55 protein-coding genes and 1 pseudogene (1 of these 56 only partly in view) are annotated in these 57671 nt (G+C 44.2%); 25 read left to right on the top strand and 31 right to left on the bottom strand.

What is annotated here, in order from left to right:
- Window positions 1–91: 91 nt before the first annotated feature.
- The 3 genes from AB5443_RS18645 (at window position 92) to AB5443_RS18635 (ending at window position 6833) form a co-directional block, all read left to right on the top strand.
- Window positions 92–4231, top strand: coding sequence for a hybrid sensor histidine kinase/response regulator transcription factor (locus AB5443_RS18645; RefSeq protein WP_277135024.1), 4140 nt, complete (start codon window positions 92–94; stop codon window positions 4229–4231).
- A gap of 214 nt (window positions 4232–4445) precedes the next feature.
- Window positions 4446–6272 carry a phage tail tape measure protein gene (locus AB5443_RS18640; RefSeq protein ID WP_368114262.1) on the top strand — a complete coding sequence of 609 codons (1827 nt, stop codon included), beginning with the start codon at window positions 4446–4448 and terminating at the stop codon, window positions 6270–6272.
- Window positions 6273–6299: 27 nt separating this feature from the next.
- Window positions 6300–6833 carry a phage virion morphogenesis protein gene (locus tag AB5443_RS18635; RefSeq protein ID WP_368114263.1) on the top strand — a complete coding sequence of 178 codons (534 nt, stop codon included), beginning with the start codon at window positions 6300–6302 and terminating at the stop codon, window positions 6831–6833.
- Window positions 6834–7464: 631 nt separating this feature from the next.
- Here the strand turns inward: AB5443_RS18635 and AB5443_RS18630 are convergent.
- From AB5443_RS18630 to AB5443_RS18535, 20 genes and pseudogenes are all read right to left on the bottom strand, one after another.
- Window positions 7465–7617 (bottom strand): annotated as a pseudogene (locus tag AB5443_RS18630) (4Fe-4S binding protein); the annotation flags it as partial.
- Between the two features lie 24 nt (window positions 7618–7641).
- Complete coding sequence (locus tag AB5443_RS18625; RefSeq protein WP_368114264.1) at window positions 7642–11772, bottom strand: hypothetical protein; 4131 nt, start codon at window positions 11770–11772, stop codon at window positions 7642–7644.
- 13 nt (window positions 11773–11785) lie between these two features.
- Window positions 11786–12070 (bottom strand): hypothetical protein, encoded by a 285-nt coding sequence (locus AB5443_RS18620; RefSeq protein ID WP_368114265.1) that lies wholly within the window; start codon window positions 12068–12070, stop codon window positions 11786–11788.
- Window positions 12063–12686 (bottom strand): hypothetical protein, encoded by a 624-nt coding sequence (locus AB5443_RS18615; protein ID WP_368114266.1) that lies wholly within the window; start codon window positions 12684–12686, stop codon window positions 12063–12065. The genes AB5443_RS18620 and AB5443_RS18615 overlap by 8 nt, the downstream gene beginning before the upstream one ends.
- Before the next feature lie 131 nt (window positions 12687–12817).
- Window positions 12818–13654: a hypothetical protein gene (locus AB5443_RS18610; protein ID WP_368114267.1), complete on the bottom strand. Its 837-nt coding sequence runs from the start codon at window positions 13652–13654 to the stop codon at window positions 12818–12820.
- 4 nt (window positions 13655–13658) lie between these two features.
- Complete coding sequence (locus AB5443_RS18605; protein WP_368114268.1) at window positions 13659–13931, bottom strand: LysM domain-containing protein; 273 nt, start codon at window positions 13929–13931, stop codon at window positions 13659–13661.
- Window positions 13928–14455 (bottom strand): hypothetical protein, encoded by a 528-nt coding sequence (locus tag AB5443_RS18600; protein ID WP_368114269.1) that lies wholly within the window; start codon window positions 14453–14455, stop codon window positions 13928–13930. Before AB5443_RS18600 ends, AB5443_RS18605 begins: the two co-directional genes overlap by 4 nt.
- Window positions 14452–14949 (bottom strand): N-acetylmuramoyl-L-alanine amidase, encoded by a 498-nt coding sequence (locus AB5443_RS18595; RefSeq protein ID WP_368114270.1) that lies wholly within the window; start codon window positions 14947–14949, stop codon window positions 14452–14454. The genes AB5443_RS18600 and AB5443_RS18595 overlap by 4 nt, the downstream gene beginning before the upstream one ends.
- Window positions 14942–15190: a hypothetical protein gene (locus AB5443_RS18590; protein ID WP_368114271.1), complete on the bottom strand. Its 249-nt coding sequence runs from the start codon at window positions 15188–15190 to the stop codon at window positions 14942–14944. Before AB5443_RS18590 ends, AB5443_RS18595 begins: the two co-directional genes overlap by 8 nt.
- A gap of 18 nt (window positions 15191–15208) precedes the next feature.
- On the bottom strand, window positions 15209–15517 hold the full coding sequence (locus AB5443_RS18585) for a hypothetical protein (protein WP_291590607.1): 309 nt from the start codon (window positions 15515–15517) through the stop codon (window positions 15209–15211).
- A 3-nt stretch (window positions 15518–15520) separates the two neighbouring features.
- Window positions 15521–16078 carry a hypothetical protein gene (locus AB5443_RS18580; protein ID WP_368114272.1) on the bottom strand — a complete coding sequence of 186 codons (558 nt, stop codon included), beginning with the start codon at window positions 16076–16078 and terminating at the stop codon, window positions 15521–15523.
- Window positions 16075–17037, bottom strand: coding sequence for a hypothetical protein (locus AB5443_RS18575; protein ID WP_368114273.1), 963 nt, complete (start codon window positions 17035–17037; stop codon window positions 16075–16077). Before AB5443_RS18575 ends, AB5443_RS18580 begins: the two co-directional genes overlap by 4 nt.
- A gap of 7 nt (window positions 17038–17044) precedes the next feature.
- Window positions 17045–17695: a DUF6046 domain-containing protein gene (locus AB5443_RS18570; protein ID WP_291590612.1), complete on the bottom strand. Its 651-nt coding sequence runs from the start codon at window positions 17693–17695 to the stop codon at window positions 17045–17047.
- Between the two features lie 4 nt (window positions 17696–17699).
- Window positions 17700–17843: a hypothetical protein gene (locus AB5443_RS18565; RefSeq protein ID WP_291590615.1), complete on the bottom strand. Its 144-nt coding sequence runs from the start codon at window positions 17841–17843 to the stop codon at window positions 17700–17702.
- Window positions 17844–17884: 41 nt separating this feature from the next.
- A complete protein-coding gene (locus AB5443_RS18560; RefSeq protein WP_291590618.1) occupies window positions 17885–18202 on the bottom strand; it encodes a hypothetical protein in 318 nt (105 codons plus the stop codon).
- 35 nt (window positions 18203–18237) lie between these two features.
- Complete coding sequence (locus tag AB5443_RS18555; RefSeq protein ID WP_291590620.1) at window positions 18238–18654, bottom strand: hypothetical protein; 417 nt, start codon at window positions 18652–18654, stop codon at window positions 18238–18240.
- 2 nt (window positions 18655–18656) lie between these two features.
- Window positions 18657–19904 carry a DUF2586 family protein gene (locus tag AB5443_RS18550; protein WP_368114274.1) on the bottom strand — a complete coding sequence of 416 codons (1248 nt, stop codon included), beginning with the start codon at window positions 19902–19904 and terminating at the stop codon, window positions 18657–18659.
- Complete coding sequence (locus AB5443_RS18545; RefSeq protein WP_368114275.1) at window positions 19897–20196, bottom strand: hypothetical protein; 300 nt, start codon at window positions 20194–20196, stop codon at window positions 19897–19899. The genes AB5443_RS18550 and AB5443_RS18545 overlap by 8 nt, the downstream gene beginning before the upstream one ends.
- A gap of 24 nt (window positions 20197–20220) precedes the next feature.
- Window positions 20221–21288: a hypothetical protein gene (locus AB5443_RS18540; RefSeq protein WP_291590625.1), complete on the bottom strand. Its 1068-nt coding sequence runs from the start codon at window positions 21286–21288 to the stop codon at window positions 20221–20223.
- 56 nt (window positions 21289–21344) lie between these two features.
- Entirely contained in the window at window positions 21345–22466 is a 1122-nt protein-coding gene (locus tag AB5443_RS18535; RefSeq protein WP_368114276.1) for a head maturation protease, ClpP-related, read from the bottom strand.
- A 148-nt stretch (window positions 22467–22614) separates the two neighbouring features.
- Between AB5443_RS18535 and AB5443_RS18530 the strand changes: the two genes are divergently transcribed.
- The 7 genes from AB5443_RS18530 to AB5443_RS18500 all read left to right on the top strand — a co-directional run bounded on the left by AB5443_RS18530 (window position 22615) and on the right by AB5443_RS18500 (window position 31067).
- Window positions 22615–23055 (top strand): helix-turn-helix domain-containing protein, encoded by a 441-nt coding sequence (locus tag AB5443_RS18530; RefSeq protein ID WP_368114277.1) that lies wholly within the window; start codon window positions 22615–22617, stop codon window positions 23053–23055.
- A gap of 12 nt (window positions 23056–23067) precedes the next feature.
- A complete protein-coding gene (locus tag AB5443_RS18525; RefSeq protein WP_368114278.1) occupies window positions 23068–24642 on the top strand; it encodes a hypothetical protein in 1575 nt (524 codons plus the stop codon).
- Window position 24643: 1 nt separating this feature from the next.
- Complete coding sequence (locus AB5443_RS18520; RefSeq protein ID WP_368114279.1) at window positions 24644–25066, top strand: phage protein Gp36 family protein; 423 nt, start codon at window positions 24644–24646, stop codon at window positions 25064–25066.
- Window positions 25067–25122: 56 nt separating this feature from the next.
- On the top strand, window positions 25123–26343 hold the full coding sequence (locus tag AB5443_RS18515) for a DUF935 family protein (protein ID WP_368114280.1): 1221 nt from the start codon (window positions 25123–25125) through the stop codon (window positions 26341–26343).
- Between the two features lie 86 nt (window positions 26344–26429).
- Window positions 26430–27704: a phage minor head protein gene (locus tag AB5443_RS18510; protein ID WP_368114281.1), complete on the top strand. Its 1275-nt coding sequence runs from the start codon at window positions 26430–26432 to the stop codon at window positions 27702–27704.
- A gap of 97 nt (window positions 27705–27801) precedes the next feature.
- Window positions 27802–28311 (top strand): hypothetical protein, encoded by a 510-nt coding sequence (locus AB5443_RS18505; protein WP_368114282.1) that lies wholly within the window; start codon window positions 27802–27804, stop codon window positions 28309–28311.
- Window positions 28312–28514: 203 nt separating this feature from the next.
- On the top strand, window positions 28515–31067 hold the full coding sequence (locus AB5443_RS18500) for a tetratricopeptide repeat protein (protein WP_368114283.1): 2553 nt from the start codon (window positions 28515–28517) through the stop codon (window positions 31065–31067).
- Between the two features lie 99 nt (window positions 31068–31166).
- Here AB5443_RS18500 and AB5443_RS18495 read toward each other — a convergent pair whose 3' ends face one another.
- The 10 genes from AB5443_RS18495 to AB5443_RS18450 form a co-directional block, all read right to left on the bottom strand.
- Window positions 31167–31403, bottom strand: coding sequence for a hypothetical protein (locus AB5443_RS18495; RefSeq protein WP_368114284.1), 237 nt, complete (start codon window positions 31401–31403; stop codon window positions 31167–31169).
- Window positions 31396–31869, bottom strand: coding sequence for a hypothetical protein (locus AB5443_RS18490; RefSeq protein WP_368114285.1), 474 nt, complete (start codon window positions 31867–31869; stop codon window positions 31396–31398). Before AB5443_RS18490 ends, AB5443_RS18495 begins: the two co-directional genes overlap by 8 nt.
- Window positions 31853–32380, bottom strand: a complete 528-nt coding sequence (locus AB5443_RS18485) for a host-nuclease inhibitor Gam family protein (protein ID WP_368114286.1) — start codon at window positions 32378–32380, stop codon at window positions 31853–31855. The genes AB5443_RS18490 and AB5443_RS18485 overlap by 17 nt, the downstream gene beginning before the upstream one ends.
- Before the next feature lie 45 nt (window positions 32381–32425).
- Window positions 32426–32683: a hypothetical protein gene (locus AB5443_RS18480; RefSeq protein WP_291590670.1), complete on the bottom strand. Its 258-nt coding sequence runs from the start codon at window positions 32681–32683 to the stop codon at window positions 32426–32428.
- Between the two features lie 79 nt (window positions 32684–32762).
- Window positions 32763–33248, bottom strand: coding sequence for a hypothetical protein (locus AB5443_RS18475; RefSeq protein ID WP_368114287.1), 486 nt, complete (start codon window positions 33246–33248; stop codon window positions 32763–32765).
- Entirely contained in the window at window positions 33245–33493 is a 249-nt protein-coding gene (locus AB5443_RS18470; RefSeq protein WP_368114288.1) for a hypothetical protein, read from the bottom strand. The genes AB5443_RS18475 and AB5443_RS18470 overlap by 4 nt, the downstream gene beginning before the upstream one ends.
- Before the next feature lie 4 nt (window positions 33494–33497).
- Window positions 33498–34451: an AAA family ATPase gene (locus tag AB5443_RS18465; RefSeq protein ID WP_368114289.1), complete on the bottom strand. Its 954-nt coding sequence runs from the start codon at window positions 34449–34451 to the stop codon at window positions 33498–33500.
- Window positions 34452–34507: 56 nt separating this feature from the next.
- Window positions 34508–36670 (bottom strand): hypothetical protein, encoded by a 2163-nt coding sequence (locus AB5443_RS18460; RefSeq protein ID WP_368114290.1) that lies wholly within the window; start codon window positions 36668–36670, stop codon window positions 34508–34510.
- 166 nt (window positions 36671–36836) lie between these two features.
- Entirely contained in the window at window positions 36837–37076 is a 240-nt protein-coding gene (locus AB5443_RS18455) for a hypothetical protein (protein ID WP_368114291.1), read from the bottom strand.
- Window positions 37077–37151: 75 nt separating this feature from the next.
- Window positions 37152–37340 carry an XRE family transcriptional regulator gene (locus AB5443_RS18450; RefSeq protein WP_368114292.1) on the bottom strand — a complete coding sequence of 63 codons (189 nt, stop codon included), beginning with the start codon at window positions 37338–37340 and terminating at the stop codon, window positions 37152–37154.
- A gap of 111 nt (window positions 37341–37451) precedes the next feature.
- On the opposite strand from AB5443_RS18450, the gene AB5443_RS18445 reads away from it, so the two are divergent.
- From AB5443_RS18445 to tsf, 13 genes are all read left to right on the top strand, one after another.
- Entirely contained in the window at window positions 37452–38291 is an 840-nt protein-coding gene (locus AB5443_RS18445) for a helix-turn-helix transcriptional regulator (RefSeq protein WP_368114293.1), read from the top strand.
- Between the two features lie 19 nt (window positions 38292–38310).
- A complete protein-coding gene (locus AB5443_RS18440; protein ID WP_368114294.1) occupies window positions 38311–38544 on the top strand; it encodes a hypothetical protein in 234 nt (77 codons plus the stop codon).
- A 661-nt stretch (window positions 38545–39205) separates the two neighbouring features.
- Complete coding sequence (locus AB5443_RS18435; protein ID WP_368114295.1) at window positions 39206–41809, top strand: DUF4962 domain-containing protein; 2604 nt, start codon at window positions 39206–39208, stop codon at window positions 41807–41809.
- Between the two features lie 24 nt (window positions 41810–41833).
- Window positions 41834–42574, top strand: coding sequence for a DUF3575 domain-containing protein (locus AB5443_RS18430; RefSeq protein WP_277135026.1), 741 nt, complete (start codon window positions 41834–41836; stop codon window positions 42572–42574).
- A 39-nt stretch (window positions 42575–42613) separates the two neighbouring features.
- Entirely contained in the window at window positions 42614–43624 is a 1011-nt protein-coding gene (locus AB5443_RS18425; RefSeq protein ID WP_044653927.1) for a DUF6562 domain-containing protein, read from the top strand.
- Window positions 43625–43672: 48 nt separating this feature from the next.
- Window positions 43673–45229 carry a hypothetical protein gene (locus AB5443_RS18420; RefSeq protein ID WP_368114296.1) on the top strand — a complete coding sequence of 519 codons (1557 nt, stop codon included), beginning with the start codon at window positions 43673–43675 and terminating at the stop codon, window positions 45227–45229.
- 131 nt (window positions 45230–45360) lie between these two features.
- A complete protein-coding gene (locus AB5443_RS18415; RefSeq protein ID WP_277135029.1) occupies window positions 45361–47913 on the top strand; it encodes a DUF4962 domain-containing protein in 2553 nt (850 codons plus the stop codon).
- A gap of 46 nt (window positions 47914–47959) precedes the next feature.
- On the top strand, window positions 47960–51172 hold the full coding sequence (locus AB5443_RS18410) for a SusC/RagA family TonB-linked outer membrane protein (protein WP_368114299.1): 3213 nt from the start codon (window positions 47960–47962) through the stop codon (window positions 51170–51172).
- Window positions 51173–51192: 20 nt separating this feature from the next.
- A complete protein-coding gene (locus AB5443_RS18405; protein WP_368114300.1) occupies window positions 51193–52887 on the top strand; it encodes a RagB/SusD family nutrient uptake outer membrane protein in 1695 nt (564 codons plus the stop codon).
- A 203-nt stretch (window positions 52888–53090) separates the two neighbouring features.
- Window positions 53091–53552 carry a 50S ribosomal protein L13 gene (gene rplM / locus AB5443_RS18400; RefSeq protein ID WP_004314716.1) on the top strand — a complete coding sequence of 154 codons (462 nt, stop codon included), beginning with the start codon at window positions 53091–53093 and terminating at the stop codon, window positions 53550–53552.
- Window positions 53553–53558: 6 nt separating this feature from the next.
- Window positions 53559–53945: a 30S ribosomal protein S9 gene (gene rpsI / locus AB5443_RS18395; protein ID WP_044656423.1), complete on the top strand. Its 387-nt coding sequence runs from the start codon at window positions 53559–53561 to the stop codon at window positions 53943–53945.
- A gap of 120 nt (window positions 53946–54065) precedes the next feature.
- Window positions 54066–54902, top strand: coding sequence for a 30S ribosomal protein S2 (gene rpsB / locus AB5443_RS18390; protein WP_044656424.1), 837 nt, complete (start codon window positions 54066–54068; stop codon window positions 54900–54902).
- 124 nt (window positions 54903–55026) lie between these two features.
- Window positions 55027–56019 (top strand): translation elongation factor Ts, encoded by a 993-nt coding sequence (tsf, locus tag AB5443_RS18385; protein WP_073347543.1) that lies wholly within the window; start codon window positions 55027–55029, stop codon window positions 56017–56019.
- Window positions 56020–56087: 68 nt separating this feature from the next.
- On the opposite strand, the gene AB5443_RS18380 is transcribed toward tsf, so the two are convergent.
- Window positions 56088–56438, bottom strand: a complete 351-nt coding sequence (locus tag AB5443_RS18380; protein ID WP_022136513.1) for a translation initiation factor — start codon at window positions 56436–56438, stop codon at window positions 56088–56090.
- A 175-nt stretch (window positions 56439–56613) separates the two neighbouring features.
- Between AB5443_RS18380 and AB5443_RS18375 the strand changes: the two genes are divergently transcribed.
- Window positions 56614–57264, top strand: coding sequence for a redox-sensing transcriptional repressor Rex (locus AB5443_RS18375; protein ID WP_022136512.1), 651 nt, complete (start codon window positions 56614–56616; stop codon window positions 57262–57264).
- Window positions 57264–57671 carry the 5' portion of a fumarylacetoacetate hydrolase family protein gene (locus AB5443_RS18370; protein ID WP_044654853.1) on the top strand. 207 nt of this gene lie beyond the right edge of the window, so only the first 408 of its 615 coding nucleotides appear in the window; its start codon is at window positions 57264–57266; its stop codon lies off the right edge, out of view. Before AB5443_RS18375 ends, AB5443_RS18370 begins: the two co-directional genes overlap by 1 nt.

Below are 57671 nucleotides of genomic sequence, written 5' to 3'. Positions count from 1 at the left end.
GCCGTTCTTTATATGAGTTAAAAAACAGGATTCCTTTATAAGATTGAATTGAAAATTCCTATCTTTACAATAAATTCTTCAATATCAGCTCATGAAAGACCGGCATTTGCTATTTAAGTACGTATTCGGATTATCCGTTTGCTTATTGTTTCTTCCTCTATATACCGTGCTGGCTGACGACAGCCCTATCCATTTCAAGCGTCTGTCCGTAGATGACGGACTGTCGCAGAATACGGTGCTTGCTTTGACGCAAGACCATAATAATAAGATTTGGGTAGGCACGATAGACGGGCTGAACTGGTATGAAGGTTCCCGTTTCGCTTCTTATTACAGGGCGCCGGACGATACGGCAAGCCTGGCGAATAATCATATTTATTCACTACACACCGACCCGCAGGGAGCGGTATGGATTGGCACTCAGGTCGGCTTGTCCCGTTATAATATCGTAGGAAATAACTTCACCAACTACTCCTCACCGGACAATCAGCCGATGCAGGTACTGGCGATCGGCGAACCGGAAGAGGGCGGCCGGCTCCTGCTTGCCACGAATGCCGGATTGATGATTTTCAATAAGAACACGGGACAGATGAAGGTACAACCGGAGCTTGCCGGAAAAACAATCTATTCCGTCTGCCGGATGAATGACGGCTTTCTGCTGGGAACGTCGGAAGGCGTATATTTCTACTATGAACGCAATGAAAACGTGACGCGGCTTCTTCTTCAACTGAAAGGGGAAGTGATTTCCGGCATGCTCTATGATGACAGAACCGGTAACTGCTGGCTCGCGTCATTGACCAACGGAGTGTATTGCATTGATAACAATTTTCAGATAAAAAAGCACTATAACAAGCAGAATACGCCCGCCTGCTTCCTGACAAACTCAGTCAGGACATTGTGTCAGGACGATAAGGGAAGAATATGGATAGGCACGATGGAAGGGTTGCTTATTCTTGAACCGGAGACGGAGAATTTCCAACTCTGCCGCTTCTCTTTCGAAGACCCTACCTCGTTAGGACACAACTCTATCCGCTCTATTTTGAAAGATAACCAGGGCGGTATGTGGATCGGTACGTTCTACGGCGGACTGAATTATTATCATCCTTTGGCTCCCGCTTTCGGACGTCTGCAACATTCTGCATGGCGGAACTCTCTGAGTGACAACACCGTGAGCTGTATATCCGAAGAACCGGACAGCGGGAATCTGTGGATTGGTACGAACGACGGCGGGCTGAATTACTACAACCGGAAAACCGGAAATTTCTCATTCTTTCGTGCGGGTACTTCCGCCAATTCCCTGAAGTCTGATAATATAAAATGTATATGGACGGATAAGGACGGCAGCGTCTATGTGGGCACTCATGGCGGAGGACTGAGCCGGCTGAACCGCAAGAGCGGCAGGATAGAGACATACGACTTCCCCCATTCGGTTTCCCTGAACAACAGTTGCTATTCCATATTGGACGGAACAGATTTGGATGGAACAGAGTTGGACAGAACAAAATCGGCCGGAACGCTTTGGGTAGGAGGGATGAACGGGCTTTTCCTCTTTGATAAACAGACAGGAGAACTCTCGCCGCATCCGTTGGCCAAGAAGCATAACAAACTGGAGAATGTGCTGATATATACTTTGTTCCGCGACTCGAAAGGCCGAATCTGGATAGGAACGGAAGAAAGCCTGTTCCTGTATGCCGGTGGGAAACTGGAAGAACTGCATCTTTCCTCTTCCGCCTATCTGCATGGATTGATACAAGCCTTCTGTGTGTTGGAAGACAGCCGTCACGACATCTGGGTAGGCTCTTCCACAGGGCTGTACTGCTATAAAGAGGGCGCACCGACCGTATGGGAGCAATATACAATGAAAGACGGTCTGCCGAACGACTTTATTTATAGCATACTGGAAGATGAACGGGGGCGTTTGTGGCTCACAACGAACAAGGGTTTGTCCTGTTTCAACAGGGAAGACGGCACTTTCCTCAATTATACGAAGCAGGACGGACTGCCGCACGACCAGTTCAATTATTTCGGAGCTTGCAAGGCGAAGGACGGTACTTTCTTCCTGGGCTCTTTAGGCGGTGTCGCCTACTTCAAACCCTACGAACTGGGAGATAACCCGTATTCTCCGGACGCCGTTGTCACAGGAGCCGTAGTCTTTAATCAAGTGATTACGGATATGAAAAGCGATCGGGTACGCTATTATCAGGACGCGCAGGGGCGTATGCTCGGCATGTCGTTCCCTTCCGACCAGAAGTTGTTCAATATCCGGTTTGCTGTTATCAACTATTTGGCGGGCAAACGGAACCAGTTTGTTTACAAGTTGGAAGGATTTGAAACGGAATGGAACTATTCCCGTCATGTTTCATTCGCACGGGCGAGTTACTCCAATCTTCCGCCGGGCGAATATGTCTTTAAAGTGAAGGCATGCAACAACAACGGCAAGTGGAGTGAAGCGACCACCGAATTTTTCGTGCACATCATCCCGATGTGGTATCAGACTTGGTGGGCAAAGACCCTCTTTGCCTGTTTCTTCCTGGGGCTTCTCTTTTTCATCATCTACTTCTTCATAGCCCGTGCCAAGATGAAGATGCAGGTGAGAATCGAGCAGATAGAACGGAGCAAGATAGAAGAAGTCAGCCAAGAGAAAGTGCGTTTTTATATGAATATGTCCCATGAATTGCGCACTCCGTTGAGCCTGATACTGGCTCCGCTGGAGGAACTACTCGGGCAGAAAAGTGCGATAGACACTCCTGTGCGGCAGAAATTGGATTATGTATATAAGAATGGGCGGAAGCTGTTGCACATAGTCAATCAATTGCTTGATTTCCGCAAAGCCGAAGCGGGAGCGCTGCCGGTTCATGTGATGCCGGTGAATGTGGAAGGATTGTTGCAGGACGTTCTTGCCCTGTTTAATGAAAACGCGCAGAAGCGTGCTATCAGTGTCAGCATGGAGTCCGACCTGAAAGGGCGGCTGCTTCCGGCAGACAAGGCATATCTGGAGACTATCCTGATGAATCTCCTGTCAAACGCCTTTAAGTTTACGCCGGACGGTGGAAATATCTCGCTCTCTCTACACGCGGAGGGGGATACGTACAGTTTCACGGTGAGGGATAGCGGCATCGGTATATCCGCGGAACAGCTTGACCGTATTTTCGAACGTTTCTATCAGGTGGACGGGCAGCGGAAAGGAACAGGCATCGGACTGTCATTGGTGAAAATGCTCGTAGAGAAACATCACGGAACTATCACCGTGGCAAGTGAGCCCAACCGATACACGGAATTTAAAGTCACTTTGCCTGCCGATATAAATACCTTCGCGGAAAAAGAACGGGAATTGCCGGAACAGGAAGCCGTAGTAACCGTTTCTTCGCGGGAACTCCCGTTGACTGATGAATATTTCTCCGGTGAAACTCCGGCTGCGGTATCCGAAGAAACGTCTCCGGACGGCGGACAACCGGAGACTGCCGGTGAAGAAGAACGTCCTACTATCTTGCTGGTGGATGACAATAAGGAGATGGTGGACTATCTGAAAGACAATTTCCGGCAGACGTATGTGACGCTTACGGCCGGAAACGGGGAAGAAGCGTTGGCTATCATGAAGGAACATCGGGTAGATATTGTCCTTTCCGACGTGATGATGCCGGGAATAGACGGAATCAAACTTTGCCAGTTAATCAAGAGAAATCTGCAAACCTGCCATATTCCGGTACTTCTGCTGTCCGCCAAAGGAAGTGTTGATGCGCAGACAGAGGGTATTCAGGCGGGAGCGGACGATTACATGGCAAAGCCATTCTCCATTCAATTGCTGAAAGGGAAGATAGCCAACCAGTTGAAAGCGCGCCAACGCTTGAAACATTATTATTCGAACACGATTGATATTGATACCGCCAAGATGACTTCCAATAATTTGGATGAGGAGTTTATGAGCAAAGCTATTCAGGTGGTGGAAGAGAATATCGGTAACGAGGGCTTCACGTCTGACGAACTGGCGGGCAAACTTTGCATGAGCCGTTCGTCGCTTTATCTCAAGATGAATTCCGTATCCGGTGAACCGCCCGCAAACTTTATCCGGCGTATCCGTTTCAATAAGGCTTGTAAGCTGCTGCTTGAGGGACGTTATTCCATTTCAGAGATTAGCAGCATGGTCGGTTTCGGCTCTTCTTCCTATTTCTCTACCAGTTTCAAGAAGTACGTAGGTTGCTTGCCCTCGGAATATGTAAAACAGCATACTAAATAACGTCAGTTACTCAAACTTATATTGAACTGACGTTAAATAAATCTATCGGGCTTATGCAAGATTTAGTATAATCGGCAAAACAAATAGTGCTAATAAAAAAAACAAATCGTATAAATTTCGTTTTTAAGCATTTCACATGGTTATCATGATTGCATTGCAATCAATAAAGATATTCCTTACATTTGTCACATTAGGAATATAATGTGCTGATGATATGAACGGACAGGCAAAAATAGAACTCCTGCTTTCTCTTAAGAATAAGATTCGTGTGGGATTGAATCAGGCAAAACAAGACACCTTCAAGGGTGTTAACGCAATGCAAGCAAAGATGAATACTTTAAAATTCAACTTTGCAAAGAACTCAAAAGAAATAATCAACGAAGTCCCATTGATTGGAAATGCTTTCAAGTTGGCGTCAAACCCCATTTCATTGACAGTGGCAGGCGTTGCGGCTTTAGGCAAGGGAATAGACTATACAACCCAGAAGGCGGCAGACTTCAATACACAGTTCCGCAACCTTGCAAACCTTAATTTGGATAAAAGTAAAAGAGAGATAGCCTCTTTGAGACGCATGGTATTGGATACCGCATTTGATAAAGGATTTGATACGGACAAAACCAGTATGGGCTACTTTGACGTCCAGAGTACTACGGGCAAATTTGGTCGTGAAGTAAAGCGTATTGTAGAAAAGCAAGGAGAGTTTGCCAATCTTATGCAAGCGGATTTCAACGAATATATTGCCGGAACCGCCAAAGGAATGGCAAACTTTGGCTTTGGAGCTGAAAAATTAGATGAATTTAATCGTTCTGCCTATGCTACAGTGAAAGTAGGTGTGACAACTTTCGATCAGCTTGCAAAAGTTCAGTCCGTTTATGCAGGAGCCGCCGCAGCCAACAATCAAACATTTGATACAGCAAATAAACTGCTAGCTCTTTTCACCGTCAAAACCAAATCTGTCGATGAGGCCGCTACGCTTACAAAATCGATGTTTAATGATCTCACCAAAGATGCCACTATTAAAGCCTTCAAGAAAATCGGGATTAGCATCTACGACACGAATGGTAATATAAAGCAGGCCGACAGTCTTATGATGGAACTAAACAAAAAGTTCTTGGCTTTGGATGGGGATAAAAAAGTAATAGCCCTCAAAAATCAATTCACGGGCTCCGAAGGTCTTATATCATTAGTACAGGCAGCAACCGACAAGAGCGGACAACTTCAAAACACATTTGACAGTTTTGATTCCACCAAGTTAGGGCTTAACAAAGCTTTAGAGCTGGCCAGAAATGACGTAAATTACATTAATGAAACTCTTCAAAACAAAATAAAAGCATTAGAGATTCAGATCGGCACAAACCTGTTACCTCTCAAAGAATGGTGGGCACAGTTAAAACTTGAGATGATTAATGGTGTAATGTGGGTTATAAGAGGCGAACAAGGCAATAAGAACAAGCAATATAATGAAGGATGGACAAAACAAAGCGAAGAATATGGAAACGTACTACAAACTGCTGCTAATCTAACTAAAGAGCAATATACTGAAAAGTTGTCAGAGTTAAATATTGCTCTAAAAGCCATAGATGACACCCACTGGAAAGCAGTAAAAGACGTAAATAACATGTCTGCTCCCTTATATATTTGGGGTGGAGAAAATCGTCAATTATGGCGTGAAGAACAATCCGGATACATTTTGGATTACTCCAAAGGTAAAATGGACTTCATGAAAAACTTAATACGTGATTTCCAGAACAAATGGCAGACAAAAACAAACTTTGGCCGCAATGTACTTTCTCCTCTTGACCCGACAAAAAAAGATGATACTAACAGCAATGCCAATTCGACCACTCTTGACAATAGCGTCGATTCTGTGACGGGTTCTGCCCGTCAGATTCGTAACCTTACGGTAAACATCGAGGCTTTCAATAAAGGGGGAATCAATACACAAAATACAAATCTCCAACACATGGAACCTACACAGATAGAGGAGTGGTTTACTGACATGTGTATGCGTGTGGTACGTAGCATTGAATCAACCTATTAAATAACATTTAAACCACGTTTAAACATTATGAAGCCTGATTATAGAGAGCTATCGCGTATATGTGCAAGCGTAGAACATGCTATCAGTATAATCCCTCAAAAAGCTGCTGTAATAGCTGTAAATTTCTCCAAAGAGCGTTTTATAAAAAAAAATTGGGTAGACACCACCGAAACTCCTTGGAAAAAGACAAAAAAACTCAAAGGTTCTACCCTTGTAAAATCCGGACGCCTTAAACGAAGCATCCGTAAAGTATACGTGGGAGCAAATTATGTCATTATTGGTACTGATGTACCTTACGCACGCATACATAACGATGGCGGTACTATTGAAGGCACAGAACAAGTAAGGCCACACCAACGTCGTGCTCACAAACGAAAAGCCTACACCCGTTCCGGAAAGCGGATTAAAGCAGGAACCATTCGTGCCCATACGGTCAAAAGCCATAAACGCAAGTTTAAACGTACGTTCATTCAACGCAAGTTCATAGGGCAATCCGAGCACCTTACCAATCAATTAACCAGCATGATACAAACTGAAATACAAAAAGCAATTGGGATATAATGAGGTCGTTAGGATAACAAAATGAAAGGCAACTATATTTAGCCGCCTTTCATCCTATTTATGTTTAAGTCCAAGTACCATACGGCATAATAAAATTCTTGAGAATATTACGTACCTCCTTCCCCAACAAGGAAGCCCTGCTCTTATTCTTGAAGTAATTTCCTTGTTTGAAACGTGCGTAATGAATTCCCGAATCAAGTCCATCGTCTGTTGCAGTACGTTCAGCCATATCCGTATCAATATAATAATACTGGCTTCCGGCTTCTACACGACTAATCGCTCTATTCACCACTTTTTTGAACCCGTAATCAAATGTCAGATTCTTTTCGTTAAGATGCTTTCTGAATTCCCTCATTTGAGCCTCTGTAGGTTTCTTTAAGTATGAAGATGACATTTGCATGGCATCCGGCTGTTTAATTGCCATCGAGTTACCCTCATATTTATAGTCGTATACGGTGGCGTAGAAATGAACTATACAATAGGAACCGTCGATAATGACATTGTCTACAAAACCGAAACCATTATTTCCCAGATAGATGAGGTCTCCCTGACTGGGCGGATACTTCCCCGTATCCTGAAATCCTTCCAATTCTTCCATCTGTCCTGTATTTGAAGGTTCCGGAACTCTTTCAATGGCATCCGCCGCACATTCTGAAGTACACGCCCCACAGTCCGTGCATAATTCAGTGTCAATAGAATAATGATCCCCCTCTTTGATAGCCCCCACCGGACACTCTGCGATACAATTACCACATGCGATACAATTTTGATTAATTTGATACATACTTTTTTTATTTAAAGATTAATATTAAGACAGCCTTGTGAGCTCGATTAAATTCATTCCCGGCCTGAAACCCTGAACGGGTGAACCTTCCTGCCATGCCGCGAAGTCAATGTCACGTCTGTTACCGGATACAGTAAACTCAAACTCATTATTATATTGGTTATTCCCTTTACCCGTGAAACCTTCCGTTCCTACCTTGACTATCGCCAGCTCTGTTTCCCAATCGAATACACCATAATAAGAATTGACCCTGTATTTCTCCTCCAGCAGGAAATTGTCAGCAGGAGAATAGAGAATTCTCGCCTTATACCTTCCTGCCGGAAGATTTAATGAGATGCGTAGCCTGTTGCCACCATCACTTACATTTTTCATTGATGCCTGGCATTTCATGAAAGTTGCTGCCGGATATACTCCCTCATCATTTGCTGTCGTATTAGAAATATAGTTATTCATGCCATTCTGATAAAATATGGCATTGTTGGAATACTTGCCGGCATCGTAATTAATATACCACTGTAACAGGTTCCCCTGGCTATCCTTCAGTTGTTTGGCTTCATATCCCGGATGTGTAGCCATTACTATCTGGTTGATGGTATCCCCATTTGCGACAGAATACTCAACGGTGTTATTAACTGCTGCATTAAAAGCTATCAACACCTTAACCGGAGGCTCTGTCAGGCTGATAGAATCATTAACGATTCCCGACTCCGACAATGCATTTTTAACTTGTGCATACAAAGTCTTATTGCCTATTGCGGAGAACTTATAAGTAATACCATCCTTCCACGTTAACCAGGCAGCGGATGTCAAGCCCGCTGCTGTTTCCGCCAACCTGTAATGCGTCGGAGTCCCCTGACTGATTTCAAATGAGACAGGCACGGTATAGCCGGCAAAAGAATCTTCTCCATCTGCCAGCGTTATTCCTGTTAACACAACAGGCTGCACTACCAGTATAGAATCTGATTTGACTGAAGATTCTGTTGTACCATTTCCAACCTGCGCATATACCGTTAAATTGCCATCCGCTATTTTTGAGTCATATTGAACTGTCGAACCAGCCCACACAATCCAGTCTGCACAGTCGGACAAATCCGCCTGCTTGCCGATCTTGTATTTAGTGATGGTATTCAACGTCTCAAATTTAACCGATACAATACCGGAGTCCGTGCTGGTATCACCATTGTTGATAGCAATACTGTTCAACCGTGCCGTAACAGTATCTATCAACTCGATGGCGGCTGACCTGGATACCGTTTCAGTTGTGGCATTTCTCAATTTTGCATACAGTATTTTGTTGCCATAAGATGCGGATAGTTGTACTATCGGATTTTCTGTGAATTCCACCCATGTCGCACCTGTAAATGATGAACTTTCCGAAATCATATAATGAGTCGGATATCCGAGGTAGTCAAATGTTACATTTACATTCCTCTGTATCGTCGAAGCTGCTCCGTTATCTATCGTGATGCCGTTAAGGGTCAGTGTCGGCTCAAGCAAGGTTATTCCATCTGATAACGTTCCGGTTTCCCCGTATACGTTCTTCAACTTGACATAAACCGTTTTCGCGTTGAATCCTTCTGATAATTTAAATGTCGGGTTCGCGGTATATTCCACCCATGACGCTCCGGCAAAGCCGGCATTCTCACCGGCCATGTAGTGAGATGGCGCCTGTCCGCTGTACGTTATGTTTAATGTTACATTCCGGTCTTGCGTGAAATCCTGTCCACCATTGATCACAAACGATTCAAGTACAGGCGGTGACACCCATTTATTGATTCTCGCCAGATAAGGCTCTTTCAAACCGTCCTTCAGCATCTGTACAAAATAATAGGCGTCGTCATAAGCGTATTCCTTGTTGTAATCGGCTTCAAAAGCTTCCACATACTTGTTCACCCGTTCCATCAGCAACGGGTTGAAGTCGAGGTTGACCAGCAGCTTGCCGTCATTCATGCCGAATGAAGTCCCATACACACTATCACCGGACGTAACAGACACTCCTCCCAGTGACGGCACACCTGATATGAGTACGGACAAATCCCTGAAAAAGAAATTAACCCCTTTAGGCACATACATCCTGTAGTGTACCCCCGTTTCCGTTACAGTCTTTACAGACAACGTGTTTTCCCTCATATACCAGTATTCGAAGAACTCCTCCAATGTCGGGAACCAGAGGGAGTCATTCCCGATGTCCCCGTAAAGCTCATGTATCTTCCTTATCAATACGGCTTCCCAGTGTGAACTGCGGTGGGCTGAACCGATAAGCCAGTATATAGTGTTCCTGTCCGTTGCGGTATTGAATCCGGAGAGAATGTCCAACAAGTCCTGTGCGTACTGCGGATTGTCATTATCCGCAGTCATGTCATTCCCATAAGCGAACAGGCGTTCTACGGTCACGTCCTCTTTGCCCAATGAGAAATCCGGTTTGAAAGGATACACCTTCCTGATGCTCGGGTCGCCCGACTGTGCGCTAATCATTTGCACGATATCATTATTGCGGGAGAAACTTATATACTTATGATCCCCGTTCGGTTCGACCATCAGTTTGGGCACGCGTCCGACATATTCCCTGAACAACGCCACGGTATCCGACATGCACTTGTCAAACTCCTCCTGCGTATTCACCGTATCAATGTCATAACCTATCAGGTCATGGTAGGCGCACATGAACCCGAAATCGAAATAGAATTTGAATTCCTTCTCGGATGTCCACGGCCAATGCATCCCGACATCCTGCCCGATATACTGGTCTTTCAGTTTGTCGCCCCATGCGGATACGGTCGTGGCGTACCGGTGTTTCACGCCCGCCCCGTCCGTGCACTGGGCAAAATGTTCCGGATAATAGCCGCCTGAAACATACCTGTCAAATTCGGGCTTTCCCTGCATCCCTAAATGGTAACTTAAGACACGCCCGTCAGGGAGCTTGAATTCCTTAGCAACCAGCCGTTTATTGATGGCAGAGAAAATGTACTGGTAGATGGCATAGCTGTCATCCGTGATGTAGCTGAATGCCATTTTCTTGTTATACTTCAAAGGTGGGATTTCCAACGAAACAGCCTCTTTGTCAACCGAGCTTGGAAGCGTAATATCAAACTCGACCACATCACCCCAAAATTTGCAATATTGAATGTGCATCAGGCCGTTAACCTCTTCATTCACGGCATTCTTACATTTTAACACAACACACGTCTGTAATTGAGAATTGATGTAAAAACGGGTAATGTCATAATTGAAGTTGAAAAACTCCTTATTCAATCCTTTTCCAGTCGAAGCAACAAAAGACTCTATGCTAACATACGTCCCAAAGCCTAACGGCTCATCCGCAATAACGTATTCCTTACTTTCTTCCTGTGTTTTAGGTAATGAAAGTAATTGCACGCTTCTTTCCCAAATATCAATATTTTCCCCGCCCACATTATAGGTTCCTGCCTTGTTTTCAGCCTGTGAGATAATCAGAGGTTTTGATGTCTTGTCCTTCACCGCTTCATCCACTTTGGTATCTATCTGACTAATAGCAAGCGTCATTTCCTTGTTAATCTCCTGATTTAATGAATTGAGTGATTCTTGAAGTATTTGGGTTATATCCTCCTGTTCTGTTTGTGTCGCCCATTGTTTCCAATTACTCTTATCAACAAATATCCCACCGTCAAAAATCCAAGTTTCAGCATGTGTCTTTTCCGTGCTACCAAGATCATAGGCTAGAAACACACATTTTACACCACCGTTCCTCATCGTTGCAGGAACCTTAATTATGGCCTTTTCAAACGTATATATATTCGTCCCGTTTACGCCCTCCGTAGGATGGTTGGCTGACACATTATATTCCGTAAACAAGCTGTTTACCTTTTCTATTTTGGTATGGATGAGTGAAAGTTCTGCCGGAGTCAAAACCCCGGTTAAAGTTTCGGAAGCAATAGGAATATCCAATTTATAATTTTTCTTATTGTCGTTCTCATCTGCCACGTCAAAAGAAAAGCAGGCAGCATCCTTATCAGATTTAAACTGCAAGGATTCGATTACTATCTTCTTATCTGAAACTAATAATTCAATTTGCTGAATCATTTCAACCAGCAATCCGCCTACGCGTTTGGATGAGTTGGCTCTCAATTTCACCTCATCCCTTATCTCTTCCGCTTTCTTTTTTAATATAGAACTCATAAATCTAATTGTTTTAAATTGGACATACCGTCAGATTCTCCCTGTAAGCCTCTGAAATATCAATTGAAATTCCAATTTCAATACTTTCCACATACGCTGCAAAATCGGTCAATCTCGCCTGATATGCTTCAATAGAGATTTCCGCCAACTCTTTACTCGTCATAGCCGCATTATTTCCGAAAGAATCTCCGAGTTTATAAATACGTGGATACCCTGTTACACTAACCCCGCCTACCTCCTTACTGACTGTCAGTTCGGTAGCTCTTTGCATCCCTGTGTTTATGATTATATCACTCATATATATTTTTTACGCTTAATTTGTATTCATAATAATTATCATACGACGGTTTCACCTTCTCATTTGCGTGTCTGTCTATAACCCATGTCTCCACTTCAAAATAGCTGTCTCCTTTCTTCATAACAAATTCAGGGTTAAGAGGAGTATCATAACCGGGTACATACATATCAGCCGTTATCAACAAATCAGACTTTATTGCTTTGCCTGCCACAATTGAAACTTTATATACTGTGCTAGTATTGAACGAAGCATCATATTTATAATGATAGTTCATAGTCAGAATCACAGTTTCCGGGCGAATCGTCCGTCTTTCACATACAAATGCCCCCCAATAATATTCGGCTTGAGCAATGGTCTTTTCACATACAAACTTATCCCAATATGCTAAATAAGAAACAGAAGAGTTTTCGTATATGTACGATTTACCCGCCAGCTTATATCTATTCAATAAGGCAAACAGTTGCCTCTCTTTGTCCACATCTGAAAAATCGGTCTTTATAATGAAATCATACGGTTTCCCGTTCCCTTCCTCTATTTCAATATTAATCCCCAGCTCGTCATATATCACTTTCTTCAGCATACACGCCTGCGGACTTCCTGACATTCGTATTTTCATTTTCTTTTGCCACTCCAGGAATTCATCATGTCCCCTCCTTATGAATGCCGTATATACCATGCACAACGTAAATAAAGTCACAGTCCGCAATCTTTTCGGTAGCCGTTCAATAATCCATCTTCCCCAGTTCATCAGTCTATTGAATAAATGATGTCTCCATCCTGTTTCACATAGGCAAAAGCCCCGCTATTCGCATCAATTCGTCTCCGGTATTCCTTTTCTCCATCCCACGTAGTTTCGTCCAGCGTGACGTCTTTCACGCCTTCCGTCGTTTGAATCATATCCACCAGCTTCGAAGAATAAAACACTCCGCCATATTCCAGCGCGTTCAGATATGCCTCTATAGTCTCCTCTACAGGTTTCCCGCTTCCCTCAATACGTTCTCCTGCGCTGTTCAGCACAAGCGGGTCATAATACACATGCAGATGCACTCTCAATTCGTCCGGTGTTTCGCTCACAAACAGGAAATGTGTACCAGCCGCACCTATTTCCCGCATATACGATTCGAATGCCGTCCGAATATCCCCCGTGATCGGCTGCTTGCCTGCATCACTGAAATATATTTTCAGTTTCGTCACCCCTTCATCAATCACCTGCCGGATAGCAACATTTTTCACCACCCTCTTTTCCTCGTCTACCTGCGCATAGTCAAATCTGCATGTGCGTTCGTTGTAAGCCAGTTTATCCCCTTTCTGAAACTCCAGTGCCTTTTGATAATACCAGCGTTCTCCGGTCACATACGAATCATTCAGCACCGTTTCCACTTCCGTCCTGAAAGTATCCCAAATGCTTTCAAGTCCCCACGACGTCCATGCAAACACGTCAATCAGTCTTGCCTCTATACTCACTTTTGAGAACTGTTCATCAAACGTCTTTCCATCCTCCAGACCGTACACTTGTTGCAATGTGCTGTCCTCTGCAAACTTCGTCTTCAGATAGTCCGTTATTTCCTGTACACTCCGAGCCATACCATTAAAAAGTTAAATCAAACATATCTTCCCACACCGATTCTTCCGGATTGAATGGAACACTCGTAGCAGGATGAATCTTTTTCGTAGTGAAATACTGTGCAATGCTTTTCGCAATCACATTACCTGTCGAATACTCCAGCACCTGTCCCGGTTTCAGTACATCTGTCACCTCCAGCCCGTTCTCACGTGCAAGTATGAAAACCCCTTCCGCACTTCCATACACCTGAATCGAAATATCCACCAACGATTGTCCATCCAATGCCACTACTTTCATTTCTCCCCCTTCTTTACCTTATACCTGAACCAAATCCCGCAACCAACCAACGCCAGCCCCCACGCAATCCATCCACTCGTATAAAAGAATACATCTCCCAGGCGTTTCTTTTCTTTCACAGTCTCCTTATATTCTTTTTTCTCAATGAATACCGTGTCCGACTTCTCCACCCAAAGTGTATCCCGCTTCTCCACTTCAATAAACACATACTTCACCCGTCCCGGAATACTATCTTTATTTTCAATCCAATGATAAAGCCTCCCGCCTCTGATAGCCGCGTCACTCAACGCATACGAAGTTTCAAGATGCGAAATGCTGTCAGCCACATTACTGCTCTTTTCCATCAGCCCTTTCACTATCACCAGACTATCCTTGTACACTTCCGACCGCCTTTCATATCTGGCCGCCAGTTCCCGCCATTCGCTTACCAGTCTGGAATAATCCACCTGCTCCGTACTCACCTTTTTGGTAGAGCAGGAAAACAGCGAAAACGCCATTAACAAAATCAACAACCTTTTCCTCATGGCTTCACAATTATAGCAGGCAACCAACTTTTAAACTCACTTTTCACATCGAAACATGGACATTCCTTCAGCCACTCACATCGCTCAACCACACCATTCCCGTTCTTATCTGGCGAAGTATCCCGATGCCCCAGCACATCAAAAATCTGATACCGCTTGCAAATATCCTGCACCAGTGCGGCCATAGCCTTCTTTTGTGCCTCCGTTCGTGTATCCTTCGCCTTCCCATTCTTGTCCAGCCCTCCCTCATAGCAGATACCAAGCGAACAACGGTTATAACTTAACTTTTCACCCGGAACCATACAATTATCATGTGCCCCGATCTCGTTTTCCGCACGCATCTTTATCACTCTTCCGTCTTTCCGGATATAATAATGATACCCCCATTTCCCGAACCCGCGAGCCACATGCGCCTCATTCACTTGTTTCTCCGTGAAATCCTTGTCTTCGCGTGTTGCAGAGCAATGAATCACAATGTAAATTGGTTTATTCATTTTTTTCTTCCTCCTTGTCTTTAAGTTTCTTTTCAATGTCGTTTAAACCCCGTTTAAATGCCGTGCTGCGCACATAATCAATTCCAAACACCGAGCCTGCAAATGCCGAAATCTCACCGTAGGCCACTAATACCGAATTATGAATCTCCCCAACCGGAGCCACCCAAAATCCGCAAAACAACAAAACCACCCCGCAAAAGCAAAGGAATACCGCAACCCACAACTGCACATTCTTTTTCATCATCACCTATTTTTTACTTCATTCCACATCAATCACCAGCTTTCCTGTGTCGCTCACCTGTACATCTGCCTTATATCCGTCCAGCTCCAGTTGTGTCAATATATCCGCCCTCATTTCTGCCGCCCGTCCTACGCTTTTCAGATACCTTTCACCGATTCCCAGCACCGGATAATCCTTAAAATCACCCTGACTGCTTTCTACTATCAACTTTACATGCGTATAATCACTTTCACCTGCCACCAACCCCTGCGTTATCAATCCGGAAGAATCCCGCACCACCTTCACCTGCAAATCACCGTTATCCCCTAGCAAAATTCCCCGTCTCATACCTTAATGCTTTACTTTCTCATCTTCATAATCCCCTTTCTTCAACTTCGCCACTTTACTGGTAATAGCTACCGCCGTTCCCGATTGAGCACTGGCCGACCCCGTTGTATTTACCAGATGTGTATGATTATTCAGCGCATCTACAAGCGTATTCACCTTCTCCGTCAGTTTTGCAATATCAATCATCCCTCCCAGCTTTCCGCCATTCATCACCACTCCGCTAGCCGACACTTCAACAGAAATCTCCCCGGTTTTCATCATCACCTTTTCAATCTTCGATGTTGCCACAATCATCCCCTCCGTAGCCTCCCAAAGCAACACCATCACAAAACTGCCCTTTGCAGGAACCACCATAAACCTGTCCGTTATCTCCTCATCAATCACCGCATTCAGCCTCACCTCATTCAGTTCCAGAGCATCATCCCGCTCAACAACACACGTTCCTTCCTTTTCATCCACCTCTTTCACCGTACCGATACACACCCGGCAACCTGCCCCGGTATTCCCCATACGTTTCATCAGTGACTCCACCATTTCTCCAAAAGCCTGTTCTGCTGTCATATCCTGTAACTTAGTCGATTAATTCTCTCATAAAAAGCATTCCCATAGCGCACCGTCACACTTTCGATCAGGTATTGTCCTTCCCGTTCCGGTTCCCGCTTGGAGACTATTTTCAGCGTATCTCCGGCATTTGTCAGAGGTATTCCGAATCCCGTCACACTTCCCTCAAACCCATCAAAACAAACGCGCTTATATTCCGCCAGTGCCAGTTCTCTCAATTCCGTAGCCGTCTTATTCGCAAAACTCAATGTTTTCACCGAAGCAAACTGCTCTTTGTTTCCCACCGTTTCCGTTACCTTCTTTCCGTCCCGGTTGTAGCTCACCGCCTTCACACGTATCTTCCTGTCCTCCTTGCGTTTATATTTCAATGAACTTTTCTTCACGTTCTTAGAGAAATCATACACATGCACCTGTTTGGCTTCTGCTATCTCGTATTTAAACTTACATACCAGCTTTTTCCCCCGGATGGCCGAATAAAATCCGTATCGTTCCTTCAACGTCCTAAGCACCGTCAGCGTACTTTGACTATCAATCTGAAACTTTCCCAGCGATGCGTCGTGGCAATCTATTTCATACCCCGGAGCAATATACTCCAGCACCTCTTTAAGTTTCACCGTCTTCCACGACTTCACAAATGAATTCGACCTCATAAAGAACGTTTCATCATCCAGATGCAATTTCATCGGAAACCCGCTTTCTATTTCCCGTATATACCCCTCAAACTCAACCTTCAACTCCCCGTTATATCCCAATTCCAGCCGTGCCCTGTCGCCTGCTGCAATATGAGATGTCAGTTCATACGTTCCATCTCCATACCGTTTCGGAATCACCACCGTCGCCTTATCCCCAAGCACTTCCACCGTCTTGCTTATTTCAGCCGATGAAATCCGGTCTAAAACCACCTTCTTGCCCGTTTGCGGCTCAATGGTCAACCGTGAGCATAAATTCAAATACAACATCTCACACCTAGATTAAAGAGAACAGCGCAGGTTTGATACTCTTAGCCGTCAATGAATACTTCACCGTATCCGGAAACCCCTCAACTGGCTCAAATCCCTGTTCCTTAAAATAAATCGACTTTATCCCCATGTCCAGCAATAACGGACAGGCCACCTCAATCACATCGTTAATTTCAAAGAACTTCGCCAATTCCTGCACCTTCGTCCCCGGATACGCATGTTCATCCATATCCACCAGCAACCCATTCAACTCAATATCCCAACTGTTTACCCCGAAGTTTTCCACAATCTCCGCCTCATCTCCACCGTCCACCACCGTTACAGTGATATTCTTTGTTCTTCTGAATCGCATCAGTGGAGGAGGAGCAAACACCCCCTCCGTTTCCGATGTCAGTCCCCCGATAGAAAAGTTCAGTTTTGTATCCTCATGCGTCAGGGTCATTTCCGCCCAGTGCCAGTCTGCCGGAGCGTATAAGTTAGCGTCATATTTAGGCTCCTTTCTGCCTAACTTTTTCGCTTCCCATCGTGCCTCATTATAAGCTATGCCAGCCTTAAAAATAGCCCCGTTTGCCAGCCCTTCCAATTCACCCACCAGTGTCCCCCCTACAAATCCGAAAGCACTCTGATAACGGGAAATCAAATCAACTGTATATCTCATAACTTCACTCTTCCACTTTTACTCCCAACAGCCCCTTCCGGGCAAGCCATTCAATTTGTCTCACTTTCTCTGCCCATGTTTCATCTGATAAACGCTCCGGATACGGAATATGAAAATAAAAGCTCATCAGCGCATTATACTTTCTCACATAGTCCGTGTTTGCCGTATCCAGCAGCGGAGGGCATCCCGCTATAATATCTCTGTTTCGGGCTTCTGAAAAGGGAGCAGATCGGTAATTGCGAAATACGCCTGATAAAACAGGTTATCATCCGCCACCACTTTCTCAACGTCCGTCAGCACGCAACTTTTCACGTAAATCTCCTTTGCCTTTCCCGGATTCGTCGCTTCCCATTTCTCTGCTTCACTGATTACCTGTCTGTTCGGGCTGCGTACCAGAATCTCCAATGCCACAGACTTCTCATCCTCCGCTTTCAGCACAACCTTTGCTATTTTACACCCCGGATTCTCCACCTTTTTGCTTGCTATCAACTCTTTTGTAATTTCCATTTTTCCAATTATTTAAACTGTTAATTCCTGATATTCTACACTCTGTTGTAAGTCACTTCCAGCACAAACAACTCATACTGTTTACTCAACCCCATTTCCGTGTTCACCGTTCGTCCCTGTGATTGGAATTTCGCCAGAATCGTATCGTTCACAATCTGATTATATCCATCCACGAACGTCACATTGATAGGAAACGGCTTGATATTCAATAAATCCCCATTACAGGCATTCTCCAGCGACACCGCCTGATTCATCATCATCGTAATGCTCCCCGTATCCTCAATCTTTCCCTGACTCCAGCTCGTAGCCCTGCGGCTTCCCAACGTAAAATTCTTCTGATGTTCCTGCGTCGTGTTATAGTCTATTTCAACCACTTCCTCCCACATTTGTCCGAGTGCAAACACGGTCGCATCCCCACCATCATACGCCTTTCCATCTCTACGTATCTTCATACTCAAATAGAAGTTTTAATATTCACCGTTCCGTCGATACCTCCGATGCACCCCATCGGAACCCACCGATAAAACACCTTCAACACCCGCTCTCCCGTCAGCAGATTACTCTCTCCATCCACTTCCGTTTCCCCTCCAGATAGTTCCTGACTTGCCGCCATATTACTAAACACGTCATTCCCCATATCCTCAAAGTACTTCACCGTACCCGTTCCCATCTTTCCCGTTTCCTTATCAACGGGGACAGTGCTTTTCACCTTCGGCAAATAAGCGGCATACAGTTCCCTCATCACTTTGCAGTTCGTCCGGCTAAGAGCAATTGTACTTTCACTCATATTACCGTCCTTATCCTCCACAATGCGTGCGCACACATGATCGTCATTCAAACATACCACACCGGAGTAATACTCACCGAAAATGTACCCTTTCGTATTCAGTCCATCCAGTTCGTCCTCCTTCTCCTTCACCTTTTCATGTGATGAAAGCCCGGCATTCACCCAGTTTCCCCGGTTTGCATCCGTCAGTATCATGGTAGCCACCTCTCCAACGTTGTACGATACAAGTTGTGCAGCCATGCACCCCAGCAAGGCTCCCACATCGGCAAACTTCTTTTCCATTCCCGTCAGTGTCTCCGCAAAATCCCAGTCCTGCCCGATCATCAACGACACTTGCGGACAATCATTCGCCACCCCGTCCGTTTTCAGATCGCGCAAATTCAGCATTGTAGCCGCTGTCACACTCCCCAGTCCGGCACATTCCAGCGCGATATGCACAGGTCGGTTCGTTTTCTGCGTCCAGTCTGCCAGATTTTGTGCCGCTTTGATAGCTGGCAGCGTCTCGCTTGGCACACCATCCACCACAGAAGCACTCGCAGGAATGTACGCAAATCCCAGATTGAAAATAGTTCCATCCGCCCCGGCAATCATCTTTTCCACACTCTTGTCGGTAATCAGTTCTACAAACCCGGCATTTGCTCCCTTTTTCACGTTCAGCACATACAGCCGCACCCCTTTACCGCCTATACGGAAATATTCCGAAATATGATGGTACAGAAGCGGATTCGCAGTTTCACTGATACCAAAGGCCGCCATGTCTGTCGTAGCCGTCAATAAAGCGTATTGCCCTTCTGCCAGCGTCGTTTCTCCACTGCCCACAGCTCCGAAATACCCCACCAGTGCAGAAATCTTTTCATAGCTGCCCAGTACGCTTTTCCCGACCTTGCCTTTTTTGATATTTACCCTGTCACTCATTCCCGTCCGTATTTTCCGGTTTGTTCACTTCGTCCGCTTTCTTTTCTTTGGCAGGCTCTTTATCTTTAGCCGCTTTCTTTTCTTCAGCTATAGGTATTTCAACCTCTTCTACCTCTGTTCTGTCTTCATACGTTTCAACCTTCTTTTTGTCCCCGCCTTCGCTTGCAAGGGCATAAGTGTACTCCGTAAAGTATTCCCCTTTGGTATTGATAAACAATTTGCCACAACCTAGCTCTTTACAGATTCTGGCCGCCTCTTCGTTTCCTTTTTTTGCTTTTGCTTTACTTGCCATATCTTCTCTTCCTCCAATTAAACATTACGCAGTCTTCTTCACCGACACAATCGCGCCTACAGCCTTTTCCTTCTTCTGCGGAAGAGCTACGAATCTTGCAGTGAAACTAATCAGGTTTCTCTTGTTCACAGGGTCATTTTCAGCCTTGCTGTAATACATCTTGTTGCTTCCCTTACATTTGAACATGCGCGGAACGTAGAAGAACACAGACGCCTCAAAATCATTCCCCGTAGCCACCGCACCGAAACTCTTTTTCTTTTTCGTCGTGCAGTCAAACAACGGACAGTTCACAGCCTCATAAATCTCAAAGCCATACATCTTTGCGATCACTCCCGTAGAATAATCATGGTATTGCCCCTGAAACTTCTGGTCACACTCCAGTAAGTCCGAAATATGATCGCTGCACAACACCAGTCTACGGCCATTTTTAGGAACCTTCAATTTATCCAGTTTCCGTCGCAGGCTGATAATATCCACTCTTTGCAATTTCCGTCGGCCTGTTTCGTCCGCTTCTCCTGTTGTCACCAACACCGGAGTCTCTGCCGTGTCCTCCGTAGGCGCAAAAGCGTGAATAGCCTTATCCAGCATCCCCTCGCTCAACTTGTTTCCGTGTCGCGTTTTCACCAGCGCCATCTTATCATACGCCAGTGCATACAGCTCATCATCGGTCACCTTCGTAGCCTTCGTCTCAAACTTGCTCAACTTGATCGAAATATCCCCGTCCTCCAGTTCTTCAATCTCCAACGGATACGTCGTATTATCAACCAGCACCGTCGGGTCACCGGATACATCACTAAGGTGGATTACATCATTTTCGGAATACTGTGAAAAGTCCGGGATACCATCCAGAAACGTACCCTCCATCGCATGCGTATAATGCTCCACCACCTGACGTGTCCACACTTCCACATACACACCCGCGCGCAACCCGTTAGGCAGACGAACGAAACTCATTCCCACGCCAATTGCCACCATCCCCACAGCACCCGTCCACAACGGAATCCCGACTATTGAAGCAATCACGCAACCAATCACCACACACACCACCAGCGCAAGAAACGCTGTAATCAATCTACTTTTCAAATTTTTCATCTTCACTCTTTCAACTAAAATTTCACTAAAAAAACTATTTAAAGCCAGTTTAAAACCTATTTAAACACTCCCTCATAAAGCGCCTTAAACTTCTCCGGTTCCTCCCTATTCATCTTCTCCAGCCCGCGCGGGTCTTCCTTCTGCCACTGCTCCCACGTCCATTCCGTGCGTGCACCCGTCGCAGTTCCTCCGGCATTTCCTCCCCGTGTCGCGCTTACCAGTGACGGAGCAGGTTTCATTCCCTTCAACACCGTACTCAATGCTTCAAAACCGTTCTTCTTACCGATTGCCACATACACGGCTTTCTCTTCGGCTGTAATCTTACTACCATTGAAAGCCGCTTCTACAGCATCCGTAATCTGTTTCTCTTCCGCCGCTTTCTCCCTGTTCTCCGCATCGTCCGCCCGTTGTTTCTCCGCGTCCAGTTTTGCCTGAATAGCGTCCTCAATTTCCTGATCGCTGCTCTGTGCCGTAACACCCGTCAGCCCGAATTTTTTAATCAAACCCTCTTTGTCCATTTCACTCTGTTTTTTATGATTATTACTAAAAGCCTTATCCTCTTCCTGTGTTCCCGCCTTCAGGCAGGCAGAAAAACGGTTATACAGCGCAGTAGGTGTTTGCATTTTCAATTCCTCCGCGGAAATAGGCGTTACGTCTGTGGCAATTGGTTCCACAATCCCGTCTATCAATTTCGCATCCATTGCCTCCTGTGCTGTAAACCAGTTATCCCCGTCCAGCAATTCCTCTACCTCTTTTTCACTTCTACCTGTTTTTGCAGCATATATTTTTTTGAAGTTCTTCTCCATTCCGCGCAACCCTTTTGCCACTTTCTCCATAGCCGAAGCCGTACCATAACAGCCCCCCTGCGGGGCGTGTACCATCAGATAAGAGTTTTCGCACATATACACCCGTTTGGCTGCCATCATCACCACCGTTCCCATCGAACAGCACACCCCGTCTATGTAGACATTTACAGGAATATCACATGATTTGATGTGGTTATAAATCAACGTGCCCTCTATCACGTCTCCTCCGTCCGTATGCAGGTGCACGTTTATCTCATCTGCACCTTTTCGGGCGTCCTCAAAACGTTCGATGAAGCTGGCGCCCGAATTATACCCGAACGAATAAATATCTCCGTATATTTTAACCTCACCTGTTTTCTTACCTTTTGCCATTGCGTCTTTAAATTTTCAACAAACATAATCTGCTTTTCCGCACAAACCAATTATCTGTACACCCCTTGAACACGCGGTTTTAACGCTTGAACACATTCTTTCTTTTCAGGTATTTAGACTACATCTTTGTCTAAAAATAAGGTATTATATGGCAGAAATAAGCAACGATAAAAAGCGTGAGATAGCCGAAGATATGTACATACGTCTCGGCCTTACAGGGCGTGAAATAGCCGAAAATCTTGGGGTAACAGAACAGACCGTCAGCCGATGGAAGAAAGGGCGTGAGGGCGAAAAGTCATGGGATGATCGTAAAACCGAATCCCAATTGACACCGCTCAAAATCAAAGAACTGCTCCTCAAGGAAGCCGAAAAGCTCGCGAAAGGTGAGGAGTCGAACGTGAAGGCCGATCAACTTAGTAAAATCATGTCCGCCATCGACCAGCTGGACAAAAAAATAAACGTGCGCACCGTCATGGACGTATTTCGTGAATTTGATAACTGGATGGCAGAGCAGGAGCCGGCAATGGCTATACAGTTCACCAAATTTCACAAACTGTTCTTGCAATACCGCATCAGTCTCGAATCCTAAACACAGATTTCTATGTCAACCAGATATGATAAAATATTAAACGACTACGACAAACATTGTCAGCGCATAGCGCAGTCCACCAGCATCCGCATCCATGAAAGTCCTGCGGATAAGGCGCGTCGTATGAAATTCCTTGAAGCGGATTACATTAAGTGGTTTGAGTACTATTTCCCCAACTATGCCAAAAAGAAATGTGCGTGGTTTCACCGGAAATTGGCAAAAGAGATCATAAAGAACCGTCATATCCGTGCTTTAGCCGAATGGTATCGTTCAGCCGCAAAGTCTGTACACATAGACATGGGAATCCCCTTGTTCCTGTATCTCGCCATGAACGACATGAAATATATGTTGTTGATTGGTGAGACGGAACCGAAAGCAAAAAAGCTTCTTTCATCCCTGCAAGCGCAATTGCAGTACAACCAGCGTATCATCAACGACTACGGCCATCGTTTCAAATTTGGCGACTGGGCGGATGGTGATTTCACCACCACCGACGGAGTAAAATTCACCTCACTGGGCTTCGGTCAGTCTCCCCGTGGTGCGCGCGAAGGCGAAAACCGCCCCGATTATATCGTAGTTGACGACGTAGACAACAAACGCCACGTCAACAACGACAAACTCATGCGCGAAGCAATCGAATTCATCACCGAAGACGTTTGGGGCTGCTTTGATTCCGACGAAGACTGCACCGACCGTTTCATATATGCCAACAACAATTTCCATAAAAACAGTATCACCAACCGCCTCCGTCTGCTCTTCCTGCAAGGCATACAGCAGGCCGCACAAGACGGTGACACGTCCCACTACTACATACTTAAAGTCTGTGCAGTCAAGAACCTGAATACCTTTGAACCCGAATGGCCGGAAAAGAACAATGCCGAATACTGGCGCAAAAAATTCAACTCCACGCCTTACCGTTCTTTCATGCGCGAATACATGCACGTGCATATACAAGACGGTGCAGTATTCAAACACGAAGACATCATTTGGGGTCAAATGCTCCCACTTAGTCAGTACGACGCCCTGTGCTTCTATGGTGACCTTTCCTACAAGGCGGCAGGCGACTACAAAGCCATGCTATTGGTTGGCAAAACAGGCCGTCAATATCACATCATTTATGTTTATCTCCGTCGTGGCTCCCGCGCCAAATGCGCCAAATGGCTGTACGATCTCTATGAAGATAAGAAACTCGACCGTTACAACATATCCTACTTCATCGAAGGCCTTTTTGCGATGGATGAATTCGTAAATGACTTCGACACCGAAGGCGACGAACGTGGTTATCATATCCCTGTTGTTGCTGACAAACGTGGCAAAACAGACAAGTTCGACCGTATTGAATCAACGTCCGGTTTCTTCGAACGTCACAACGTCATATTCAATGTTCACCACCAGAACGACCCCGATTTTATCACCCTCGTCGATCAGTTTCTAGCCTTCGAACGCGGCTCCCAAGCCAACGACGACGGCCCCGACGCGTGGCACGGAGCCGAATCCAAACTCAATAAAATAACCTTTGTCGAAAAGTTCCCCGCCCGCACCACGAGCAGGAAGGAACGTCGTTCAAAATCCAAAAACTGTTATTAACATGGCAAACTTTATACAAGAATCAGATTACGAAGTTCAGGCACGCGATGAAATGATGCGTCTGCTCGACAAAACGGAGAACCGTGCCGCCATTTTGCAGGCCGAACGGTTCGCCATCTCCCAGATACGCAAGTACATCGGTGGTCGGTATGACTGCGCCACGATCTTCTCCGCTACCGGAGACGACCGCGACGACTACATCATTATGATTACCATCGACATCACCATCTACCACCTGTGGGCGAAGAAAGCTCCCAAATCCATCCCGGAGCATCGCAAAGAACGATATAGCGATGCGCTCGACTGGCTTACCAACGTCGGCTCCGGAGAAATCCCCACCGACCTTCCCCAGCTTCCCACCGACGAGTATAAAGGCGACATTCGTCTTCACTCTCGATACAAGCCCAACGACAACAAGTATTAGAATCCCCGTATTCGTGTTTAAACTGATTTAATTTAAATTTAAAACATCCATATTGTATGTGTGCTAATCAAAATAAGAAAGTCCCAAAAACAGCCGCAAAACGTTCCGATACGATTGTGGCAAAAATCATAAAAGAATTCAAAGACACCACCCGTGCCGAGATTCGTAAATGGCGTCAGGCATTAGAACTTGCAGGCGATGTGAATACACCGCGTCTCTACCTCCTGCAAGACCTTTACGACAATCTCAAAGACGATGGCCATTTCATTTCCCAGATCGAACTTCGCAAAGCGGCCACACTATGTGCCCCTTTCTCCATCATCGACCGTAAGACAGGCGAAGTCAATGAGGAAAAAACAAAACTCTTCAAAAAAGAATGGTTTTATAACTTCATGGAGGACGTTTTGGAAGCCCCATATTACGGCTACACCCTCCTCGAACTTACCGACCCTGTACAAATGAACTTCGCTCTTGTACCGCGTCGGAATGTCGTGCCTGTTATGTCTATGGTTTTACCCGAAGTCAACGCCACCACCGGAATTTCCTATGCCACCGGATACGAAAACACCCTTATTCACGTCGGCAAACCCTCCGATCTGGGTATCATGTCCAACATCTGCGGTCAGCTCATCTGGAAACGTAACGCCCAGCAGTCATGGGCTGAATTTTCCGAGCGTTTCGGTTTTCCGCTCATCACGGCCACCACCAACAAAACTTCACAGGGCGACATTGATAAAATAGATGCAATGCTCACCGCACTGGGAGAAGCGGCACAGGCCGTACTCCCCGAAGGTACAACCATCGACATCAAGCCCTTCTCCGGCAGTGACGCCTACCAAGTCTACGACAAACAAATAGAGCGCATCAACACCGAAATCGGCAAACCTCTTACAGGTGGTACAATGATTTCCGACAATGGAAGTAGCCGTTCCCAGTCCGAAGTACACGAACGCAATTTAGACGATAAGATAGCAGCTGCCGATCATCGTATTGTAACCTTCACGGTCAATGACCAACTTTTGCGAATCCTGCAAGTCTACGGATGGGATATAAACCCCGAAACCGACGAATTTATGTTCGACACCAGTGTCCGGCTCGACCTGAAAGAACACTTTGAAATCGTCCGCACCCTCTTGGATAAAGGCTATCCCATCCCCACAAAATGGATTAGCAAGACATTTAATATCCCCATCGACGGAGACCCCGTTCCACCCAGTCCCACACCCTCGCTTATCGCCAAAGCAAAGCCCGGAGGATTTCTTGCAAATTTTCAGTAGGGGCATCCTCCGGGGAGGCATGCCCCGCCCCCGTATCTTATCTATATCCTCCGGTAAAGTCCCGCATTGTCGCACAGTCGCATGAATTGCCCGACTTTGCTGAAGAGATAGCACGTCTGTGCGCTACCGTCTATGAGCAAAAAAAGGGTGTCCGGCACGACACGGAACTTCTTTCTTCAACAGCCAAAACATTATTAAACGGAGTTTATACAGGCTACGGGAAAGATCTTGTATCCGTAGACTGGGATACTCCGGACTATGAGACACTAACGCGTCTGACACAGAATGTATTTAGCTTTTCCGCTGCAAAGAATTACCAGCAACTCCGCACCATCACCGACGCCTTGCGTGATGAAGATGGCAGTTTACGTACCTTTCAGGATTTTAAAGAGCAGGTAGCCACCATCAACAACAAATTCAACGTTACTTGGCTACAGACCGAATACGATACCTGTATAGCCACTGCTACACAGTCCGCCCGCTGGCAAGAGTTCAAGGCACAACAAAGCCTCTTCCCGTACCTCCGCTATCAAACAGCCGGAGACGACAGTGTGCGTAATGAACACCGCCTTCTGAATGGCATCACCAAAAGGGTAGACGACCCGTTCTGGCGTACTTATTATCCGCCCAACGGCTGGAACTGTCGTTGTGAAGCCATTCAGGTTCCCGACGATGATGTGGAAGAAACGCCTGGCACTTCTTACAACACTCTGCCTATCGACCCCATGTTCCGTACTAATTGCGGAGAAACCGGGCTTATATTCCCCAAGGGACACCCATATTATACAGGTGTACCAAGCGTAGAAATACGAAAAGCCATCGCATACCTTCCCCCTGAAAATGCCTATATTGATACCTACATACAGGCCGGAGGCCGCGATGTTCCGATACACCAGCATGTAATGCACGGTGTGGATGAGCTACGCGGTAATCTTGAAGTCCTGTCCGATCTGCTCCGGATAAAAGACGATATAACCGAAGCCTCATTGCTGCCTGAAATTCACGCCAAAGATTCTGCTCTTAAACCCAAGTTTTACCCGGATGGCTGGCAATTTCATAATACTGCCAAAAATGCGGATGCAGTTCTTCAATTTGGTAAGGATACTCAATGGGTCACCGATTTTAAGCGCCTCGAAGGAAACGGAAAACGTATCAGTGCGCATCTTGACAATGCAGCACAACAGGCAGACTATGCAGTAGTAAAGCTGTCAGCGCAGACAGATACGGGCACTATTGGAAAGATAAAAGCAAAGGCAAACTACAAATTGCAGGAAACCCAGTTGAAAGGAATTCTAATCTTAGACAGTGAGGGCAATTTGATTTACGAAAGCTATAAAATACAACCACCCGCCAAGAAATAAATTCCTTAACGGGTGGAGGTCGCGCTCGACTCGCAAGCCTAGCACTGCAAATATAGTGACAATATTTTAATAAACAACCATTTAACGCAATAAATTTATGAAAGAGCTATATACTACCATCCAAAATCTATTCTCAACAGAAGCGACCAAAGCCGTATTTAATGAAGCCCACTTGTACCCACCCGAATTCATCGACCTCTACAATGGTCAACCCGAATCCCCTGAAGAGTTCGAATTCACCACCCCGGCCTTATTCCTTGATTATTCAATTAACTGGGAGCGTTCCGGAGAAATGAGACGCGGAGAATTAACCCTCGAAGTCCATGTACTCACCGACCCAACTCCCGAAACGGATAATCTTCCTCCTACCATCGAAGGTATGGAAAGGATTATTTATTACGAAACCATCAGCGATCTTCTCGAAGACCTCGCCACCTCCGAAACAAGCGGGCTGATATTAAAGCAAGAACGTCCCATCACAACGGACTATTTTAATTATCATCTGCTCACTTTCTCCTGTACAATCTCCAAACGCCGCACTGATATTTCACTAACTGGAAAGATTGATAATATCATTGTAATGCAAAAAAAGTATATCATTGATTAATAAACACATTCAAATCAATTAGCGCACATGACGTATATTGTTTTAAAATAATATCAATGTGTAGTAAACGATATATTTTTTTAATAAATTCTATTACTGGGAAAAGGTATTTAGTTCGCAAAGAAAAGTAATATATTTTTGCTTATTTCATAAATTAAGTACATCTTTGTTCATTCGTTATAATTTTATAATTAACAATTAGCATGAACAGGTTTATCTTATTTTTATTACTCTTGGTTCCTACAACACTTTCTGCACAGCAAAAAAAGGTTGGTCAGCAAACATATACTCAAACAGAAATAAATTTGATGTTACAACTTCAACAGAAAGATATTGAAGCATTGAAAAATGAAATAGACTTATATGAAAAGTCTATCGATAATAAGATTCAAGCACAAACCAATATTATTAATGAAAACCATGCGTACCTATCTAATCATGTTGGAATGTTTGGTTGGTGGATGACTTTTATGAGTATCGGCGCTGCTGTTGCTATTGCCCTTATTGGATTCTTTGTTAACTGGAAAATTAAACATAATATGGTTGAAGTAAACAAAGAGCTAAAACTGATACGAAAAATAAAAAAAGAGGTCATGAGCTCTAAAATAGAGATAAATGATAAAAAGAAAAGATTAGACTCTGAATTTAAGGAATTATTTGAAAAGATAAAATGTGAAAAAAATGAACTCGAACCACAACTTATGAATATCCGAAAAATAGTTCAAAGACTAAATAGAAAAGCTACATTATTAGCTGAAGAAATAAATACGATGTCACCAGAGAATCTCTCATATGAGAAGAAAGAAGAAATAAACAATTTGGTTGATGATATTAAAGAAATGAAAGTTGAAAAGGAGCTAACAGTAAACGATTGGTTCCTGAAAGGATATGATGCACAAATGAAAAAACAATTCGAAGATGCTTGTATGTATTATAAAAAAGCAGCAGAACTAGAACCTAATCGGCATACTATATATAACAACTGGGGAAATGCACTAATGTCTATTGCAAAATTAAAATCGAATAAAGTTCTATATGAAGAAGCTTTGAGCAAATATCAAAAGGCCATTGAGTTGAATCCTAGTGATTCAATTGCTTATAATAATTTGGGAAATGTATTATATTGTTTAGCTGAACTAAATTCAGATATAAAACTATATGATGAAGCTTTTGCCAAATACAAGAAATCCATAGATTTGAACCCCAATTCAGCCAGTACATATAATAATTGGGGAAATGCACTATATTGTTTAGCTAAACTAAATTCAGATATTAATATATGTGAGACAGCTCTAACTAAAATCCAGAAGGCCATAGAACTTGCTCACGATGATTCAGAGATTTATTGTAATTGGGGGAATATATTATCAGAATTAGCAAAGCTAAAATCTGATGCCTCCTTATATCAAGAGTCTTTGATAAAATACCAAAAAAGTGTAGAGTTAAAGTCTGACGACTCAAGAGTTTATATTAATTGGGGAAATACATTATTCGATTTAGCAAAACTTAATTCAGATGCTTCTATGTATGAAGAAGCATATAATAAATATCAGAGAGGCATTGAACTAGAACCTAATGATTCCAATATTTATTATAATTTAGGAAATGTATTATCAGAATTAGCAGATTTAAGATCAGATGCCTTGCTATATGAAAAAGCCTGTGACAAATATCAGAAAGCAATAGATTTAAAATCAGATTTTTTTAACTCTTATTATAACTGGGGAGACGCATTATACCGTTTAGCTGAATTAAATTCAGATATCACCCTGTATGAAAAATCTCTAGCTAAATACCAAAAGGTTACAGAACTGGCTCCCGACCTTCCTGACGCATACACTAATGAAGGAATTATATTATTAAAATTAGCAATATTAAAATCAGACGCATCTTTATGTAGAGAATCTTTGATAAAATTTCAAAAATCTATAGAACTAAAACCTGATTCTAATGTTTATGATAATTTAGGAAATGCATTATGCTATTTAGCTAAACAGAATTTGGATATAAACTTATATGAAAAAGCTTGTGTTAAATATCAACAAGCCATAAAATTGAAACCTGATTTCCCAAAAGCCTATAGAAATTGGGGAAATATATTGCTAGAACTAGCTAAATTAAAATCGGATGCCTTTTTATATGAGGATGCTTGCACTAAATATGCAAAAGCGGTAGAGTTCGAACCTGATTTCTATAGTGTTTATTACAAATGGGGGGAAGCTTTGTATGATCTAGCTAAAATAAGATCAGATGCTTCCTTGTATGAAGATGCTTGCATTAAATATGCAAAAGCGGTAGAATTCCAATCCGATTTCTATAGTGCTTACTACAAATGGGGGGAAGCTTTATATAATCTAGCTAAATTAAAATCAGATACCTCTTTGTATGAAGAAGCTTTTTCGAAATTTGAAAAAGTTATTGAACTCACGCCTAATAGTCTAGAAATTTATAATAATTATGCTATGTACCTTTTGGAATATGCCAAATCGACAGACTCTATATTCCAGCATAAAGAACGAATTGAAAACATACTATTAAAAGGGTATAATATAAATCATAATGCATTCTTGTATAGTTTATCTTGTTTATACTCTATATTAAATGAAAAAGCAAAAGCATTAAAAATGCTAGAAGAAGATATTCAATTAAATAATCGATCAAGAGAGTTTATTGAATCGGATATTGATTTTGATAATATAAAATCTGACCCTGATTTTATTGCTCTACTAGACAAATATTCTCCTATTCAAAAATAGTTCTATAGAAGATATACCTAAAGATTTTTATTTGGGTATATCTTCTTATCTACACAGCATAGTGAAGAGTTCAAACTTCTTAAATAATGCATTCTTGTCTTACTGATTTTCTTTTTTATCCGGTATCCATTTAGTAGTCACTACCGCCTTTAATCTTCCACTACCTTCACAAACAGGACAATCCTTTCTTTCGCACTCATTCTGTTTTCCAAGTGTTGGAATCCAGCCATTACCATGACAATACGAACACTCAAATCCATAAAAATTATCCATCTCACAAGGGTGCTCTTTTGGAAAAAGCGGTGGAGTTAGCAATAATGCTTGTTGTTTACTCATAATTCTTTGTTTTTTGTTCTTTTACATATACTGAAACCAAACCATGTCCGGAACGTATCATCAGTAAAGCCCTTTCTCCTTCATCCTCACGAACTTCCACTCTAACAGGAACACGTACTTTTTGTCCTCTTATCGTTTCCGCAATTTCATCCCGCATCTGATTCAAAACTTCAACTTCATTCGTTACCGGAACGTTTAAGCGCGGATTAATATTTGTGATTACCACAAACTTCAGCCACCCCGGCATGTGTTCAAAATGTACATTGCTTTTATAAATGATCTCTTTCACTAGAGTAGGCTCCTTGTATTTCCAACCATTCAGGCGAAAACACTCTTTTCTCGCCTGTTCACGGTCGGATGATTCATATACTTTTGTTCCAGATTGAGTATTTCCACAATATTCCCATTCGTAAACAACCCACTTATGACCTTTGGGCTCGTATGAATATTTAGGCTGATTGTTCATTTTCCTTTTTCGGCTCTACGTAGAACGTTTCATCCTGCACAATCATTACCCCACATTTGGGGAACAGTTCTGCCACCTCTTCTTTATCCCTGTCAGCTAATAGCTTATCTTTCGCAAGTTCTTCGCTAACACGTATATAATCCGGCAAAAACTCCTTCACCATATTGGTCACTGAAGCCCATGTAAATCCTTTCATGTTTTTCAGTTTCGGAGTACCCGTACGGAAGCCAAAAACTCCATGCGCACTCTCATAGCTCTTTCTCTTGCAGAAAAGCTCATCCCTTTTTTCTGTAGCAAATGTTTGTATGATCTCAAAGTTACTATCTTTGATTTCTTGCTGCTTAACCAGATCATCCGCATACTTTTCGCGAATACGTGTCATTTCTATATCCATTTTGCTCTGTATGTTCTGCATTTTTGCATCCGCTTTCGCAAACTCCGCAAATGCCATTTCTGCCTGTTCCGATGTAATACCGGAAACAACTACCTTTTTCACTCTCGTTTTTGCCATAATCTTACTTTTTTAAATGGTTTATAATTATTGATTAAACTGTCATTATTCCTCAAACATTTTTAGTTGCTTGGCATGTGCCTCCTTTTCCATCCTCATTCTTTCTTCCAGTTCTTTCAGTTCTTTCACCGCTGGGATGGCCAGATAATTATAGAACGTTGTACGTCCTATTTTATAGGTCGGATACACATGTGTCTGATAGATGTATTTATCTGTACACCCATGCGCATGATAATTCGTATAAATATCCTGTATGTCTTTCACTCTTAGCAGGAAATTACGTCTGTTATATCCTTTAGCCATAATTTTAGTTCTAGTTAAAAGAGCCATTTCCGGCACTGCCCCGGATAGCTGCTCCGCTTATCGCAGTCATTCATGGCATTTATTTAGGTAGGGTGAGGCTTAAACAACCTTTCTGTATCACCTTTCCTGTCTCTTTCATTGCATCCTCACAGGCCTTTTCCGCTCTTTCTGCCGTTTTCTGTTTCCGGATGAACTCACTATATACTCTTTTCATTTGCGCCTCTGTCATGTCGTTTAAATCGTCTACGTCAGCAGCCCGGCATGCGGTTGCTATTATTTTCTTTAATCGTTCTCTTCTCGTTATCCCGGTATAGAAACCTGCTTTCTCAAAATATCCTGCAATAGCAGCAATCACTCTTTTTCTTAGTTTGTCCATTTTCAGAGCATCCGTTTCGTAGGTAGTGATCTTCTTCATATCATCAATCATTTTCCTGTAGAGACGCGGTGCACGTTCATACAGTTCATTCAAAGATGTTCCTCCCGAATACTGCTCTACAATCTCTTCCTTCGTAGCTCCCGGCATTTTAGCCAAGAGCGCAAAAAACATATCAAATTTCCCATTCATATTCGTATCGTTTTTACAGGTTTGATTTCCTTATGCAATATTGCTTCTTTTATAGTCTCCACGATAGAAGCCGCCAGCCGTGTGTCTCTCAATTCTACCACCGCCCATTCATCCGTCTTTGCCGGATAAATTATAATCTTTCCCGGCCTTTCGTATGAAGTCCATAGCGCAAAGACTGTGCTCAAGCACCATGCAGGCATCCCAATTTGAAATAATTCTTCTGTCTCATATACCACTCTACTCATCCGCCTATTTTTTTCCAGTCTCCACCTTTTTCTTGAACAACATTTTTTGTATGGCAATTTCATTTCTTATTGCACGTACTCCGTTGGTGGTAAGACTTTTTTGTATGATGCCCTCTCTTTTTTCCGTCAATTCCTCCGGGAGATTAGCATCAACTATTGCTTCTATTTCTTTCCGCAATTCCTGTTCAAACACTCCCTTACGGTTATCATAGTTTAACCGGGTGATGCGGTCATTAAATCGGCTCCAAAATTCCGCATAACTGCGTTTGCTCGTTCTTCTTCCTTCTTCCAGTCTCTTTTGTAGATTATCAGCTCCGATAAAGTAGCATCCCAATGCCATTTGATTGCCCAAATTCGCTTTATTATACAATCCCTTCATTAATGATATTACCGCCTCCGCGCAGTCTCCAAATTCATCCAGTATCAACAACGGTTTATACATAAGCAGCAATTCATTTGTCACATCGCGCCACAGATGATCTATTCCTCCAGTCTTAGCCAGACCGAATATCCCCGCCAGATGCTTTACAAAATCGGTTTTGGTAGAATACTCCGAACAGTCCACATAAATCACATTCATATTTTCGCGTTCATATTCTCTTGCCGCATAGCTTTTCCCAATTCCTGCCCGGTCGCACAACACCTGCCATATTCCATACTCCTGACATTTTCTCAAATGAGCCTGCACAGACAAATAGGCTTTCGTGTCTACAGTTTCCCATGTCTGATCTTCCATGCACCTGTAATAACGTGCCAGAGTCAGCCATGATGCATCTTTAATAACCGAGTAATTCCGTTCATTCTCAAACTTGATTTGAGACAACACAGATTTATCAAACTTTATCCCGTGACGTAAAGCAACCCTTCTTGCAAACTCTGCCTGCGACACTCCAAGCCTTCTCAATTCGAGAAATAGATTGAAAACTACTTTGTCTTTAATTTCTTTTGTTAATTCCATTTCTGTATCTATTTAAAATTCAACTATTTAATTTTCATTTAAAGTCCGTTTAAACGCTAACTATTCAGTAACGCCTCCATTTCAATCTCTTCCCGGCTTTTCTCTACAATACCGTTCCGTTTATCCTCAATACAGTTATTTCTTGCATTCTCCACCGATTTAGGTGTATCCCACCAACCGAATCCGTAACCATCTGTCCCCGTAGCTCTGAATCCCGTTTGTTCAGCAATCTCCCGTTGACGTTCCATTTCAGTTTTAGAACTTTCATAGCAGTTTTTCTGCTGTTCAATAAAGTAATGAACTTTGCTCATTTCACCCGGTTTACCTTTCATGTCAGCCACACAAGCCGCAAATTTTTCTTTCTCGTATGCGTCTGCCACTTTCTTTCCGTTTCGGTCGCGTAGTTCAATCCATTCCGGCCTGTCTGCACGTAGGTTCACAAACACTTTAAAGGTATGTCCCAAATGTTCTCTACTGAATTCAAAGTCCATAGCAGAACTTTCATTATCCGGTACAATAAATTTCATCTTCTCACCGCGTATGGATACCTCAATTCCTTTCTGTCTGTATTCATATTCCCCGAATGGGTGTTGCTGATTCTTCAGCTCAACCATAAAGAGGCTCAACTTTTCAAAGTAATTCATCTGTACCCGCCCTTCATGCACCTCCGCATATCGTTCAATCTTCGATTTCCCGACAAATGCTCCATAAGCGTCCCGCCCTTCACCACGACTATTCCAAGCGTCTACACCTGCTTTAAACTCTGCAAGTACCTTCTCTTCTGTTGGCAAACCGTCCGTAAATTCCAAATTCTTAGACAATTCTTTCAACAGTTCCGGATTTGCTGTGCTATTATTGCTTTTTACAGTGATATTACCACCTTTGAAATTCTTAAATTTGCGTAGTTCTCTCTGCTGGAAATGCCCTATTACAAGCTCCACACTTTTCGACCTTCCCGAATAAGGAGTACAAGGGAAATTCACATGAGACATGTTGGCAATCAAAGCCGTCACCGTCGCGGAAATATTAGCGGAGCTATTATCATAATTCATCTGATAAGGCTTATATCCCCATATATCCACCGTGTTTTTCAAAGCCTCCACCACCATGCCGGAACTTTCGCTGAAAGCCACACTATAACCTATTATAGACCCTGTACAGGCGTCCGTAACAAAATAGGCATACAGATCACTCATAACCACCCACTTATCACGTCCTTTATTATCCTTCACCAGCTTTTTATAATATAGCTGCATTGTCGTTCCATCCAAAGACCAAAGCATATCCGGGCGGCTCACCGGAGTACGGTCAATCATCGGTTGTATATCCGCATCCCCCACCAGTTTCCCATGTCTCATATAATACCACACCTTTTTGTGTTTAGGTGTGTTTAAATGCTGTTTAATTGCAGATACCGTCATTTTCGGAAGTCCCAATCCTTCGGCCTGCTCATTGTAAAACAGACCAATATCCTCAAAGCTATACTTCATTTGTTCCGAAGCCAGTTGCATTAATATCGCATGTGTCTGTCCGTTCATTTTTTCGCGGTTCACATTGCCGAAATATCCTCCGATCAGACAATTCAACCCGTCTTTATCATATTCGCGTGCCTTTCTATCCAGCACCCTTTCGTTATTAATAGCTTTTGGAAACTTTACAAACCCCTGTATCTGTTCATTTAAACACTGTTTAAACAGTTCTGTCTGCACTTCCCTCACCGACGTAAACCCATATTGCCGTGCTGTTTTAACGTCCATTCTCCGCCACAATCTTAACCATCCGGCTGCACGTGCAATTCTCTGCACATCGGCAGGAATAAACAACTGCATCGCAGTAAGTCGTGTCAATTCATCCACACTAATCTCAACCATTGTCCGCAAACTTCTTTTCAAGGCAGTCAGTTTTCTATCCAGTTCCTCCGCAGCCTTATTTTCAGCCCATAAATGCGCATCCACATCACCGCAAATAACCTTATTTATCAGAGCCTTGTATTTATCTCCCATCCCGTCAAAGTGTATGAACACTTCACGGCCTTCCTTATGATGTGGCCAGCAATAAACCAATCCTGTCCGGTGTTGGTTAAATGCTTTTTTTAAATATCCTTCTGACACTCCACATTCCACCAATTCAGAAACCGTCACGCATAGCACCTGCTCTCCCGGCATTCCTATTTCCGAGTAACAGTTTGTATCTAATGGTATGTTCCTATACTTTGGCATAAACGATCTGTTTTATATTGTTTCATCTCCGGTCTGACTCCGGAACGCACCGTCTGCACGATTAAATGAAATCTTTCCCTATTCACCCCGAACCGGGAAAGTTTTGCTACATTTATAGCGGATAATAAACTAACACCTAATAATGCTTACAGCTTTTATTCCTCTGCTACTTCTCTGAAAATTGACCCAACCGTTCATCTTCCTTAGCTAGAGCGATCAATTCTTGCGTATATTCTTCGATGCTCTTATAATCTACATCTACACTATAGAGAGGCTTTCCGTCTTTTTGAACGTAAGCGATTCCATTACTAAAGTCTGTTGTCATCATAACACGCCCATGTCTAAATACATGAGTCATTGTCCTTTCCGCAGTGTTATGTGATGTTGTCCATTGATAATTTTCCATAATTCGATATTTTATTATACTTTTACAAGAAAATAGTTATGATAGATTTACTATCGTCAATTGTAATCATGATTATTAATTATTAGTCTCATTACACATTTTCTCAAGTTCGCGAAGAACTTCCATTGCTTTACCGCTATTCCTCTTTGGAATTCTTTCCCCACGGGCTATTTGCCCCACATAAAGTGGACATACACCCACTTTTTCAGCTATCTCCTTATAAGGAGTAGTTCGTTTTTCCTTTAGTTTTTCTGCTAATCTCATCTTATTTTGATTTTAATTATTACTTTTGTTGCAATAACATAATGCAAAGATAGATTAAAATCTCATCATTGCAAATAATAATCTCACCTTTTGAGATAAATATCTATTTTTATGGGTGCAAAGCAAAATTTAAAGCAGTTTTTAAGCAAAAAAGGAATAAGCCCTGCTCAATTCTACAGGGATAGCGGGCTGTCGAATGGTTTTTTAAATCAAGGTGATAATATATCTTCTAACAATTTAGAGATAATAATCTCATTGTATCCAGATTTGAATCTTTTTTGGCTTATTTCCAATAAAGGCGAAATGTTAAATGCTTTAAATGAACTTGATAAAAATGGTAACCCAAATGGTAACCTAAATGGTACCCCATCACATAAAGACGACAATTCTTTGGGTGATAAGGAATATCGAACGGAGTATTCAGATGCTCCCTTATCTCTTGTGGGAGAGAGCGAACAGTCGTCATACGAAACAAAACAAGAAGTGAAGGTTCAAATTAGCAAGGAACAGTTCCACATGCCGGATTTCTTGCAACAGCGTTCTAAAACGTCTGTACCTTTTTACAATCTTCCTGTCAGTGCTGGTATGCTAGGAGTACTTGAATCCGAAGTATTTCCCCAAAATACACCTGATGGTTTTTTAGAGCTTAGTGTCTTTAGTGGATGCGAAGCCGTATTCCCTATTATTGGAGTCAGCATGGAGCCTATTATATCAAGTGGTGACTGGATTGGTATAAAGTCTATAGATAACATTTCTCGAAGTTGGGATTTCATTCAAACAAATGTTATATACCTTATTATAACGCGTGAGGATAGAATGATTAAGTTCATAGATAAAGCTACAGATGAAGATTTTATTGTATGCCGTAGTGCCAACGCCAGCCCCTTCAAGGTCTACAAAGGTGATATACTAAAACTCTATAGGGTAAAAGCCTGTGTCAAGGATTTATAAACCAATAAATTATATCAATATGTACGATTTTAAACTACTAAAACCAATCTCTAGCACCTTACATGTACTAGGAGTGGTCATCGCTGTAATATCTGTTCTAGGTGGAATAGGCTTAATGTCTTCTGGGCCTTACGGTGTATTCTCCGGAATATGTATTGCTCTTGGAGGCTTTGCCTTTGGAATTCTCATTCTCGCAGCAAGTAATCTCATCAATCTGTTACTGCAAATCGAAGAAAATACGCGTAAGCAATAATAATTCAGCCCCATAGAAAAGGTGTTATAAACACTCCGATGTTTAACAACCAGCTAAGATGTCTTTAATCGCTGTTTAATTACCAAAGTTCAATTCCCCCTCGAAAGATTCATATCAGATGATGATGGTTGAACTTTTATACGATTTGATTTTTGCCGATCGTAAAACAAATAATAGACTGAAACTTCGATGTGATGCGGGTTTCAGCCGATTCTATTTCCCGACCTCAAATTTATACTATTTGAAGTGCCCTCTATATTAGTTTTCCGGCCATAAGGAATTAGTCTTTCGCCATGCATGATTTTATTCGTCTGCCTATAGGCAAACTTGCGAATCCCTATAGGCATCTTTTCGTTTGCCTATAGGCGGACGAAAGCTCAACTATAGGCGGACGAATTAAGTTATGCACTACCGGAAGTTATTTTATAGGGCGTAGTTATTACGTTTTCGTATACACACATTTAATGTCAGGTTTATCTTCTTTTTATACCTTTATTCCCTCTGTAGCTGTCTATAACCCCTGTTTTGGACGATTTTTAAGTTGAAATGAACGAAAACAAAGTCGTATTAGACACTATCAGATAAGGAAGAAATGAATTGAAAGTCCCGTTTCGGAGGGTTTACCTACATTTGCCTACAGAAAAACCAATCATTTGATATCATGAAAAAAGTAGTATTGATTTCATTCGTAATCTTATCTGCGACAACACAAATGACATACGCGCAAAAACAGGTGGTCATCAAGTTGACGGAGACAACATTGATGCACGAGATGCGTGCCACCCCTTATCCGCTGGATAAGGCTGTGGTAAATGATCGTGCCGTTTCTTTCCAGTGGCCGCTCCGTTCGGACATGAACTCGCAGGACAGTCCGTTGGACGGATTCGAACACAAAGTAAAGAAGGTAGATAAAACGAAAGTAACCTATCGGTTGCGTTACTCACAGGATGCCGGATTGAAATCAGGCGTCACGGAAGTGAAGACCCGCTGGCCGTTTTATAATCCGGAGAAACCGCTTGCAGCAGGTGTCTGGTACTGGCAGTTCGGCTATGTAGAGGACGGACAGGTAACGTGGGGAAGCGTGCAGCAAGTCACCGTAGAAGAAAAAGAGGGGAAATTCTGTCCACCCTCGCTGAAAACAGTCTTGTCAAAGCTGCCTGCCTCTCATCCGCGTGTATGGATGATGAAGGACGACTGGAAAGACTTCATGAACCGCAATAAGGAAAAGGCGGAGAGACAATGGTATCTGGAACGTGCCGACAAGGTGCTTCAGACACCGATGAAATCGGTAGACGACATCAATACCTCTCAAGTGAAGAACCTGAAAAATGAAATGCAAATCAATTCGTACCTCACCCGTGAAAGCCGCCGTATCATTGATGCGGAAGAAGGAAACACCGAGGCATTGATACGGGCATGGTTACTGACGCAGGACACCAAATATAAGGAGGAAGCTATCAAGCGCGTATTCATCATGGCAGACTGGGATAAGCACCAGAATGTGAAGGGGGACTTCAACGCTTCCACTCTGTTGTCACTCTGCTCCATGGCGTACGACTCTTTCTACGACCAACTGACTGCCCCGCAACGGAAGCAACTGCTTGAAGCCATCAAGGAGAAAGGGGACGATATGTACAAGAACTTCAATAACCGGTTGGAAAACCACATCGCCGACAACCACGTGTGGCAGATGACACTCCGTATCCTCACCATGGCGGCATTCAGCGTTTACGGTGATTTGCCCGAAGCGGATACATGGGTGGACTATTGTTATAACGTCTGGTTGGCGCGTTTCCCCGGACTGAACAAAGACGGCGGCTGGCATAACGGTGATTCCTACTTCACTGTCAACACCCGCACATTGATAGAAGTACCTTATTATTATAGCAAGCTGACCGGATATGATTTCTTCTCCGACCCTTGGTATCAGGGAAATATCATGTACACTATCTTTCAGCAACCACCTTTCTCCAAATCCGGCGGAAACGGAAGTTCGCATCAGAATGTGGGACGCCCCAACAGTATCCGTATCGGATATTTGGATGCACTGGCGCGTCTCACCGGAAACACGTATGCCGCCGACTTCGTGCGCCGTACCTTGAAAGTGGAACCGGAATATATGAAGAAGGCCTTGTTGAGCAAGCCCGGTGACCTTGCATGGTTCCGCCTGCAATGTGAGAAACCTCTGCCGGAAGGCGAGGGGTTGACATCGCTTCCTGCCGGCTATGTGCTTCCCGAAACGGGACTGGCTTCTTTCCAGACTAACTGGGACAGGGTAGGCGGCAATGCCATGTGGAGTTTCCGTTCCAGTCCTTACGGTTCTACTTCTCACGCACTTGCCAATCAGAACGCGTTCAACACATTCTACGGAGGACAACCGTTGTTTTATAGCAGCGGACACCATATCGAATTTACCGATATACACAGTATGCTGTGCCACCGTGCCACACGTGCTCATAACACTATTTTGGTGAACGGCATGGGACAACGCATCGGAACGGAAGGATACGGATGGATTCCCCGTTATTACGTCAGTGAGAAAATCGGCTATGTATTGGGTGACGCTTCCAATGCGTACGGAAAAGTTATCTCACCGCTTTGGCTGACACGTGGCGAGCAGTCCGAAGTGCACTATACCCCCGAGAACGGTTGGGACGAAAATCACGTAAAGACTTTCCGCCGCCACATCGTGAACTTGGGAAAGACGGGACTGATATTTATCTATGATGAACTGGTGGCGGATGAACCTGTCAACTGGAATTATCTCTTGCACACTACAGCCAATCCGATGACTGTCAACAAGTCGGACAACCGATTTGTACATATTCAGGCCACCAACCGCGGGGGAGCGTCAGACGCTTATCTTTTCTCAAGCGGAGCATTGCAGACGGATACCACCAGCCGTTTCTTTTATCCGGCAGAGAACTGGCTGCGTGCCGATAATAAAGGCAATTTCAAGAAATATCCGAATCATTGGCATTTCACCGCCACGTCGGAAAAGTCGCAAGTATATCGCTTTGCCACTATCATCAATACGCACGCGCTGAAATATCCCGCCAAAGACCCCGAGATATTGTCCGATGGACGTATCAAGGTGGGCGGATGGCTTATCAGCGTGAACCTGAAACCGAACGGTGCCCCTTCTTTCTTTATCCGCAGCACTAAGGAGAATGTGAATATCACATACAAAGGAGAAGCTACCATCGTCAGCGAAGACGGATACGAGACGGTCATGAGGGACACATTGCCCGAACTGGAAATCTGATAAAAACATGAAAGATACGGAACTATGAGACATTCCAACTTAAAAATGAGAACTATATGCCTGTTGGCTGCCTTATCGGGCGTAGCTGTCTTGTCTGCACAGACTCCGGCGAAACCCCGTGTGCAGACTTCCGCCGCGCCGGAAGAGACTACGGTCTACAAACCTGACGGGAAGAAACCGGTAACGGTAACCGGCGTACCTTCAAACAAAGGGGAGGGGAAGCAGGACGTTTCCGGCAAAGCCGATAAACGGAAGAAGACGGTCGGTCTGGAAGGCGGACGCTATCTGGCACTGAAGACCAATGTGCTGTATGATGCCTGTGCTTTGTTGAACCTTGCGGTAGAAATGCAGGTGAGTAAAAAGATAACTGTGGAGCTGCCTTTGACTTGCAGTTTATGGGACTTGGGGAGTGAGCACGGTGTACGTACCGTAGCGTTGCAACCGGAAGCCCGTTGGTGGATGGGAAACGAAGCGGGACGGGGACATTTTGTCGGACTGCACGCTCACGTGGCATGGTTTAATGTGAAGTGGAACGATAACCGCTATCAGGACGTAGACCGACCCTTGTTGGGAGCGGGACTAAGTTACGGTTACAAACTGCCCTTGTCCGAACATTGGGGAGCGGAATTTACTTTGGGACTGGGGTATGCCAATATGAAGTATAACACCTATTATAATGTAGACAATGGCGCGCTGTTGGATACCCGTGTCCGTCATTACTGGGGAGTAACCCGTGTGGGAGCGTCACTGGTATACCGCTTCTGACTTTGACAGGAACATACATATAAATAATATGATAACAATATGAGAAAAAGTTTATATATACTGGCACATTGCGCTTTCCTGTTGTTCACCGTTCTTCTGGCGAATGGATGCAGCCTGCATGAAGAACCGGAAATGACCCCTGACGGCGAATGGGGAGTAGACCCGACAGCAGTGACGCTGAACCTCAATCTGACAATGAACCTTAGTTTGGCGGAACGTGCGCCGGTGACGGTCAGCCGTGCGGCGGAAACTAAATATCTGCGACGTTTTATCGTTGAGGCTTACTTGGATAGACAAGTAGTTGCCCGGCAGACGGTGTATGAGGAAGATTTCAATCGTTCCACTTTGCCCGTCAGCATGAAGTTGCATGCCCGCAATTACCGCATTCTGGTATGGGCTGACTACGTGAACTCGGAAACACCTGAACAGGGACTTGTGTATGACGCGGAGAATCTGGCTTTTATTCTTCCTGCGGGAAAATATATAGGGAACAGCCGCTACAAAGATGTATTTGCCGCTTCCACATCGGCAGACCTTACTTCTTACCGCAACCAGTGGGGAGCTGAAACCGGACTTGATGTTGCATTATACCGTCCTGTAGCACGTTATGAACTGATAGCCAAGGATGTGAAGGCGTTTCTTAACAAGCTCGCCACAGGAGGACTGAAAGGCGAGAGCTTTACCGCCCGTGTGAAGTACAGCGATTATCTGCCTACAGGTTATAATCTGATGGATGACGTGCCCAAGAACTCGCTGATGTATATGGAATACAAAGTGGATTTTGAACGTCCCGCGGATGGTACGGAAGAACTGAAACTGGGATTTGACTATGTACTGGTCAGTGCCGGAGAAACCGCTTCCATCCCCGTGGAACTGGAGATACTGAACGAGAAGAATGAAGTACTGGCACGTACCGTATTGCGTATTCCTTGTGAAAGAGGCAAGAATACGACCGTACGCGGCAACTTCCTGACTTCCGACGTGAATGGCGGAATAGGTATCGACCCTGGTTACGATGGTGACTTGGAAGTAGACCTTGGAGAATTATAAAACAGAATGAATTACATAAAGAATTGCTTAACCATAAAAATTACAATCATGAAAAAGAACTTATTTTATTCGCTGATGACTTTGTGTGCGGTGCTTTTTGCATCCTGCGGACAGGAAGAAATTGTTTCGGACAATGGAAATGGAGTTAAAGCGCCTGTTACTATCTCTGTACAGGCTCCTGTAAATAATCCCCTTAGCCGTGCGGGTGTCACTGTACCTGATGGCTATACTATGCAGTGTATCATGCAACTATTGGATACGGATGGCAATACGGTAGGCGCGCAGGATATTAAACCGGTTGCGGACGGCAAGGTGTCTTTCACTATTTCAGTGGATGAGCAGAAAGATGCGGCTAAAGCACTATTCTGGGCTGAATATGTGCCGACAGCGGATGTTGCCAATAAAGTATATAATACTTCTGATTTGAGCGCTGTAGGATATAACAAAGCGTCATTCGATATGACTGATGCCGCGTTGATGGCAGCTTGTGACGCTTTCTGCGGAAAGTTGGAAACTATCGGCAATGCCAGTGTGACATTGCAACGTCCGTTTGCTAATATTAGCGTACAGCCGAAGAATCCGGCACAGGCAGTAGGTGCTACCAATTTGGAAGTGAAATACGATGCTTTGAGCGGATATGATATTTTGGAAGGAAAATGTACTGCCACTGCTCCTGTGACTTATACGAATGCTAGTTTCAATCCGGCAGATGGGGCTTGGTTCTCTAACTTCTTCTTTGCTCCTGCGGACGTGACGAAATTCGGGGGAGAGGTTAGTATGGCATTGACTGGCGGATATGAAAGAACGATAACAATACGTGCTGACGCATTGCCTTTGGATGTTAATATGCAGATTATGGCGAAGTTTGAGATTGGTGATGGTAACTTTGAGGTTGATGTAGAAGTAGACCCTGATTACGAGGCTTTGGAAATGAAAGTTGGCAGTTATATCAATGCGGAAGGTAAAGTGGTACGTGACGCGGCAGATGCTGTCGGTATCGTTTTTGCGATGGAAGCTATCGGTAGTGATGTTCCGGCTAATTATCCTGTGGAACTTCAAGGGAAAGAAATTGCCGGATATGCGGTAGCGATTGAGAATGTAGCGACTGGTCGCCAGTCTCTTAATCCTGACGGCACATTGACAACTCTAGTTGAAACAGCAGCAAGTATGACTAATGGAACACAGACTACGGAGACATTGTTAACAAGTATCGGAGAAGTTGCATTTAAGACAGCCTATGATAAATGGGTGACAGAGCATACTCTTGGTAGTGAAAATCTAAGTACATGGTATATTCCTACATTAGTACAACTGAGTGCATTTATGAATACATTGTTTAAAATGGGAGAAACTCCGGCTACAGGTAGTGATGAATTTAGAAACTTGCCTGAATTTGAATTTGTTAACGGTAAGATGTTTGATAGGAATCCTATTAATACAGTAAATTATGCTTCAAGTACTATAAATGATAAAAAGAATATTTCGGGTGTGCGTATCAATGTTGCCAATAGTGCTGTGACTGATGCACAGGCAGCGGGTATTAACGTTAGTACATCTCCCAATCAGCAAGCTCTTTGCCGCCCGATGATTACCATCTTCAAATAATCTTTGAACACTCGACCTTATTCAATAGGAGATTTAAGAAAGTGGGATACCCCCATTCCACTTTCTTACTCTCTTCTTCATTGAAACTTTTGAAAATAGCCCCTAATCTTATACCTAGAAACGAAGATAATATGCACACCAAATTTCGCCTATCGGTTTACCTTTTGTTCGTTGTACAGTTGTTCATCGGTTGTTCATCCGACCCGCTGCCCGAACCGGACGTAACGCTGCCCGAAACACCCGCCGGAGTTCCCGATGCTTATCAGGATAAGATACGGACACAACCCTATCCTAAAGCAGATAATGAACTATATCTGAATCCTGCTCCTCTTATTGTTCCCCAAGCAATGAAAACAGGCGAAAGACTGCAATTCTCCCTCTCACGCACCGAAGATTTCAGCAGCCCCGAAACAGTGGTTACCGAACCGCAGGAATGGTGTATGTATAATCTCCATCGCCGACTGGATACCGGCACATGGTTCTGGCGCTTCCGTTCTACGAATGCCAATGGAAATATGCCCGGTGAATGGAGTACAACTTATCAATTTGAAGTGAAAAACGATGCACCGGAATTTGTAACACCTGCTTTTAAAGCATTCTTGGAAAACGCTCCCCGTCTGCATCCCCGTCTTTACTGTTTCCTTGACGACCGTATCGAAGAAGCCCGTAGCCGTGTAACTTCACATCAGGAATACAAAGAACTGCAAAGCCGTGCTTCTCAGGCTTTGAACACCGACTATACGACAATGGCTGATATATACAGCCGTGCCGAAGAACTCCGGCAACACGCCACCTATCTCTATCAGGCTTATCACCTGACTCAAAAAGAAATTTATGCGGAAAAGTTGCGTCAGCTTCTCGAAGCCTTGGTCACTGCTCCACCTACTGACAAACAGCTTTTTGCGTCCAACTTTACCGCTACTAACATCGCATGGTGTCTCGTCGCAGTTTATGACTTGCTTTATGACAACCTGTCTGCTTCCGACCGCACCGCTGCCGAAGAACAGATGATGCGTGTAGCCCGCTATTATTATAAGGTAAATTGTGGTTATCAGGAAAACCACCTCTTTGACAATCATTTTTGGCAGCAGAATATGCGAATCCTCTTCCAAGTGGCTTTGTCGCTCTATGACAAACCAACCTGTTCTTCCGAAGTACTGCCGATGATGGAATATTATTATGAACTGTGGACAGCCCGTGCACCTGCTTCGGGTTTCAATCGTGACGGCATTTGGCATAACGGTACGGGATACTTTAGTGCCAATATCTTGACTTTGGCATATATGCCGGCTTTGTTCTCCTATATTGCCCGTCAGGACTTTTTGCAGCATCCGTGGTATCGGAACGCGGGACGTTCAATGGTCTATACCTGTCCGCCGAACTCGAAAACCAACGGCTTTGGTGACAACAGCGAAAAAGGAACCGAGCCCAATCGCCTGATTGCCGCTTTTGCCGATTTCCTGGCGTGCGAAACGGGTGATTCTTATGCCGGTTGGTATGCCGGAGAATGTAGTGAGTTAGTGCGTAAGGACTATGAATTACGCTTGTACCGTATGTGCACCGACCGGAATTACGATACGTCTTTCCCTTCGGATGCGGCTAAAATGGTGTGGTATAAAGACGCGGGGGAAGTAGCTATGCACAGTTGCCCGGATGATAGGGAAAAAGACCTTGCACTCTCGTTCCGTTCCAGTACATTCGGTTCGGGCAGCCACACTACCGCCAGTCAGAATGCTTTTAACTTATTATATAAAGGTGTTGATGTCTATCGTAGCACGGGCTATTATCAGAATTTCAGTGACGCGCATAACCTGATGTCTTATCGCCATACCCGTGCGCACAATACATTGTTGGTGAACGGCATCGGGCAGCCTTATTCCACCGAAGGCTATGGCAGCGTGATGCGTGCCATGAGCGGACAACATATCAGTTACTGTCTGGGCGATGCTTCGCATGCTTACAAGGGTATCAGTAATGACCCGATGTGGATAGATTATTTCAAACAGGCAGGTATCACGCAAACGCCCGAAAATGGTTTCGGTGCTACACCATTGACTAAATATCGCCGCCACATACTGATGCTTCATCCTGCTACGGTGCTGATATATGACGAGTTGGAAGCTTCGGAAGCTGTCCGTTGGGAATGGCTGTTGCATAGTCCTACGAAGTTCGGAATCGACGCAACGAAAAACATGTTGGCTACGAATAATAACACCAAAGATTTTGTGGCTGTGACCCGACTGTTCGCAGGGCACGTCTTTGCTCTGTCACAGACGGATAAGTTCGTTGTACCGCCCGCTGTCACCGGAGCGGAATATTCCAACCAGTGGCATCTGACTGCGCGGGTGGATGGCAGTTCCGCTACCCGTTTTCTGGCTGTCATTCAGGTAGGTGATACGCAAGAATCCGTTTCTGCCGTCCGCCGTGACGGTGATACATTCAGTGTGGGAGACTGGACGGTTGAGGCTGTTCTCGATGCTTCCAGAACTCCGAAACTTACGGTGACCCATCGCACGGAACCGGTCGTATTCAGTTATGGAACGGATAATCCCGTATTGAACGGTGCGTCTTATCCCCGTCAATCCGCCGGCTCTTCATTGCTTTATGACGCGATGGACGGGACTTGGCAAGTGGCGGAAATGACCGACCGGACACCGGTGTCTACCCGTGCAATCAGCCGGTAACAAAACAATTGAAATATAAGTGAATATAAATAACGAATAGAATATCATGAAAAGTAAGATTATTAGTATTTTATTTCTGTTTGTCGGTATATCCGGCATTCACGCCCAAAGTCTGACCGTCACCGGAAAGGTGGTGGACAACGAAGGACTGGAAGTGATTGGGGGAAATGTAACTGTGAAAGGCAAAGCGAACACAGGTACTATCACCGACATTAACGGTAAATATACCATTACCGTCAGCGACCCGTCCAAAGATGTACTGGTCTTTTCCTTTATCGGTCTGGAAAATATGGAAGTTCCTGTGAAAGGAAGGAAGCAGATTGACGTGACTATGAAAGCGGCATCCGTACTGCTGGACGAAGTGGTGGCTATCGGCTATGCCACGGTGAAGCGTAAAGACCTGACCGGTTCTGTCGCTTCCGTCAGAAGTGATGATTTGCTCAAAGTTCCTTCGTCCGACGTCACCCAAGCTCTTGCGGGACGTATGGCGGGTGTGCAGATTATACAGACGGACGGACAACCCGGTGCTGCCATGTCAGTACGTGTGCGTGGCGGTATATCCATTACGCAGAGCAACGAACCGCTTTACATTATCGACGGATTCCCGACGGAAGACGGGATGTCCAGTCTCGACCCTGCCGATATTGAAAGCATTGATGTGTTGAAAGACGCTTCGGCTACCGCTATCTACGGTGCCCGTGGAGCGAACGGGGTAGTGGTAATCACTACCAAAAGCGGTGCGAAAAGCGAAGGAAAGGCTACTTTGACTTTCGACTCTTATGTAGGTGTACGTACACTAGCCAAACGCCTGAATGTGCTGAGTGTGGAAGAATTCGTACTGGCGGATTATGAAAGGACATTAGGCGACGCCACAGACCCCGGAGAGAGTATGCGGGCATGGCAGAACCGTTACGGCGGCTTTGTCGATTTACATGAGAATTACGGCAACCGTGAAGGTATCGACTGGCTCGACCGCACTATGGGACGTACTACCGTCACGCAGAACTACCGCGTAGGCGTGAATGGTGGCAATGACAAACTGAATTATAATATGTCTTACGGCTACTTCAAAGACGAAGGAGCTATGGTATATAGCGGAAGCGACAAACACAATATCTCGCTTAGTGTAAAGAGCGAAGTGAACAAGCGCCTTTCCGTCACAGGACGTATCAACTTCGATTATCTGAAAGTGTATGGCGCGGGTGTTGCCGGAAACGGTACGAACGAAGGCGGTAGCAATGTGGACGCGAAGTTCAACAAGATAGTGCAGATTCTGCAATACCGCCCTACAATCGGTATCCGTGGAAGTGACGCCGAGTTGTTGGCGGGTGAAGACCCTGTATTGAGTGATTCGGAAGGCAACGTGATGCAGAATCCGTTGATAGCCGCTGCCGAAGAAAAAGACAATAAAGAAACACGTACGTTGCAAGCCAACGGCGGACTGACTTTCAAGATTATGAAAGGACTGACCTTCCGTAATAATACGGGTATGCGTTATCAACTTTACCGCCGGGAGCTTTTCTATGGCGACCAGTCTATCATGGGAAGGCGCAACGGTATCTACGGCTCTATCAGAAATACGGAAACCGGAAGTTTCCAGACCTCTAACGTACTGACTTACGACAAACGTTTTCAGAAGAAGCATAAGGTAGTCGTGCAACTGGGACAGGAATTTGTGAAACGTTGGACACGTGTGCTTGAATCCGGTGTCAGCGGATTGCCTACTGACGAATTTATTTTGGGAGATATGAGCCTTGGTACTCCGTCCGTTGCTTCGTCCGATGAAAATTATGACGACAACCTGCTTTCTTTCTTCGCCCGTCTCAACTACGACTTCACCGACAAATATCTGTTCTCCGCCACATTCCGCGCGGACGGCTCTTCCAAATTCGGCAAGAACAACAAATGGGGGTATTTCCCCGCCGTATCGGCAGCCTGGCGTGTGAGCGAAGAAAATTTCATAAAGAGCCTGAACCTCTTTTCCGGCCTGAAATTCCGTATCGGATACGGTTTGGCCGGTAACAACCGTATAGGTAGTTATAACAGTCTTGCCCTGATGTCTTCTATTGTCACCGCCACGGGGGATAATCTCACTTCCGGTTACGCTTCCAAACAGATTCCGAATCCCGACCTGAAATGGGAGGCGAACAAGACATTTAATATGGGAGTGGACTTGGGTTTCCTGAACCAGCGTATCACCGTTTCGCCCGAATTTTATATTAACAGAAGCAGTAATCTGCTGCTGAATGCCCAATTACCTTATTCTTCGGGCTATCAGACCATGTTGATTAACGCGGGTGAAACGAAGAACGTGGGTGTGGAACTGACTGTGAATACAGTGAATTTCTCTACAAAGAAATTCAGTTGGAATACTACGTTGACATTGTCGCACAACAAAAATTCCGTGAGGGCGCTGACCGGTGAAGCGGTACAACTTTATGAAGCCAAGTTCGGCTTTAATCAGAACACGCACCGTATTGCTGTCGGAGAACCGTTGGGACAATTCTACGGTTACATCACCGACGGTTTGTATCAGGTGGATGATTTCAACTATGACGCTTCCACCCAAACTTACACGCTGAAAGACGGTGTGCCTTATCATGGTGATAAAGGCAGGATTCGTCCGGGAATGTGGAAGTTCAAGAATCTGACCGGCGACGATAATATCATCGACGAAAATGATAAAACGGTCATCGGCAACGCCCAACCGAAATTCTATGGCGGTCTGAACAACTCTTTCACCTACAAAGGTTTTGATTTGAGCATATTCCTTACTTTCAGCTATGGCAACGAAGTGCTGAACGCTACCAAACTGACCACCAGTAAAATGGGCAGCCAGAACTATAATGCATTGGACGTGATGAACAGCTCCAACCGTTGGATGACAATCAACTCCGCCGGACAGACTGTGACCGACCCCGCGGAACTGGCAGCCTTGAATGCCGGTAAAACGGTGGCCGCCTACCATGATGCACAGCAAGGTGACAATTATATCCACTCTTGGGCGGTAGAGGACGCTTCCTATCTGAAACTAAGCAATGTGACCTTGGGATATACATTCCCGAAACATCTGATTGCGAGAGTCGGATTGAAGAACCTGCGTCTGTATGCTACTGGCAACAATCTGCTGACATGGACAAAATATACCGGGTTCGACCCGGAAGTATCCACCATGAAAAGCGGCTTGACACCGGGTGTCGATTTCGGGGCATATCCGCTCAGCCGTTCCTTTATTTTCGGTCTTAACGTAGCTTTCTAATTCATTAAATATATAGCATCATGAAAAAGATACACCTATTATATATAACATTCGCCTTGTTGCTTACAGGACTTACCTCTTGCGAGGACTTGCTGACGGAAGAACCCAATTCAAAATATGACCGCGACCGCTACTTCGATTCGGAAGAAAAAGCGGAAATGGCTGTCATGGGGATATACAGTTCCTTGTCGGATTTCAATCATTACGGTTGGTACGAAATGGCTGCTCCGGCATCGGATGATACTTACTATACCGCCCGTACACAATCCGACAATCAGGTTCACGACATCGCGCACTATCAGCTCAACTCCACGAATACATGGATTGAAAGTCTGTGGAAACTGAAATATGAGGGAATCGACCGTGCCAACCTGACTATTGACGGTATCAGCGGCATGGCGGGATACGGTGAAAACACCCGTTTGAAAGCATTGGAAGCCGAAGCGCGTTTCCTGCGTGCCTTTCTTGCGTTCGACCTGGTGAAAGGTTGGGGGGATGTCCCTTTCAAAACCTCTTATTCCTCATCTTATGAATCCGCCTTCGGCGAACGGGTAGACCGCGAGACGATTTACGATGAAATAATAACCGACCTGACTTTCGCTAAGAATAACCTCGACTGGGCGACAGCTTCTTCCACTCCCGAACGGGTGACGCAGGGAGCAGCCCGCGCATTGCTGATGCGTGTATATCTGCAACGCGCCGGATACAGCCTTCATGCCAACGGGCAGTTGGAACGTCCGGACGACAGCAAGCGCAAAGAATACTTCGATGCGGTGATAAAAGAATGGGAAGCCTTTGAGGATAAAGGATACCATGACTTTTATGACGGCGGCTATGAAGCGCTTTTCAAAAGTTTCTCGCAAGGCGTGTTGAATACAAAAGAAAGTCTTTGGGAAATTGCTTTCTATCATTCGCAGGGACGCCGCAACGGTGGAGCTTGGGGGATTTATAACGGCCCGCAGGTGGCGGAACCTACCGGAATAGCTCCGTCTGAAGCTAATAATTACATGGGACGTGCCAATGGTTTCTTTATTGTAGTTCCCGAATGGCGCAGCTTCTTCGAGGAGAAGGATAAGCGTCGTGACGTGGCGGTTTGTACTTATCGCTACACTTGGAACGCTACTAAAAAAGAGCATGTAAAGGAAGAAAGAAGTGCCGGAAGCTGGTATGTCGGAAAATGGCGCAGGGAATGGATGCCGAAAGACTCATGGAACAAGAATATCAATTATGCCGATGTGAATTATTGTCCTTTACGCTATGCCGATGTCGTATTGATGGCCGCCGAAGCGTACAATGAGACAGGAACCGACCGTGAGAAAGCATGGAGACTGCTGAATAGCGTCCGTACGCGTGCCGAAGCCACCTCTATAACAGAAGAGAATTATGAAGAGATGATGAGCGCACGGAAAAAAACGCATAACCTGACTTTTATTGACGACTCGACTCCCGAAGGAAAATTCCGCACGGTTCTCTATTGGGAACGTGGTCTTGAGTTGGCTTTTGAGGGGCAACGCAAGTACGACCTGCTCCGTTGGGGCGTGTTGGGCAAAGCTCTGAAACTATTTGGTGAAGCCAGTTCCGTGAATCAGAAAGAGAACAAGCCTTATCCCGCTTACCGTAATTTCACGGAAGGCAAACATGAACTCTTTCCCATCCCTTTGAAGGAAATGCAAAGTAATCCGAAACTCAATGGAATGAATAATAACGGCTACTAGTGAGCCCCTAGATAGAGGTATCTACCGGAAAAATATACAAAAATAGTTTGCCAATTCAAAGAAAAGCCGTACTTTTGCAAGCCGATTATTATCACAAAATGATAAGAGATTAATTCATAGCAAGTTAGTACTCCTTTGTCCGGGGAAGACTAATGAGTGGTGAAGAAAATTTTTAGTAGTAACATTTAAAAAACAAAATTAGAGTGGATACTTTAAGTTACAAGACCATTTCTGCCAACAAAGCAACTGTAACCAAAGAATGGGTTATTGTTGACGCTACAGACCAAACACTGGGTCGTCTGGGAGCAAAAGTTGCAAAATTGTTGAGAGGAAAGTACAAACCGAACTTTACTCCTCACGTAGACTGCGGTGATAACGTTATCATCATCAATGCAGACAAAGTAAAACTGACTGGTAACAAGTGGAATGACAGAGTGTATTTGTCATATACAGGCTACCCTGGTGGTCAGAGAGAAATGACTCCTGCCCGTTTGATTGCAAAACCGAACGGTGAAGAGAGATTACTGAAAAAAGTAGTGAAGGGCATGCTTCCCAAGAACATTCTGGGAGCTAAATTGCTGAACAACTTGTATGTTTACGCCGGTAGCGAACACAAACAGGCTGCGCAAAACCCGAAAATGATTGATATTAATTCATATAAATAAGATATAATGGAAGTAGTAAATGCATTAGGCAGACGTAAACGTGCAATCGCACGCATTTTCGTAAGCGAAGGTACAGGAAAGATTACTATTAACAAGAGAGACCTTGCAGAGTACTTTCCATCAACTATTCTTCAGTATGTTGTAAAACAACCATTGAACAAGCTGGATGTTGCTGAGAAGTATGACATCAAGGTAAACTTGTGTGGTGGTGGTTTCACAGGTCAGTCTCAAGCTTTGCGTTTGGCAATTGCTCGTGCACTGGTTAAGATGAACGCTGAAGATAAAGCTGCTCTTCGTGCAGAAGGCTTCATGACTCGTGACCCTCGTTCTGTTGAACGTAAGAAACCGGGACAGCCGAAAGCTCGTAGAAGATTCCAGTTCAGCAAGCGTTAATGGGTTGCCTGATCGAGGAATATGTTTAGTATCTAAACTACTGGGACTCTGCTCATAGACTACCCGGCGGTTGGTTTAGAAAAAACAAAAAAGAAAGTAAACGATTTAAAGAAAAACAAGATGTCAAGAACAAATTTTGATACATTATTGGAAGCCGGATGCCACTTCGGACACCTTAAGAGAAAGTGGAACCCTGCAATGGCTCCTTATATTTTCATGGAACGCAATGGTATTCACATCATTGACCTCCACAAAACTGTTGCAAAAGTAGACGAAGCTGCTGAAGCTTTGAAACAGATTGCCAAATCAGGCAAGAAAGTTCTTTTTGTTGCTACTAAAAAACAAGCTAAACAAGTTGTAGCTGAGAAAGCTCAATCTGTTAATATGCCTTATGTAATCGAACGCTGGCCGGGTGGTATGTTGACCAACTTCCCGACTATCCGTAAGGCTGTGAAGAAGATGGCTACTATCGATAAACTGACTAGCGATGGTACTTATTCTAACCTTTCTAAAAGAGAAGTTCTTCAGATTTCACGTCAACGTGCAAAATTGGACAAGACTTTGGGTTCTATCGCTGACCTGACTCGTCTGCCGTCTGCATTGTTCGTTATCGACGTAATGAAAGAAAATATCGCTGTTCGCGAAGCTAACCGTTTGGGTATCCCTGTATTCGGTATCGTTGATACTAACTCTGATCCTTCAAACGTAGATTTCGTAATTCCTGCTAACGATGACGCTACTAAATCAGTAGAAGTGATCCTGGATGCTTGTTGCGCTGCTATGATCGAAGGCTTGGAAGAAAGAAAAGCTGAAAAGATCGATATGGAAGCTGCTGGTGAAGCTCCTGCTAACAAAGGCAAGAAGAAATCAGTAAAAGCTAGACTCGATAAGTCTGACGAAGAAGCTATCAACGCAGCTAAAGCTGCTGCTTTCATCAAGGAAGACGAAGAGGCTTAATATATAAAAATGTGCCAATTTGCTAATGTGCAAGGGTATTGTTATACGCTTGCATCTTGATTGGCAGATTGGCACATTTTTTTGTTTCGAAAATTATTATTCATTAAAATAAAAGGAAATTATTATGGCTGTAAGTATGGCTGATATTACCAAGCTGCGCAAAATGACCGGAGCTGGTATGATGGATTGCAAAAACGCGTTGACTGAAGCAGAAGGCGATTTCGACAAGGCAATGGAGATTATCCGTAAGAAAGGACAAGCTGTTGCTGCTAAGCGTTCGGAACGTGAGGCTTCTGAAGGTTGCGTTTTGGCTAAAACTACCGGTGACCGTGCTGTTATCGTTGCTTTGAAATGCGAAACTGACTTCGTTGCTCAGAATGCTGATTTCGTGAAACTGACTCAGGATATTCTTGACCTTGCCGTGGCTAACAAATGCGCTACTTTGGACGAAGTAAAAGCATTGCCGATGGGTAATGGTACAGTACAGGATGCTGTGACTGACCGTAGCGGTATCACTGGTGAAAAGATGGAACTTGACGGTTACATGACTGTAGAAGGTGCATGCACTGCTGTTTACAACCACATGAACAGAAACGGCCTTTGCACTATCGTTGCTTTCAATAAGGAAGTGAACGAGCAACTGGCTAAGCAAGTAGCTATGCAGATTGCTGCCATGAACCCGATTGCTATTGATGAAGACGGCGTTTCTGAAGAAGTAAAACAGAAAGAAATCGAAGTTGCTATCGAGAAGACAAAAGCTGAACAGGTACAGAAAGCTGTAGAAGCTGCCCTGAAGAAAGCTAACATCAACCCGGCTCATGTGGACAGCGAAGAACACATGGAAAGCAACATGGCTAAAGGCTGGATTACTGCTGAAGATGTAGCGAAAGCAAAAGAAATCATTGCTACCGTTTCTGCTGAAAAGGCTGCTCACTTGCCTGAACAAATGATTCAGAACATTGCTAAAGGTCGTCTGGGCAAGTTCTTGAAAGAAGTTTGCTTGCTGAACCAGGAAGATATCATGGACGGTAAGAAGACTGTAAGAGAAGTGTTGGCTGCTGCTGACCCTGAATTGAAGATTGTTGACTTCAAGCGTTTCACTTTGAAAGCTGAATAATATTCTTCTGAAATATATCATAAAGAAAACGGTCACACGAATATTCTCGTAGTGACCGTTTTTTATGTTCAACCGCCTATACCTTTCGTCTTCGTATATCCTTCCTTGACAAGCAATTCCATAATCTTAGTCTTGAAATCTCCCTGTATGATGATTTCACCATCTTTAGCCGAACCGCCCACTCCGCATTTGCTTTTCAGCAGCTTGCCGAGTTCTTTCAGGTCATTATCCGTACCGATGAATCCGGTAATTAATGTTACCACTTTTCCGCCACGGTTCTTTTTGTCGATGGAAACCCGCAGGTTTTGTTTGGCTTTATCAAGGGTGGTCTGTTCTTCGTCGTCATCCGTCTCATAACCGAAGTCAGGATTCGTTGAATACACTACGTTCAGTCTGTCTTTCCAATCATTCTTTTTCATATTCGTCATTTTTATTTCTTCTCATTTCTTCTCAAAAGTATCAAACTTATGGAAAAGAGCAAAATTTGTACCACTTTTCATTGTTTTGTTTAATCTCTATTAAGGTTTTCCATTATACGGTTGTCAGTCTCAAAAAATAATGTACTTTTGCAAAATACCAAATTTTGTAAGAAGTATGAGCACTTATATACGAAAAGAGGCGGATAAAGTGCCGGAGCCTACCTTGCGCAGACTTCCCTGGTATCTGTCTAATATAAAACTAATGAAAGAAAAAGGAGAGCAATATGTCTCTTCTACACAAATCTCTAAGGAAATAAATATTGACGCTTCCCAAATCGCCAAGGATTTGTCGTATGTTAATATTTCGGGACGTACGAGAGTCGGTTACAACATCGACGCGTTGATAGAGGTGTTGGAAAGCTTTCTTGGATTTACCAATATGCACAAAGCCTTTTTGTTTGGTGTAGGTAGCTTGGGTGGAGCCTTGCTTCGTGATTCCGGTTTGCAGCATTTCGGATTGGAGATTGTAGCGGCTTTTGATGTCAACCCGGAATTGGTGGGGAAGGACTTGGACGGAATCCCAATTTTCCATTCCGACGATTTTGAAGCGAAGATGAAAGAATACGATGTGAATATCGGTGTTCTGACAGTGCCTATTAATATTGCCCAGGAAATTACAAATAAAATGGTAGACGGCGGGATAAAAGCAGTATGGAACTTTACTCCTTTCCGTATTCGCGTACCGGAGAATATTGTTGTGCAAAACACTTCTCTGTACGCTCACTTGGCTGTTATGTTTAACCGATTGAATTTTAACGAGAAATAATGAAGATTATTGCAGTAGGAATGAACTACGCCCAGCACAACAAAGAACTGGGGCATACACAAGTAAATACGGAACCGGTCATTTTTATGAAGCCGGACTCTGCTATTCTTAAAGATGGCAAGCCGTTTTTCATTCCCGACTTTTCTAACGAGATACATTACGAAACGGAACTGGTAGTCCGGATCAACCGGTTGGGGAAGAATATTGCTCCCCGTTTTGCGAACCGGTATTATGACGCAGTGACGGTAGGCATTGACTTTACAGCCCGTGACCTTCAACGGAAGTTTCGTGAACAGGGAAATCCTTGGGAGTTGTGTAAAGGTTTCGATTCATCTGCCGCTATCGGAGAATTTGTCTCCATAGACCGATATAAGGATATTCAGAATCTGAACTTTAACCTGCTGATT

The sequence above is a fragment of the Bacteroides sp. RTP21281st1_H5_RTP21281_210402 genome (genome assembly GCF_040918965.1).
GTDB lineage: Bacteria > Bacteroidota > Bacteroidia > Bacteroidales > Bacteroidaceae > Bacteroides > Bacteroides congonensis.
This window is presented reverse-complemented; position numbering and strand designations above follow the sequence as displayed.

Coding starts and splice junctions, on each gene's coding strand:
- AB5443_RS18500 (WP_368114283.1), top strand. CDS start 28,515: ATGAACAGGTTTATCTTATTTTTATTACTCTTGGTTCCTACAACACTT.
- AB5443_RS18405 (WP_368114300.1), top strand. CDS start 51,193: ATGAAAAAGATACACCTATTATATATAACATTCGCCTTGTTGCTTACA.
- AB5443_RS18610 (WP_368114267.1), bottom strand. CDS start 13,654: ATGGCTCGGAGTGTACAGGAAATAACGGACTATCTGAAGACGAAGTTT.
- AB5443_RS18455 (WP_368114291.1), bottom strand. CDS start 37,076: ATGGAAAATTATCAATGGACAACATCACATAACACTGCGGAAAGGACA.
- AB5443_RS18520 (WP_368114279.1), top strand. CDS start 24,644: ATGGCAAACTTTATACAAGAATCAGATTACGAAGTTCAGGCACGCGAT.
- AB5443_RS18560 (WP_291590618.1), bottom strand. CDS start 18,202: ATGGAAATTACAAAAGAGTTGATAGCAAGCAAAAAGGTGGAGAATCCG.
- AB5443_RS18420 (WP_368114296.1), top strand. CDS start 43,673: ATGAAAAAGAACTTATTTTATTCGCTGATGACTTTGTGTGCGGTGCTT.
- AB5443_RS18445 (WP_368114293.1), top strand. CDS start 37,452: ATGGGTGCAAAGCAAAATTTAAAGCAGTTTTTAAGCAAAAAAGGAATA.
- AB5443_RS18525 (WP_368114278.1), top strand. CDS start 23,068: ATGTCAACCAGATATGATAAAATATTAAACGACTACGACAAACATTGT.
- AB5443_RS18625 (WP_368114264.1), bottom strand. CDS start 11,772: ATGAGTTCTATATTAAAAAAGAAAGCGGAAGAGATAAGGGATGAGGTG.
- AB5443_RS18490 (WP_368114285.1), bottom strand. CDS start 31,869: ATGAACAATCAGCCTAAATATTCATACGAGCCCAAAGGTCATAAGTGG.
- AB5443_RS18485 (WP_368114286.1), bottom strand. CDS start 32,380: ATGGCAAAAACGAGAGTGAAAAAGGTAGTTGTTTCCGGTATTACATCG.
- AB5443_RS18530 (WP_368114277.1), top strand. CDS start 22,615: ATGGCAGAAATAAGCAACGATAAAAAGCGTGAGATAGCCGAAGATATG.
- AB5443_RS18505 (WP_368114282.1), top strand. CDS start 27,802: ATGAAAGAGCTATATACTACCATCCAAAATCTATTCTCAACAGAAGCG.
- AB5443_RS18540 (WP_291590625.1), bottom strand. CDS start 21,288: ATGAAAAATTTGAAAAGTAGATTGATTACAGCGTTTCTTGCGCTGGTG.
- tsf (WP_073347543.1), top strand. CDS start 55,027: ATGGCTGTAAGTATGGCTGATATTACCAAGCTGCGCAAAATGACCGGA.
- AB5443_RS18440 (WP_368114294.1), top strand. CDS start 38,311: ATGTACGATTTTAAACTACTAAAACCAATCTCTAGCACCTTACATGTA.
- AB5443_RS18615 (WP_368114266.1), bottom strand. CDS start 12,686: ATGAAAATACGAATGTCAGGAAGTCCGCAGGCGTGTATGCTGAAGAAA.
- AB5443_RS18430 (WP_277135026.1), top strand. CDS start 41,834: ATGAGACATTCCAACTTAAAAATGAGAACTATATGCCTGTTGGCTGCC.
- AB5443_RS18480 (WP_291590670.1), bottom strand. CDS start 32,683: ATGGCTAAAGGATATAACAGACGTAATTTCCTGCTAAGAGTGAAAGAC.
- AB5443_RS18545 (WP_368114275.1), bottom strand. CDS start 20,196: ATGGCAAGTAAAGCAAAAGCAAAAAAAGGAAACGAAGAGGCGGCCAGA.
- AB5443_RS18555 (WP_291590620.1), bottom strand. CDS start 18,654: ATGAAGATACGTAGAGATGGAAAGGCGTATGATGGTGGGGATGCGACC.
- AB5443_RS18605 (WP_368114268.1), bottom strand. CDS start 13,931: ATGAAAGTAGTGGCATTGGATGGACAATCGTTGGTGGATATTTCGATT.
- AB5443_RS18570 (WP_291590612.1), bottom strand. CDS start 17,695: ATGAGATATACAGTTGATTTGATTTCCCGTTATCAGAGTGCTTTCGGA.
- AB5443_RS18470 (WP_368114288.1), bottom strand. CDS start 33,493: ATGAGTAGAGTGGTATATGAGACAGAAGAATTATTTCAAATTGGGATG.
- AB5443_RS18415 (WP_277135029.1), top strand. CDS start 45,361: ATGCACACCAAATTTCGCCTATCGGTTTACCTTTTGTTCGTTGTACAG.
- AB5443_RS18595 (WP_368114270.1), bottom strand. CDS start 14,949: ATGAATAAACCAATTTACATTGTGATTCATTGCTCTGCAACACGCGAA.
- AB5443_RS18645 (WP_277135024.1), top strand. CDS start 92: ATGAAAGACCGGCATTTGCTATTTAAGTACGTATTCGGATTATCCGTT.
- AB5443_RS18535 (WP_368114276.1), bottom strand. CDS start 22,466: ATGGCAAAAGGTAAGAAAACAGGTGAGGTTAAAATATACGGAGATATT.
- AB5443_RS18585 (WP_291590607.1), bottom strand. CDS start 15,517: ATGAGACGGGGAATTTTGCTAGGGGATAACGGTGATTTGCAGGTGAAG.
- AB5443_RS18475 (WP_368114287.1), bottom strand. CDS start 33,248: ATGAATGGGAAATTTGATATGTTTTTTGCGCTCTTGGCTAAAATGCCG.
- AB5443_RS18450 (WP_368114292.1), bottom strand. CDS start 37,340: ATGAGATTAGCAGAAAAACTAAAGGAAAAACGAACTACTCCTTATAAG.
- AB5443_RS18550 (WP_368114274.1), bottom strand. CDS start 19,904: ATGAGTGACAGGGTAAATATCAAAAAAGGCAAGGTCGGGAAAAGCGTA.
- rpsB (WP_044656424.1), top strand. CDS start 54,066: ATGTCAAGAACAAATTTTGATACATTATTGGAAGCCGGATGCCACTTC.
- AB5443_RS18590 (WP_368114271.1), bottom strand. CDS start 15,190: ATGAAAAAGAATGTGCAGTTGTGGGTTGCGGTATTCCTTTGCTTTTGC.
- AB5443_RS18380 (WP_022136513.1), bottom strand. CDS start 56,438: ATGAAAAAGAATGATTGGAAAGACAGACTGAACGTAGTGTATTCAACG.
- rpsI (WP_044656423.1), top strand. CDS start 53,559: ATGGAAGTAGTAAATGCATTAGGCAGACGTAAACGTGCAATCGCACGC.
- AB5443_RS18410 (WP_368114299.1), top strand. CDS start 47,960: ATGAAAAGTAAGATTATTAGTATTTTATTTCTGTTTGTCGGTATATCC.
- AB5443_RS18635 (WP_368114263.1), top strand. CDS start 6,300: ATGAAGCCTGATTATAGAGAGCTATCGCGTATATGTGCAAGCGTAGAA.
- AB5443_RS18435 (WP_368114295.1), top strand. CDS start 39,206: ATGAAAAAAGTAGTATTGATTTCATTCGTAATCTTATCTGCGACAACA.
- AB5443_RS18495 (WP_368114284.1), bottom strand. CDS start 31,403: ATGAGTAAACAACAAGCATTATTGCTAACTCCACCGCTTTTTCCAAAA.
- AB5443_RS18620 (WP_368114265.1), bottom strand. CDS start 12,070: ATGAGTGATATAATCATAAACACAGGGATGCAAAGAGCTACCGAACTG.
- AB5443_RS18640 (WP_368114262.1), top strand. CDS start 4,446: ATGAACGGACAGGCAAAAATAGAACTCCTGCTTTCTCTTAAGAATAAG.
- AB5443_RS18515 (WP_368114280.1), top strand. CDS start 25,123: ATGTGTGCTAATCAAAATAAGAAAGTCCCAAAAACAGCCGCAAAACGT.
- AB5443_RS18600 (WP_368114269.1), bottom strand. CDS start 14,455: ATGAGGAAAAGGTTGTTGATTTTGTTAATGGCGTTTTCGCTGTTTTCC.
- AB5443_RS18460 (WP_368114290.1), bottom strand. CDS start 36,670: ATGCCAAAGTATAGGAACATACCATTAGATACAAACTGTTACTCGGAA.
- AB5443_RS18425 (WP_044653927.1), top strand. CDS start 42,614: ATGAGAAAAAGTTTATATATACTGGCACATTGCGCTTTCCTGTTGTTC.
- AB5443_RS18575 (WP_368114273.1), bottom strand. CDS start 17,037: ATGTTGTATTTGAATTTATGCTCACGGTTGACCATTGAGCCGCAAACG.
- AB5443_RS18375 (WP_022136512.1), top strand. CDS start 56,614: ATGAGCACTTATATACGAAAAGAGGCGGATAAAGTGCCGGAGCCTACC.
- AB5443_RS18580 (WP_368114272.1), bottom strand. CDS start 16,078: ATGACAGCAGAACAGGCTTTTGGAGAAATGGTGGAGTCACTGATGAAA.
- AB5443_RS18465 (WP_368114289.1), bottom strand. CDS start 34,451: ATGGAATTAACAAAAGAAATTAAAGACAAAGTAGTTTTCAATCTATTT.